At 62.0% G+C, this 56,709-nt stretch carries 54 protein-coding genes and 1 tRNA gene (1 of these 55 only partly in view); 22 read left to right on the plus strand and 33 right to left on the minus strand.

The features are described 5' to 3' along the window. Positions 1-322 precede the first annotated feature (322 nt). Both mfd and JP75_RS11800 read right to left on the minus strand, forming a co-directional pair. The gene (gene mfd / locus JP75_RS11795) at positions 323-3,808 is read right to left on the minus strand and encodes a transcription-repair coupling factor (protein WP_035083117.1); all 3,486 of its coding nucleotides are present in this window, start codon (positions 3,806-3,808) and stop codon (positions 323-325) included. Beyond that, positions 3,805-4,083: an FAD assembly factor SdhE gene (locus tag JP75_RS11800; RefSeq protein ID WP_035083410.1), complete on the minus strand. Its 279-nt coding sequence runs from the start codon at positions 4,081-4,083 to the stop codon at positions 3,805-3,807. The genes mfd and JP75_RS11800 overlap by 4 nt, the downstream gene beginning before the upstream one ends. Positions 4,084-4,245: 162 nt before the next feature. On the opposite strand from JP75_RS11800, the gene JP75_RS11805 reads away from it, so the two are divergent. Together JP75_RS11805 and recG are read left to right on the plus strand one after the other, a co-directional pair. Further along, on the plus strand, positions 4,246-4,758 hold the full coding sequence (locus tag JP75_RS11805) for a ClbS/DfsB family four-helix bundle protein (RefSeq protein ID WP_035083118.1): 513 nt from the start codon (positions 4,246-4,248) through the stop codon (positions 4,756-4,758). A gap of 61 nt (positions 4,759-4,819) precedes the next feature. Continuing rightward, positions 4,820-6,928 carry an ATP-dependent DNA helicase RecG gene (gene recG, locus JP75_RS11810; RefSeq protein WP_035083119.1) on the plus strand — a complete coding sequence of 703 codons (2,109 nt, stop codon included), beginning with the start codon at positions 4,820-4,822 and terminating at the stop codon, positions 6,926-6,928. A 135-nt stretch (positions 6,929-7,063) separates the two neighbouring features. Here recG and glmS read toward each other — a convergent pair whose 3' ends face one another. Both glmS and glmU read right to left on the minus strand, forming a co-directional pair. Further along, positions 7,064-8,890 (minus strand): glutamine--fructose-6-phosphate transaminase (isomerizing), encoded by a 1,827-nt coding sequence (gene glmS, locus JP75_RS11815; protein ID WP_035083121.1) that lies wholly within the window; start codon positions 8,888-8,890, stop codon positions 7,064-7,066. Between the two features lies 1 nt (position 8,891). Beyond that, positions 8,892-10,253, minus strand: a complete 1,362-nt coding sequence (glmU, locus tag JP75_RS11820; RefSeq protein ID WP_035083123.1) for a bifunctional UDP-N-acetylglucosamine diphosphorylase/glucosamine-1-phosphate N-acetyltransferase GlmU — start codon at positions 10,251-10,253, stop codon at positions 8,892-8,894. Positions 10,254-10,393: 140 nt separating this feature from the next. On the opposite strand from glmU, the gene JP75_RS11825 reads away from it, so the two are divergent. Then, positions 10,394-11,149 carry a coiled-coil domain-containing protein gene (locus JP75_RS11825; RefSeq protein WP_035083125.1) on the plus strand — a complete coding sequence of 252 codons (756 nt, stop codon included), beginning with the start codon at positions 10,394-10,396 and terminating at the stop codon, positions 11,147-11,149. A 130-nt stretch (positions 11,150-11,279) separates the two neighbouring features. Next, positions 11,280-11,354, plus strand: a tRNA-Lys gene (locus tag JP75_RS11830). Positions 11,355-11,367: 13 nt separating this feature from the next. Here JP75_RS11830 and JP75_RS11835 read toward each other — a convergent pair. Then, complete coding sequence (locus JP75_RS11835; protein ID WP_035083413.1) at positions 11,368-13,092, minus strand: ABC transporter ATP-binding protein; 1,725 nt, start codon at positions 13,090-13,092, stop codon at positions 11,368-11,370. A gap of 166 nt (positions 13,093-13,258) precedes the next feature. Between JP75_RS11835 and JP75_RS26560 the strand changes: the two genes are divergently transcribed. Both JP75_RS26560 and JP75_RS11840 read left to right on the plus strand, forming a co-directional pair. Next, positions 13,259-13,414, plus strand: coding sequence for a hypothetical protein (locus JP75_RS26560; protein ID WP_160194680.1), 156 nt, complete (start codon positions 13,259-13,261; stop codon positions 13,412-13,414). Positions 13,415-13,474: 60 nt separating this feature from the next. Beyond that, the gene (locus JP75_RS11840; protein ID WP_152565821.1) at positions 13,475-14,002 is read left to right on the plus strand and encodes a hypothetical protein; all 528 of its coding nucleotides are present in this window, start codon (positions 13,475-13,477) and stop codon (positions 14,000-14,002) included. Positions 14,003-14,104: 102 nt separating this feature from the next. Here JP75_RS11840 and map read toward each other — a convergent pair whose 3' ends face one another. The 4 genes from map to JP75_RS11860 all read right to left on the minus strand — a co-directional run bounded on the left by map (position 14,105) and on the right by JP75_RS11860 (position 18,658). Then, positions 14,105-14,860 (minus strand): type I methionyl aminopeptidase, encoded by a 756-nt coding sequence (gene map, locus JP75_RS11845; protein ID WP_035083129.1) that lies wholly within the window; start codon positions 14,858-14,860, stop codon positions 14,105-14,107. Between the two features lie 3 nt (positions 14,861-14,863). Continuing rightward, the gene (gene pgi, locus JP75_RS11850) at positions 14,864-16,504 is read right to left on the minus strand and encodes a glucose-6-phosphate isomerase (RefSeq protein ID WP_035083131.1); all 1,641 of its coding nucleotides are present in this window, start codon (positions 16,502-16,504) and stop codon (positions 14,864-14,866) included. Between the two features lie 168 nt (positions 16,505-16,672). Next, entirely contained in the window at positions 16,673-17,812 is a 1,140-nt protein-coding gene (tgt, locus tag JP75_RS11855; protein WP_035083132.1) for a tRNA guanosine(34) transglycosylase Tgt, read from the minus strand. A 57-nt stretch (positions 17,813-17,869) separates the two neighbouring features. Further along, the gene (locus JP75_RS11860) at positions 17,870-18,658 is read right to left on the minus strand and encodes a mechanosensitive ion channel family protein (RefSeq protein WP_051960640.1); all 789 of its coding nucleotides are present in this window, start codon (positions 18,656-18,658) and stop codon (positions 17,870-17,872) included. A gap of 129 nt (positions 18,659-18,787) precedes the next feature. Here JP75_RS11860 and JP75_RS11865 point away from each other — a divergent pair, with 129 nt between their 5' ends. After that, positions 18,788-19,225 carry a hypothetical protein gene (locus JP75_RS11865; RefSeq protein WP_051960641.1) on the plus strand — a complete coding sequence of 146 codons (438 nt, stop codon included), beginning with the start codon at positions 18,788-18,790 and terminating at the stop codon, positions 19,223-19,225. 128 nt (positions 19,226-19,353) lie between these two features. Here the strand turns inward: JP75_RS11865 and JP75_RS11870 are convergent, their stop codons facing one another. The 13 genes from JP75_RS11870 to JP75_RS11930 form a co-directional block, all read right to left on the minus strand. Next, a complete protein-coding gene (locus tag JP75_RS11870; protein WP_035083134.1) occupies positions 19,354-19,980 on the minus strand; it encodes an exopolysaccharide biosynthesis protein in 627 nt (208 codons plus the stop codon). Next, positions 19,977-21,059 carry a tRNA preQ1(34) S-adenosylmethionine ribosyltransferase-isomerase QueA gene (gene queA / locus JP75_RS11875; protein ID WP_035083135.1) on the minus strand — a complete coding sequence of 361 codons (1,083 nt, stop codon included), beginning with the start codon at positions 21,057-21,059 and terminating at the stop codon, positions 19,977-19,979. Before queA ends, JP75_RS11870 begins: the two co-directional genes overlap by 4 nt. Positions 21,060-21,118: 59 nt before the next feature. Further along, entirely contained in the window at positions 21,119-21,568 is a 450-nt protein-coding gene (locus JP75_RS11880) for a DMT family transporter (protein WP_152565822.1), read from the minus strand. A 111-nt stretch (positions 21,569-21,679) separates the two neighbouring features. Further along, complete coding sequence (locus JP75_RS11885) at positions 21,680-22,024, minus strand: hypothetical protein (protein ID WP_035083137.1); 345 nt, start codon at positions 22,022-22,024, stop codon at positions 21,680-21,682. A 31-nt stretch (positions 22,025-22,055) separates the two neighbouring features. Beyond that, positions 22,056-22,568 (minus strand): peptidylprolyl isomerase, encoded by a 513-nt coding sequence (locus tag JP75_RS11890; protein WP_035083139.1) that lies wholly within the window; start codon positions 22,566-22,568, stop codon positions 22,056-22,058. Positions 22,569-22,671: 103 nt separating this feature from the next. Beyond that, positions 22,672-23,256, minus strand: coding sequence for a peptidylprolyl isomerase (locus JP75_RS11895; protein WP_035083423.1), 585 nt, complete (start codon positions 23,254-23,256; stop codon positions 22,672-22,674). After that, the gene (gene coaD / locus JP75_RS11900) at positions 23,256-23,750 is read right to left on the minus strand and encodes a pantetheine-phosphate adenylyltransferase (protein WP_035083140.1); all 495 of its coding nucleotides are present in this window, start codon (positions 23,748-23,750) and stop codon (positions 23,256-23,258) included. Before coaD ends, JP75_RS11895 begins: the two co-directional genes overlap by 1 nt. A gap of 126 nt (positions 23,751-23,876) precedes the next feature. Then, complete coding sequence (locus tag JP75_RS11905; RefSeq protein ID WP_035083141.1) at positions 23,877-25,082, minus strand: MFS transporter; 1,206 nt, start codon at positions 25,080-25,082, stop codon at positions 23,877-23,879. Beyond that, positions 25,079-25,579: a GNAT family N-acetyltransferase gene (locus tag JP75_RS11910; protein WP_051960642.1), complete on the minus strand. Its 501-nt coding sequence runs from the start codon at positions 25,577-25,579 to the stop codon at positions 25,079-25,081. The genes JP75_RS11905 and JP75_RS11910 overlap by 4 nt, the downstream gene beginning before the upstream one ends. After that, on the minus strand, positions 25,579-26,199 hold the full coding sequence (locus JP75_RS11915; RefSeq protein WP_035083143.1) for a LysE family translocator: 621 nt from the start codon (positions 26,197-26,199) through the stop codon (positions 25,579-25,581). The genes JP75_RS11910 and JP75_RS11915 overlap by 1 nt, the downstream gene beginning before the upstream one ends. A gap of 214 nt (positions 26,200-26,413) precedes the next feature. Continuing rightward, positions 26,414-26,917, minus strand: coding sequence for an HIT family protein (locus JP75_RS11920; protein WP_035083145.1), 504 nt, complete (start codon positions 26,915-26,917; stop codon positions 26,414-26,416). Further along, on the minus strand, positions 26,914-29,640 hold the full coding sequence (gyrA, locus tag JP75_RS11925; RefSeq protein WP_152565826.1) for a DNA gyrase subunit A: 2,727 nt from the start codon (positions 29,638-29,640) through the stop codon (positions 26,914-26,916). Before gyrA ends, JP75_RS11920 begins: the two co-directional genes overlap by 4 nt. Before the next feature lie 130 nt (positions 29,641-29,770). After that, on the minus strand, positions 29,771-30,946 hold the full coding sequence (locus JP75_RS11930; RefSeq protein WP_051960643.1) for a lipase family protein: 1,176 nt from the start codon (positions 30,944-30,946) through the stop codon (positions 29,771-29,773). A gap of 103 nt (positions 30,947-31,049) precedes the next feature. Between JP75_RS11930 and JP75_RS11935 the strand changes: the two genes are divergently transcribed. Then, positions 31,050-31,397 (plus strand): ArsR/SmtB family transcription factor, encoded by a 348-nt coding sequence (locus JP75_RS11935; RefSeq protein WP_035083149.1) that lies wholly within the window; start codon positions 31,050-31,052, stop codon positions 31,395-31,397. Continuing rightward, positions 31,394-31,873, plus strand: a complete 480-nt coding sequence (locus JP75_RS11940; RefSeq protein ID WP_051960644.1) for an SRPBCC family protein — start codon at positions 31,394-31,396, stop codon at positions 31,871-31,873. The genes JP75_RS11935 and JP75_RS11940 overlap by 4 nt, the downstream gene beginning before the upstream one ends. A gap of 146 nt (positions 31,874-32,019) precedes the next feature. Here the strand turns inward: JP75_RS11940 and JP75_RS11945 are convergent, their stop codons facing one another. Further along, on the minus strand, positions 32,020-32,427 hold the full coding sequence (locus JP75_RS11945; RefSeq protein ID WP_035083151.1) for a winged helix-turn-helix transcriptional regulator: 408 nt from the start codon (positions 32,425-32,427) through the stop codon (positions 32,020-32,022). Between the two features lie 153 nt (positions 32,428-32,580). Here JP75_RS11945 and JP75_RS11950 point away from each other — a divergent pair, with 153 nt between their 5' ends. From JP75_RS11950 to JP75_RS11965, 4 genes are all read left to right on the plus strand, one after another. Next, positions 32,581-33,462, plus strand: coding sequence for an SDR family oxidoreductase (locus tag JP75_RS11950; RefSeq protein WP_035083152.1), 882 nt, complete (start codon positions 32,581-32,583; stop codon positions 33,460-33,462). 426 nt (positions 33,463-33,888) lie between these two features. After that, positions 33,889-36,288, plus strand: coding sequence for an efflux RND transporter permease subunit (locus tag JP75_RS11955; protein WP_035083154.1), 2,400 nt, complete (start codon positions 33,889-33,891; stop codon positions 36,286-36,288). 122 nt (positions 36,289-36,410) lie between these two features. Then, entirely contained in the window at positions 36,411-36,938 is a 528-nt protein-coding gene (locus JP75_RS11960) for a hypothetical protein (protein WP_035083156.1), read from the plus strand. Between the two features lie 348 nt (positions 36,939-37,286). Next, entirely contained in the window at positions 37,287-37,619 is a 333-nt protein-coding gene (locus JP75_RS11965) for a hypothetical protein (RefSeq protein WP_035083158.1), read from the plus strand. A 60-nt stretch (positions 37,620-37,679) separates the two neighbouring features. On the opposite strand, the gene JP75_RS11970 is transcribed toward JP75_RS11965, so the two are convergent. Then, entirely contained in the window at positions 37,680-38,450 is a 771-nt protein-coding gene (locus tag JP75_RS11970) for a MerR family transcriptional regulator (protein ID WP_035083160.1), read from the minus strand. A 110-nt stretch (positions 38,451-38,560) separates the two neighbouring features. Between JP75_RS11970 and dtd the strand changes: the two genes are divergently transcribed. Then, entirely contained in the window at positions 38,561-39,001 is a 441-nt protein-coding gene (gene dtd, locus JP75_RS11975) for a D-aminoacyl-tRNA deacylase (RefSeq protein ID WP_035083162.1), read from the plus strand. Continuing rightward, positions 38,998-39,417, plus strand: coding sequence for a YbaN family protein (locus JP75_RS11980; RefSeq protein WP_051960645.1), 420 nt, complete (start codon positions 38,998-39,000; stop codon positions 39,415-39,417). The genes dtd and JP75_RS11980 overlap by 4 nt, the downstream gene beginning before the upstream one ends. Before the next feature lie 42 nt (positions 39,418-39,459). On the opposite strand, the gene ssb is transcribed toward JP75_RS11980, so the two are convergent. Next, on the minus strand, positions 39,460-39,972 hold the full coding sequence (ssb, locus tag JP75_RS11985; protein ID WP_035083165.1) for a single-stranded DNA-binding protein: 513 nt from the start codon (positions 39,970-39,972) through the stop codon (positions 39,460-39,462). A 323-nt stretch (positions 39,973-40,295) separates the two neighbouring features. Here ssb and JP75_RS11990 point away from each other — a divergent pair, with 323 nt between their 5' ends. The 6 genes from JP75_RS11990 (at position 40,296) to JP75_RS12005 (ending at position 46,962) form a co-directional block, all read left to right on the plus strand. Then, positions 40,296-40,940, plus strand: a complete 645-nt coding sequence (locus JP75_RS11990; RefSeq protein ID WP_035083167.1) for a LysE family translocator — start codon at positions 40,296-40,298, stop codon at positions 40,938-40,940. A 213-nt stretch (positions 40,941-41,153) separates the two neighbouring features. Beyond that, positions 41,154-44,048 carry an excinuclease ABC subunit UvrA gene (gene uvrA / locus JP75_RS11995; protein WP_035083169.1) on the plus strand — a complete coding sequence of 965 codons (2,895 nt, stop codon included), beginning with the start codon at positions 41,154-41,156 and terminating at the stop codon, positions 44,046-44,048. 406 nt (positions 44,049-44,454) lie between these two features. Then, positions 44,455-44,607 (plus strand): hypothetical protein, encoded by a 153-nt coding sequence (locus tag JP75_RS26565; protein WP_160194681.1) that lies wholly within the window; start codon positions 44,455-44,457, stop codon positions 44,605-44,607. 198 nt (positions 44,608-44,805) lie between these two features. Then, positions 44,806-44,955 carry a DUF1127 domain-containing protein gene (locus tag JP75_RS25885; protein ID WP_082560911.1) on the plus strand — a complete coding sequence of 50 codons (150 nt, stop codon included), beginning with the start codon at positions 44,806-44,808 and terminating at the stop codon, positions 44,953-44,955. 184 nt (positions 44,956-45,139) lie between these two features. Further along, positions 45,140-46,522, plus strand: coding sequence for a methylenetetrahydrofolate--tRNA-(uracil(54)-C(5))-methyltransferase (FADH(2)-oxidizing) TrmFO (gene trmFO, locus JP75_RS12000; RefSeq protein ID WP_035083172.1), 1,383 nt, complete (start codon positions 45,140-45,142; stop codon positions 46,520-46,522). Then, positions 46,519-46,962, plus strand: a complete 444-nt coding sequence (locus JP75_RS12005) for a YiiD C-terminal domain-containing protein (protein ID WP_035083174.1) — start codon at positions 46,519-46,521, stop codon at positions 46,960-46,962. The genes trmFO and JP75_RS12005 overlap by 4 nt, the downstream gene beginning before the upstream one ends. Here the strand turns inward: JP75_RS12005 and JP75_RS12010 are convergent. From JP75_RS12010 to yajC, 4 genes are all read right to left on the minus strand, one after another. Next, positions 46,959-47,804 (minus strand): phytoene/squalene synthase family protein, encoded by an 846-nt coding sequence (locus JP75_RS12010; RefSeq protein ID WP_035083176.1) that lies wholly within the window; start codon positions 47,802-47,804, stop codon positions 46,959-46,961. The two genes, JP75_RS12005 and JP75_RS12010, sit on opposite strands and share 4 nt — an antisense overlap. Continuing rightward, positions 47,804-48,211, minus strand: coding sequence for an Mth938-like domain-containing protein (locus tag JP75_RS12015; RefSeq protein ID WP_035083178.1), 408 nt, complete (start codon positions 48,209-48,211; stop codon positions 47,804-47,806). The genes JP75_RS12010 and JP75_RS12015 overlap by 1 nt, the downstream gene beginning before the upstream one ends. Continuing rightward, positions 48,195-50,750 carry a protein translocase subunit SecD gene (secD, locus tag JP75_RS12020; protein ID WP_035083179.1) on the minus strand — a complete coding sequence of 852 codons (2,556 nt, stop codon included), beginning with the start codon at positions 50,748-50,750 and terminating at the stop codon, positions 48,195-48,197. Before secD ends, JP75_RS12015 begins: the two co-directional genes overlap by 17 nt. A 118-nt stretch (positions 50,751-50,868) precedes the next feature. After that, the gene (yajC, locus tag JP75_RS12025) at positions 50,869-51,219 is read right to left on the minus strand and encodes a preprotein translocase subunit YajC (protein ID WP_035083180.1); all 351 of its coding nucleotides are present in this window, start codon (positions 51,217-51,219) and stop codon (positions 50,869-50,871) included. A 193-nt stretch (positions 51,220-51,412) separates the two neighbouring features. On the opposite strand from yajC, the gene JP75_RS12030 reads away from it, so the two are divergent. Next, the gene (locus tag JP75_RS12030) at positions 51,413-52,279 is read left to right on the plus strand and encodes an ATP-binding protein (RefSeq protein ID WP_035083186.1); all 867 of its coding nucleotides are present in this window, start codon (positions 51,413-51,415) and stop codon (positions 52,277-52,279) included. Between the two features lie 69 nt (positions 52,280-52,348). Here the strand turns inward: JP75_RS12030 and JP75_RS12035 are convergent, their stop codons facing one another. The 4 genes from JP75_RS12035 to tatC all read right to left on the minus strand — a co-directional run. After that, positions 52,349-53,488, minus strand: a complete 1,140-nt coding sequence (locus JP75_RS12035; RefSeq protein ID WP_051960646.1) for a M23 family metallopeptidase — start codon at positions 53,486-53,488, stop codon at positions 52,349-52,351. Between the two features lie 296 nt (positions 53,489-53,784). Continuing rightward, positions 53,785-54,561 (minus strand): 5'/3'-nucleotidase SurE, encoded by a 777-nt coding sequence (gene surE, locus JP75_RS12040; RefSeq protein WP_035083188.1) that lies wholly within the window; start codon positions 54,559-54,561, stop codon positions 53,785-53,787. Between the two features lie 3 nt (positions 54,562-54,564). Beyond that, entirely contained in the window at positions 54,565-55,893 is a 1,329-nt protein-coding gene (gene serS, locus JP75_RS12045; protein ID WP_035083196.1) for a serine--tRNA ligase, read from the minus strand. 122 nt (positions 55,894-56,015) lie between these two features. Beyond that, positions 56,016-56,709, minus strand: the 3' portion of a protein-coding gene (gene tatC / locus JP75_RS12050; RefSeq protein ID WP_035083201.1) for a twin-arginine translocase subunit TatC. The gene runs 149 nt beyond the window's last position; the window shows 694 of its 843 coding nt (coding positions 150-843); its start codon lies beyond the right edge, outside the window; the stop codon is at positions 56,016-56,018.

Here is a 56,709-nt window from a genome sequence, read left to right on the forward strand (position 1 = left end):
GCCAGTTCTGCGCGGGGTTGTTCGCGGCGGCCGGGGTCGCAGCGGCGTCGGCAGCGGGCGCTTCAGCGGCGGGAGCCTCCGGGGCGGGCGCAGCGGCATCTTGAGCGAAAGCCGAGAGCGGCGACAGCAGCAGGGCAGCCGCAGTCAAACCAGCAACGAGGGGTTTCCTGAATTTCATAGAGTGTCCTTGCCTTCCTTGGCGGTCTCGGCGGCACTCCGCCACCTAGAAACTTACCTGCCCTTCAAGGGCGCAATTCGGGCAATAACATGACCGGAGCCCCTTGCCAAAATATTATGAGGCCTGAGCGCAACATGGAGTCGCCTAGGCTGCATTTTCCGCCAATTTTGCTAGTTTTGATAGGATCGCGGCCGTGCCTTTGAGCCTTGTTTCAGGGGTCGGCCAGTTGCGGGCGAACACGAGTTTCTGATCGGGCTTGATGCGAACCTGGTTGGCCGGGTCACTCACAAGCTTCACCAGACCCACCGGATTGGGGAATTCATTGTTCCGCAAGGTCAGCACTGCGCCCTTCGGGCCGGCATCGACCTTTTCGACATTGGCCTGCCGGCACAAGGACTTGACGAGGATCACCTTCAGCAGCGCCTCGACTTCCTCGGGCAAAGGTCCGAATCGATCGATCAGCTCCGCGCCCGCCGCGTCGATGTCGCGAATATCAGTCAGGTCGCCGAGCTTGCGGTAAAGCTGCATGCGCAGCGTCAGGTCGGGCACATAGTGCTCGGGGATCATCACCGGCATGCCCAGCGAAATACTCGGGCTCCACTCGTTGCGATCCTCGTATTCTTCCTCGCCGCTCTTGAGCGCGGCCACGGCTTCTTCGAGCATGGCCTGATAAAGCTCGTAGCCGACCTCGCGGATATGGCCCGATTGCTCGTCGCCAAGCAGGTTCCCTGCCCCGCGAATGTCGAGATCGTGGCTCGCGAGCTGGAAGCCGGCACCAAGACTTTCGAGCGATTGCAGCACGCCAAGGCGCCTCTCTGCCGTATCGGTCAATTTTTTGTCAGCCGGCACCGTGAACAGCGCATAGGCGCGCTGCTTGCCGCGGCCGACGCGGCCACGGATCTGATAAAGCTGCGCCAGGCCGAACTGGTCGGCCCGATGCACGATCAATGTATTGGCATTCGGGATATCAAGGCCGGATTCGACAATGGTGGTCGCCAGCAGCACGTCGAACTTGCCGTCGTAGAAGGCGTTCATGATGTCGTCGAGCTCGCCCGGCGGCATCTGGCCATTGGCCACAACGTAGGAAACCTCCGGCACCTGCTGGCGCAGGAATTCGGCGATATCCGGCTGATCCTTGATTTTCGGCACGACATAAAAGCTCTGCCCGCCGCGATACTTTTCGCGCAGCAGCGCCTCACGGATCGAGAGCGGATCGAAGGGCGAAATGAACGTACGGATCGCGAGACGATCGACCGGCGGCGTCGCCAGCAGCGAGAGGTCGCGCACCCCGGTCAGCGCCAGCTGCAGCGTGCGCGGAATCGGCGTCGCCGTCAGGGTCAGCACGTGCACATTGGCCTTGAGTTCCTTCAGGCGCTCCTTGTGGCTCACACCAAAGTGTTGCTCTTCGTCGATGATGAGCAGGCCTAAGTCCTTGAACTTGATGGTCTTCGACAACAGCGCATGCGTGCCGACCACAATATCGACCTGGCCATCGGCCAGCCCATCCTTGGTCGCCTTGAGTTCGCCAGCGCTGACCATGCGCGAGGCATGCCGCACCCGCACCGGCAGTCCCTGGAAGCGCTCGGAGAAAGTCTTGAAATGCTGCCGCGCCAAGAGCGTCGTCGGCACCACCACGGCAACCTGCTTGCCGCTCAACGCCACGCCAAAGGCCGCGCGCAGGGCGACTTCGGTCTTGCCAAAGCCCACATCGCCGCAAACCAGCCGGTCCATGACCTTGCCGGAAGTGATATCGTCAAACACCGCTTCGATGGCATTGAGCTGGTCTTCGGTTTCCTCATAGGGGAAGCGCGCCGCGAACTCGTCATAGGCCCCGGCATTGATGTCGATGACGTCGGCCTTGGTGAGCATGCGCTGCGCCGCGAGCTTGATAAGCTGCTCCGCCATTTCGCGGATGCGCTTCTTGAGTTTTCCTTTTTTGGCCTGCCAGGCGACACCGCCGAGCTTGTCGAGCGCCACCGACGAGTCATCCGACCCGTAGCGCGTAAGAAGCTCAATATTTTCGACCGGCAGATAAAGCTTGGTGTCACCGGCATATTGCAGCTCGACGCATTCATGCGGAGCGCCGCCAGCCTCGATCACTTTGAGGCCCACAAAGCGCCCGATACCGTGATCGACATGCACCACCAGATCGCCGGCCGAGAGCGAAGCCGCCTCGGTCAGCGCATCGGAAGCCTTTTTCTTGCGCTGCGGCCGCAGGATGCGCTCGCCCAGAATATCCTGCTCGGAGAGAACCAGCAGGTCTTTTGTCTCAAAGCCGGTTTCGAGCGGCAGCACGACCAGCGAGGTGGTCGCCGCACTTGTCGTTTCGGCATCCCGCCAGTTCTCGGCCATGCGCGGATTGGTCAGGCCGTGGTCCTTCAGCACCTGAGCCATTCGGTCGCGCGTGCCGGTACTCCAGCAAGCGATTATTGCCCGCCGCCCTTCCCGGCGCTCGGCCAGGAGCCGATCGACGACCGCCTGGAACAGATTGACGTCCGAAGCCAGCCGCTCGGCTGCAAAGCTTGGCGCAATATGCCCGCCCCAATCGTCGCCCTTCTTGGCCTGAGGCGAGAGGAACTGCGAAAGCTGGATCACCGAAGCGCCGGCCAGCGCCTGCGGCTGCACGTCGATATCGTAGAGCAGCTCCGGCTTGATAGGCTTGTAGGGCGCCCCTGCCCCGGCCACGGGCGGCTGCAGCCGCGCCGTTTCGCGCGCTTCGTAATAGTCGGCGATCTGCTCGGCGCGCTCGGCAAAGGCCTCCGCTGCCTGATCGTCGAACACGAACGGCGCATCGCCGACATAGTCGGCCAGCCGGTCCATATGATCGTAGAAAAAAGGCAGCCAATGTTCGGTGCCCGAATAGCGCGAACCGCCGCTCACCGAGGCATAGAGCGTGTCATCGACCGTGTTGCCGCCGAAGGCAGCCGTATAACTCTGCCGGAAGCGGCGAATGGTCTCTTCGTTGAGAATGGCCTCGCTCATCGGCGTCAGGTCCACGCGCTTCAGCGTGCCCGTCGTGCGCTGGCTATCGGGATCGAAGGTGCGGATCGATTCAAGCTGGCTGCCGAAGAAGTCGAAGCGCAGCGGCGCGTCCGCACTTGCCGGATAGAGATCGACCAAGCCGCCGCGCACAGCATATTCGCCGCTCTCGCGCACGGTCGGCACGCGCAGATAGCCATTGTTCGACGCCCAGGCGATCAGCTTCTCGCTGTCCACGACACGCCCAATCGCGGCTGAAAACGACATGGTCTCAACCACATCGCGCGGCGGCAATTTCTGGATCAGCGCATTGACCGCCGTCAGCACCACGGCGCCCTTGGCCCCGCTGGTCAGCGCCGCCAGCGTGTTCATGCGTGCCGCAATGGTTACGTTATTGGGCGAGACGCGATCATAGGGCAGACAGTCCCAGGCCGGCAGCGTCAGGATCGTGTGCCCCGGCAGCATCGCGCCCAACACCTCGGCCATGCGCTGCATGCGTCGCCCGTCGCGCGCCACGAAAACCAGGCTCGCCGCATCATCCGGCGCGGCCTTGATCCGCTCCTCGATCAGCCGAGCCAGCGCCATGGGCTGCATGCCATCGGGCACATTCGAAATCGTCCGGATAGCCGGCAGCCCAGTCATTTCATTCATTTTTCGATCCGAGCCTGATGGTCGGCCACGACCAGATCGAGAAAGGCCCGGTCGACATGCGCCGGCGGCTCCTCCTGCCGCATCACCCATTTGAGGAGTGGCGGATCTTCTTCGTTCATCAGGGCTTCCAGCCGGTCGAGTTCAGCCGTGCCATATCCCTCGATATTGGCATCGCAAAACGGCCCGAGCACGAGGTCCATTTCCTTGGTCCCCCGGTGCCAGGCGCGATAGCGCAACCGCTTGCGGCGAATAGCAATGTCCTCACCGGCCGTCATTTCGACATCCATGATTCAGAAGTTTGTTCTCGATTTGGACACTCTCTTACGCGCCTTGAAAGGGATTGTCAGCCCTTTGCAAACATTGGTGGCGCAAGTTGATTTCGATCAGTTCGAGGGTGCGGCTTCTGCACTACAACTTTGATGTTCAAGAGGTGATCCATGGCCGTTCCGCAAGACAAATCCGAGCTTCTGGCTGCAATCGACAAGACTTACACGGCTCTCGCGCGAGACCTGGCCGCGATTCCGCCCGAACGGACCGGCGAGAAGACGCTCGAAGGGCACGCCAAGGGCACCATGATGAGCGTGGAAGATCTCGTGGCCTATCTGCTCGGCTGGAATCTGCTGGTGCTGAAGTGGCTAGCCCGGGACCGGGCTCATGAGCCCATCGATTTTCCCGAGACTGGCTACAAGTGGAACGAACTCGGTCGCCTGGCACAGAAATTCTATGCCGACCATGGGGCTCTCAGCTTTCCCGACCTGCTGGCCGCCCTCGACAAGGCCAAGGGTGAGATCGTGGCTGCAATCGAAGCCGAAGACGACGCAAGCCTTTATGGCCGGGCGTGGTACGAAAAGTGGACGCTCGGGCGGATGATCCAGTTCAACACCGCCTCGCCCTACGCCAATGCGCGGGGGCGCCTGTCGAAATGGCGAAAGGCGCAGGGGATCAACTGACCGGGCGCCCTGTTCCTGTCCTGTTCTTTTGTGCCACTCTCGCGCGCAGGAGAATCAGTCAGTGTCGCGTCCCGAAACCCTCCAGCCCCTGTTCCGCTCGCTGCACGCCATCAAGGGCGTGGGCGACAAGCTTGCCGCCTTGCTCACGCGCTTTTTCGGCGCGCCGGAGGGGCAGGAAGCCATCGTCCTCGACATTCTGATGCATATGCCCTCCGGCACGGTCGACCGCCGCCGCCAGGTCGGCATTGCCGAAGCCTATCTCAACCAGATCGTCACGCTAAAACTCCACGTCGACCGCCATCAGCCGCCGCCGCGTGGTCGCGAACACATTCCCCATCGCGTTTACACACACGATGAATCTGGAGACATGCAGCTTGTCTTTTTCCGGGCGCAGGGCGGCTGGGTGGAAAGGGCATTGCCAGTAGGCGAAGAACGCTACGTCTCCGGCCAGGTCGGCTTTTTCAACGGCGAGAAGCAGATCACGCATCCGGACTACATTGTAGAACCGGAAAAATTCGCCACACTACCTCTCGTCGAGCCGGTCTATCCGCTGACCAATGGTCTCAGTTCAAAGGCGCTGGCAAAGCTCGTGCGCCAGGCCGTCGACTCCATCCCCGTTCTCCCCGAATGGATCGACCCGGCGACAATCGCCGAGCGCAAGTGGCCGACCTTTACCGAGGCCATGCACAGCGTTCATCTGCCGGAGAACCCGGGCGAAGCCGAACTCTGGGCCCCTGCCCGCCAGCGCCTCGCTTATGACGAATATCTTGCCGGCCAGATCACCCTGCAATTGCTCCGCTCGTCGATGATTTCCGAACGCGGCATTGCCCGCACCTTCAATGGTAGCGTGACCTCGAAGGTCGCGGCCGTGCTGCCGTTCAAGCTTACCGACGGACAAAACCAGGCGCTCGAAGAAATCCGCGCCGACCTCGCCGCCCCTGAGCGCATGTCTCGCCTTTTGCAGGGCGACGTCGGCTCCGGCAAAACCGTCGTCGCCCTCATGGCCATGGCCGCGATGGCCGAAAGCGGTGCTCAATCCGCGCTGATGGCGCCGACGGAACTCTTAGCCTCGCAGCACTACAAGACCATCAAGCCGATCTGCGACGCCGCCGGTCTCGGCTGCGCGCTTCTCACCGGCAAAATGCCCGCCGCCGAACGACGCGCCATCCTTTCGGGCCTCGCCGATGGCACCACCACCATCGCCGTCGGCACTCATGCGCTTTTCCAATCCGGCATCGAATTCAACAATTTGGGCCTGACCGTCGTCGACGAACAACATCGTTTCGGCGTTCACCAGCGCCTGGCCCTTTCGGAAAAAGGCCGCCACACCGACCTCTTGGTCATGACCGCCACGCCGATCCCGCGCACGCTGGTTCTCACCCACTTCGGCGACATGGCCGTCAGCGTCCTCAAGGAAAAGCCCCGAGGCCGCCAACCCATTGATACCGCCGTCCTTTCCATCAACGATTATGACCGCGTCATCGCCCGCCTACAGGCAAAGCTCCACGACGGCGCCCAGGCTTATTGGGTCTGTCCGCTGGTCGAAGAAAGCGAAACGCTGGAAGTCGTATCCGCCGAAGACCGCTTCGCCGAACTTCAAAAAATCTTCGGCCTCGAAGTCGCCCTCGTTCATGGCCGCATGTCCGCCGCCGCCAAGCAGGACGTCATGGCCCGCTTCAAGGCCAATGAAATCAAGCTGCTGGTGGCGACAACGGTCATCGAAGTCGGCGTCGACGTGCCCAACGCCACCATCATGATCATCGAGCACGCCGAACGCTTCGGCCTCGCCCAGCTCCACCAGCTCCGTGGCCGCGTTGGGCGCGGCTCCCAGCGCTCGGCCTGCCTGCTGCTTTACAAGGACCCGCTCAGCGAAACCGCGAAGGCGCGCCTCGAAACGATCAAATCCACCGAAGACGGTTTTGAAATCGCCGAACGCGACCTCGAACTCCGCGGTCAGGGCGACATTCTCGGCACAAGACAATCCGGCATGCCCGGCTACCGCCTCGCGGTTCCTGACGTGCACCGGCACCTGCTCGAATTCGCCCACGACGACGCCAAGGCCCTGATGCAGCGCAATCCCGGCCTGACAGGCGACGAAGGTGAAGCGGCGCGTACGCTATTGTATTTATTCAGGAAAGACCTGGCGATCCCGCTGATCAGGGCGGGGTAGTGCCACGCCCTCTTGGTTCGAGGCGCCAAGTGGCGCACCTCACCATGAGGACTACTGGCACATCGCACCCGAAGCTCTCATGGTGTGGCGGGAGCGCAGCGACCCTCGAACCACGAGGGCGGGTGCACCGACGCCTTACTCCACCGTCACCGACTTCGCCAAATTCCTTGGCTGGTCCACGTCCGTGCCCATGAACACGGCCGTATGATAGGCCAGCAACTGCACCGGAATCGTCGCCAGGATCGGCGCGACAAACGGATGCACATGTGGAATCTCGATAATGTCCGCCACGCCATGCCCCACGGTCTTCGCGCCCTCGGGATCGGTGATGAGAATGATCTTCCCGCCCCGCGCCGCGACTTCCTGCATATTGCTCAGTGTCTTATCAACGAGCTCGTCCGACGGCGCCACGACGATCACCGGCATGGCTTCATCGACCAGCGCAATCGGCCCATGCTTCAGCTCGCCGGCAGCATAGCCCTCGGCATGGATATAGCTGATTTCCTTGAGCTTTAGCGCGCCTTCCATGGCGATCGGGAACATCGGCCCGCGCCCGAGATAAAGCACGTCCTTGGCCTTCGACAGGCGCTTGGAAATATCGATGATCTGGCTTTCCGCCCCCAGCGCTTCGGACACGGCCGATGGCAGCGCCACCAGCGCCCGCACCAGTTCCGCTTCCTGCTCGGCGCTCACGACACCACGCGCCCGGCCCGCCGCCAGCGACAAGCTCGCCAGTGCCGTCAACTGCGCCGTCAGCGCCTTGGTCGAGGCCACGCCAATTTCCGGCCCACACAGGATCGGAAACACCACGCCCGACTCGCGCGCAATGGTCGATTCCACCGTGTTCACGAGGCTCGCGACATGCTGCCCCTGCCCGGCGCAATAGCGCAAGGCGGCCAGCGTATCGGCCGTCTCGCCCGACTGCGAAATGAACAGCGAGAGCCCGTTCTTGTCGAGCGGCGGTTCGCGATAGCGGAATTCGCTCGCCACATCGATATCGACCGGCAGCCGCGCATAGCGCTCGAACCAGTATTTTGCGACCGCACCCGCATAGTAAGCCGTGCCGCAGGCACTCATGGTCAGGCGCGAAAGGTCAGCAAAATCAAAGGGCAGGTTTTCGCGGATCGCCACCTTCTCTGCGCCCATATCCACATAGTGGCTGAGCGTGTGCGAAATGGTTTCCGGCTGCTCGTAGATTTCCTTGGCCATGAAATGGCGATGGTTGCCCTTGTCGACCAGCAGCGCCGAAGCCTGCGACAGCATCTGCTCGCGCTGCACAATGGCATCCTTGCCATCGCGAATGGTCACGCCAGCGGGCGTGATGACCGCCCAGTCTCCATCCTCGAGATAGGTCAGCCGCGAGGTGAACGGCGCCAGCGCCATCGCGTCGGAGCCGAGATACATTTCCGTCGCGCCATAGCCCACGGCCAGCGGCGCCCCGTGGCGTGCGGCGATCAGCAGATTGCCCTGCCCCTTGAACAAAAAGGCCAGCGCAAACGCGCCCTTGAGCTTCTTCAGCGTCCGCGCCACAGCCAGTTCGGGATCGGCGCCATTGGCCAGTTCCCGGCTCACCCACAGCGCCACGGATTCGGTATCCGTCTGCGTCTGCGGCAAATACCCGTCCTGCGCCAGGTCGGTAAGCAGCTCGCGAAAATTCTCGATGATGCCGTTATGGACCACGGCAACGCGTTCAGTCGCATGCGGATGCGCATTCTGCTCGGTCGGCGCGCCATGCGTCGCCCAGCGCGTGTGCCCGATGCCGATATGCCCGTCGAGCGGCTCCATGCCGAGTTTGGTCGCCAGATTGCCCAGCTTGCCCTCAGCCCGCCGCCGCGCAATGGCGCCGCTTTCCAGCGTTGCCACGCCGGCGCTGTCATAGCCGCGATATTCCAGGCGCTTCAGCGCATCCACGAGGCGACCCGCAACCGGTTCGTTACCGACAATGCCAACAATGCCGCACATCTTATTTCCCCTTGGCCGCCAGCTTGGCGGCCTTTTTCGCGAGCGCCAGTTCGCGCAGTTTGGGCGCATAGCCCGGCTTGGTTTCCTGCCGCGCCCGGCCAAAGGCCAGAGCGTCATCGGGCACGTCCTGCGTAATGACACTGCCCGAAGCGGTATAGGCACCATTGCCGATCGTCACCGGCGCCACCAGCGAGGCATTGGACCCGATAAAGGCATTGTCGCCGATAATGGTCTTGTCCTTGTTAACGCCATCATAGTTACAGGTGATGGTGCCCGCGCCGATATTGGTCTTTGAGCCAATCTCCGCATCGCCCAGATAGCTCAGGTGCCCCGCCTTGGTCCCGGCCCCGATCTTGGACTTCTTCACTTCGACGAAATTGCCCAGATGCACATCCGGCCCCAGCTCCGCGCCGCCCCGAATGCGTGCGAATGGCCCGATGGTAGCCCCCTCGCCGATCACCGCGTCCTCGATGTCGCAAAACGCCCGGATCTCGACATTGTCAGCGATTTTCACGCCCGGCCCAAAGACGACATTGGGAAAAATCGTCACATCGCGACCGATCTCCGTGTCCCACGAAAACCAGGTGGTCTTGGGATCGCGCAAGGTGACGCCATTTTCCATGGCCTCAATCCGCTTGAATTCCTGGAACGTCGCCTCGGCCTCGGCCAGTTTTACGCGGTTGTCGACGCCAACCAGCTCATCCGCATCCGCCTCGATGAAATCGACGCGTTTCTTGTCCCCGGCCGCCAGTTCGATGGCGTCGGTCAGATAATATTCACCCTTGGCATTCTTGTTGTCGATCCGGTCGATCACCGAACGCAGCGTGTCCCCTCGGAACCCGAGGATGCCGGAATTGCAGAGGCCAATCCTGCGCTCTTCCTCGGTCGCATCCTTGTGCTCGCGAATGGCCAGCACCCGGTTCCCCTCCGTCAACAGCCGGCCATAGCCGGTCGGATTGTCCGGCCGAAAACCGACCACCACGATATCGGCACCGCCATCGAGCCGCTCGGTGATCTCGGCAATCGTCTCGCGCGTCACCAGCGGCGTATCTGCATAGAGCACCAGAATATGCCCCGCCGCCGCCTCAAAAGCCGCCCGCGCCTGCTGCACGGCATGCGCCGTGCCCTTGCGCTCCATCTGCTTGGAAATATGTGCATTCGCTTCGAACCGCGTCACCGCCTGTTCCACGGCCTCGTGGTTCGGCCCCACGACGACGGCAATGGTCGATCCTGCCGCCTTGGCCGTCCGCAACACATGGCTGACGACCGGCAGGCCGCCGACAGAGTGCAAAACCTTGGGCACAGATGACTTCATGCGCGTGCCCTCGCCGGCCGCAAGAATGATGGAAAGCAGTTCTGTCATCGCGGCCACTCCAGCTTGCCAGCTTCTTCTTCGCCCAATGCCACAATTTTATGGCTGATGTCATTGGTGAATAGATAACCAATGCCACATTCTAATAGGGCGAAGTGCCCTTGATTCGTTGGGCAATCGAGGATGGACAATTGGTGCAGAATTCAGAACAGTTTCGGCAGTCGGACGTCACCGTCTGGGGAATAGCCGCGCTTGTCTGTACAGGGCTGGCCATTCTGGGCGCCAATATCGGCGGTCTCATCCCCTCTTCGGCCCTCAATGCTCTGCATTCGCCGCGAAACGACGCCGCCTCGCTCTCGCAATTGCGCCAGCAGGTTGCCGAGTTGCGAACAGAAACCGCACAATTGCGCCGCCAGAACGAGGTACTGACCACCCGCTTCTCGCTGCAAGAACAGTCCGGCAATGAAGTGGTCCGCCGCGTCGGCGCGCTGGAAGTCTCCATCCCCGCGCTCGCAGAAATGCGTCCTGCAACGGCCCCGATCGATCGTTCCGTTACCACGGCCTCGATCACCAATAATGCCGGGCAGCAGGTAGCAGCCGAAGGCGGCACCGTCGTCGTGCACCAGTCGCCGCTGCAACAGCCCCTGCCCGCGCCCATCGCCGTGCCGAGCGCGTCTTCGGGCGCCCAGGTCGGCTATGCCGTCGCCGTCGGCGCAAGCTTCGCCAGTGGTCAGGCCGCCACGCAGTGGCACGATCTAGAAGTTCGCCTGGGCTCGCTGGTCATCGACATGTCGCCGCTGGTGACCGACGGCACCGGCGCCAATCAGCAGCGCCTGATCCTCGGCCCCATCGCTCAAATGTCTGAGGCGCGCGACCTCTGCCAGCGCCTGGAACAGATGGAAATCGCCTGCTCGCCCACGAGCTTTGCCGGCGCGCCGATCAACTAGAGAGCAGCGCCTTCCCCAGCCTTGGACGGCCCCGGTGCAATATTGGTTGACTCCGGGACCATCCTGACTATTTTCCGCGCCAACGCCGCAGGGCGTTTGCACCGCATGTCTCCTAAGGCATGCGGGAGATGCGCCGGTAGCTCAGTGGTAGAGCATTCGACTTTTAATCGAATGGTCGAGGGTTCGAACCCCTCCCGGCGTACCACTCTTTCCCCAGATCACCCGACAAGACCGAGTTGCTGCGCCGAGTGCAGCTTCGCATAGACGCCATTGCTGTTGAGCAGCGCATCATGCGCCCCCTGCTCGGCAATGCCGTTCTCCGTGAGAACGATGATGCGATGCGCATGGCGAACCGTTGCCAGGCGATGCGCGATGATCAGCGTGGTGCGGCCCGACGACAGGTCATTGAGCGCCTGCTGGATCGCCGCCTCCGTCGCCGTATCCAGCGCCGAGGTCGCCTCATCGAGGATCAGGATCGGCGGGTTCTTCAGGAAAATACGCGCAATGGCCACGCGCTGCTTCTGCCCACCCGACAGTTTTACGCCGCGCTCGCCGACAACGGTGTCGAGTCCGGCCGGCAAGCCTGCGATCATCTCCTCAAGCCGCGCCCGGCGCGCCGCTTCCATAATCGCCTCATCGCTCGCGTCGAGATCGCCATAGGCAATGTTCGAGCGCAGCGTGCCGCCAAACAGGAACACGTCCTGCTGCACCACGCCGATCTGCTTGCGCAGCGAGGCCTGGGTCATGTCGGCAATACCGATGCCGTCAATGCTGATCCGGCCCTCGGTGGTCTCATAGAATCGCGGCAGCAGCGAACAGAGCGTCGTCTTGCCCGCCCCTGAAGGGCCGACGATGGCGACGGTTTCCCCCGCGGCGATATCGAGATTGACGTTGCGCAGCACCGTGCGCCCTTCGTCATAGGAGAAGGAAACGTCCTCGAAGCGGATATGCCCGTTTAGGCGCTCCACTTCGACCGCATTGGGGCTGTCGGCGATATCAGGCTCGGTGTCGATCAGATTGGCAAACCGGCGGAAGCCGGCAATGCCCTTGGGATAGCTTTCGAGCACCCCCGTGATCTTGTCGATCGGCCGCAGGAACACATCCACCAACAGCAGGAAGCTGACGAAACCGCCATAGGTCAGCTCGCCGATCACCACCAGCCAGGCGCCGGCCATCATGATGACCAGTTGCACGATGCGGGTGGAAAGGAAGGTGATGAGCAGGCTCGCGGTCATGATCGCATAGGCCTGCAACTTGGTCTTGCGATAGGCGAGGTTATTGTCCTGAAACAGCCCGGATTCGTGCCCCTCATTGGCAAAGGCCTTCACCACGCGAATGCCGCCGATAGCGTCTTCGACGCGCACGTTGAAATCGCCGACCCGGCTGAACAGCTCCTGCCAGTTCCGCGTCATGCGCGAGCCATACCGCGTCACCAGCCAACTCATCACCGGCACCAACGCGATGGCGATTAACGCCAGCTTCCAATTGGTGAAGAACATCAACAGAAACGCGCCGATAAAGGTCATGACCGCGATGAACAGGTCTTCCGGACCATGGTGCGCGATTTCGCCCACGTCCTCGAGATCTTTGGTCACATGGGTGATCAGGTGCCCGGTCTTGTGATTGTCGAAAAAGCGGAAGCTGAGCTTCTGCATATGGTCAAAGGCCTGCCGGCGCATGTCGGTTTCCATCGACACGCCGAGCACATGGCCGAAATAGTTGACGATCGCCTTGAGGCCGGCGCTGACCACATAAATGGCGAGCAGACCCGCACAGGCCGCCAGAATGAGCGAATAATTCGACTCCGGCAGCAGCGTGTCGATCACATAGGCGACCGCCAGCGGGAAGGCCAGTTCGAGCAGCCCGGCCAGAACGGCGCACCCGAAATCGAGAATGAACAGCCCCGTATAGGGGCGGTAGTAGGCGTAAAAGCGCTTAAGCATGGTTTGGCCCATCAAGAAGGATACTGGCCGCGATGGTCGGCCGGTAGAGATAACTAGACTAATTTAGTCATATTTTTCGTCTGTGGCAACGTGCCCAAGGCCGCCGTCTTGACGTTGCCATACGACTTAGGCATGACCCCGGCAACGCTGTTTCCGACATGACCTCATGCCAAGCTCTTCCACCGACATCGACCCCTATGCCGAGCTCGACAATCGAGCCGATGCTGCAGAGCTGTCGGAAGAATTTCGCATGCCCGTGGCGGTCCGCCGGCGCCGTCCACCCAGCAGAATTCTGACCCAGCCCGGTCGTCGCCGCCTGTGACGGCTGTCAGAATCGGGCCGGCGAACTCATACTAAAACCCCAGCATCGTGAGGAGGCGACGTGTCTCAGGATACCATGGACCTGCTGAAAGTCCTCGCAGCGGTCTTGCTCGTCTTCGCGGCCTCAACCCTTGCCATGCTCTACGTCATCTTACTAATGGCGCAATATGGGGCAAACCTGCCCATGGTCGGCGCCGTGCCGCTCTTCGCGCCGCCGGAGCTGATCCCGCTGCTCGCCCAGAATCAGGTCTTTGCGACCCTCGCCGCCGTGCATGTCACCGCCACGGGCATCGCGCTCGCCCTCACCAGCAATACCATCGACATGGCGCTGCTGATCACCGCCAAGGCCGTCACGGTCGTCATCACCTCGCTCATCGGCTTTGCCGGCGGGCACATGATCTATCTGCAGCTCAATGAAAACACACCGCTGACGGCATCAGGCATCGCCCCGGCGCTGATCGCGCTGGTCGGGTATTTCCTGCTCTCGACGGCGCTGAGCGTCCCCGCCTTGCGCCAGCTCGGCAACCTGCGCTTCGTCATTGCGGTCGGCGCTGTGTTGATCGGCCCGATGCTGCTGGTGTGGCTTTAGAGAAACCCGCTCCCGTCGTCATTGCCGGGCTTGTCCCGGCAATCCATCTCGCCTCCGCATGGACCACCGGGACAAGCCCGGTGGTGACGACGAACGGGAAAATTAAGCCGCCAACGTCACCACGATCGCGCCCTTGGGCGTCGCAACCACCGTGTGCTCATACTGCACGCAAGGTGCCATCGGGTCGGCAACCAGCGTCCATTCGTCGTCTTCGCTCTTCTGCGCCGCAAACTGGCCACCCATCGACAGGAACGGCTCGATGGTGAACACCAGCCCATTGCCGATCTTGCGACGCTCCGACCGATCCGGCCAGGTCGGGATTTCGCCCGGCTCGTCATGCAGGCTATCGCCCACGCCATGGCTGGCGAGATTCCGGATCAGCGTATAGCCGCCCTTCTTGGCCACCTTGCCGATGGCCGTGCCGATATCGGCCAGCGGCGCCCCAGCCTTCACCGCATTGATCCCGGCCCACATCGCCTTCTTGCCATCGCGGCACAAGGCATCGAGCCGCTTGTCGCCCTTGCCGAGGATGTAGCTGGCGCCACAATCGGCAAAGACCCCGTTCAGCTCCGCCGACACGTCGATATTGACGAGATCGCCCTCATGCAGCACCCGGTCGCCCGGAATGCCATGCGCGATCTCCTCGTTCACCGAAATGCAGGTCGTCCCCGGAAAATCATAGGTCACGATAGGCGCCGACAACGCCCCGTGCTCGGCCAGGATTTTGGCGCCGATCTCGTCGAGTTCCAGCGTCGTCATGCCCGGTCGCATGGCCGCGGCCATGGCGTCACGCGCCACGGCGCAGATTCGGCCGATTGCCTTGAGTTTTTCCAGCTGCTCGTCGGTGGTGATGGTCAATGATCAGGCCTTGTTGGCGAGGTAGAACTTCAGCAGACCCTGAGTGGAGCTATCATGCCCCTCCCCGCTCTGCTCTCCCTGAACCTTTGGCAGCAGCGCCTTGGCGAGCTGCTTGCCCAGTTCAACGCCCCACTGGTCGTAGGAATTGACGTTCCAGATGACACCCTGCACGAACACCTTGTGCTCATAGAGCGCAACGAGCGAGCCCAGCAATTCCGGCGTCAACTGCTTGTAGAACAGCGTGTTGCTGGGACGATTGCCCGGGAACACCTTGTGCGGCGTCAACGCCTTGATCTGATCCTTGTCGAGGCCCTGCGCCTTGAGCTCAGCCACAACCTCTTCCTCGGTCTTCCCAAGCATCAGCGCTTCGGACTGCGCCAAGACGTTAGCAACCAGCTTGTCGTGATGCGGCGGCAGCTTTTCATGCGGCTGCGCGGCAATCAGGAAGTCCGCCGGGATCACGTCCGTGCCCTGATGGATGAGCTGGTAGAACGCATGCTGCCCATTGGTGCCCGGCTCGCCCCAGACGATCGGCCCCGTCGACCAGCCCACCGGCTTGCCGTTGAGGGTAACGGATTTGCCGTTCGATTCCATATCCTGCTGCTGCAGATAGGCCGGGAAGCGGCTCAGCCGCTGGTCATAAGGCAGCACGGCATGGGTCGAAAAACCCCAGGCATTGCGATACCAGACCCCGAGCAAGCCCATGATCACCGGCAGATTGCTTTCCAGCGGCGTTTCGAGGAAATGCCGATCCATCGCATCGGCGCCGGCGAGAAACTTCGCAAAGTTGTCGTAGCCGACAGCCAGCGCCACCGGCAGGCCGATAGCCGACCACACCGAATAGCGGCCGCCAACCCAGTCCCAGAAGCCGAAAATCCGGTCTTCGCGAATACCAAACTTGGCACAGGCCTCGATATTGGTCGAAACGGCCGCAAAGTGGTTCGGCACCGCCTCTTCGCCCAGCGCGCCAGCCAGCCACTTCCGGGCCGAATGGGCATTGGTCATCGTCTCGTCGGTCGTAAACGTCTTCGAGGCAATGATGAATAGCGTTTTGGCCGGATCGAGCCACTTCAAGATGTCATGGATATGCGCACCATCGACATTAGAGACGTAGTGCGCGCGAAGGTCCGGCCGCGTGTAGGGCGCCAGCGCCAGCGTCACCATCACCGGGCCGAGATCCGACCCGCCAATGCCGATATTGACCACATCGGTGATCTGCTCGCCGCCATGGCCGCGGATTTCGCCTGACCGCACCGCATTGGTGTAATGCTCGATAGCCTTCAGCACCGCCCGCACGTCGGGCATCACGTCCTTGCCATCCACCTCGACCGGCTTGTCGCCCTGGTAGCGCAGCGCCATGTGCATCACGGCGCGGTCTTCGGTGATGTTGATATGCTCGCCTTCGCACATCTGCGCGCGGCGCTCCTCGACGCCGGCAGCGCGCGCCAGGTCGAACAGCGCGGTCATCACCTCTTCGTCGATCCGGTTCTTCGAATAATCAAGAAGGATATCGGCGCCGCTGGCCGAAAAGCGCTGGAAGCGGTTCGGGTCTTCCGCGAACAGCAGCCGCATCGGCTGGCCCTCGATTGCCTTCTTGAGCTTGCCCAGCGTTTCGAACCCGGCCTTACGCCCAGACTTAGCCATCAGCTTATTCTCCCGAGGAAATTTTTAGGTGTGTGAGGGATCAGGTCAGGTCTGAGCGAAAACGGTAGTTTTCGAGAACCGGACCGGAACGTACACTATGGTACGTGAGGACCGGAAGCGCAGAAAACTGCGGTTTGCAGCCAGACATCACCTGATCCCTCACATACCTTAGAGGACCGGCAGATCGCCGGCAGCCCATGCGGCGCGCGTTTCGGCCGCAAAGTCGGCCATGCGGCCGGCTTCGATAGCCGCCCGCGTGCCCGCGGTCAGCTCTTGATAATAGGCAAGGTTGATCTGCGAAAGGACCATGGCACCCAAAATCTCTTCCGTCCTTACCAGATGGTGGAGATAGGCCCGGCTCCAGCGCCGGCAATTGGGATTGGGCGACGCTTCGTCGAGCGGACGATGGTCATCCTTGTGCCGCGCATTCTTCAGATTGATGACACCGAAGCGCGTATAGGCATGGCCATGGCGACCCGCACGGGTCGGATGCACGCAGTCGAACATATCGACCCCGCGCTCAATGCCGCCCAGAATATCGTCCGGCTTGCCCACGCCCATCAGATAGCGCGGCCGATCCGTCGGCAGTTCCGGCGTGATCTCCGAAAGTACGCGGAACATGACGTCCTGCGGCTCACCCACGGCCAAGCCACCGATGGAATAACCGTCAAACCCGATCGACTTCAGCCCCGCCGCCGACTTGGCCCGCAATTCGGCATCATCGCCACCCTGCACGATCCCGAACAGAGCCCGGTTCTGCTGGTTGTTGAACGCGGTTTTGGAGCGATCCGCCCAGCGCAGCGACAATTCCATCGCCCGCTCGATTTCCTTGCGCTCGGCCGGCAGTGCAATGCACTCGTCGAGCTGCATGATGATGTCGCTATCGAGCAGCGTCTGGATTTCGATCGACCGCTCGGGCGTCAGTTCATAGGCCGAGCCATCGATATGCGATTTGAAGGTCACGCCCTTTTCGGTGAGCTTCCGCAGCTTTGCGAGGGACATGACCTGAAACCCGCCGCTATCGGTCAGGATCGGCCGCTGCCAGTCCATGAAATCATGGAGCCCGCCAAGCGAAGCCACGCGCTCCGCACCCGGCCGCAGCATCAGGTGATAGGTGTTCCCAAGCAGAATATCGGCGCCGGTCTCGCGCACCTGCTCGGGATACATGGCTTTCACGGTGCCAGCCGTGCCCACCGGCATGAAGGCCGGTGTATTGATCTCGCCCCGCGGCGTGTCGATGCGGCCGCGCCGCGCCGCGCCATCGGTTGCGAGAAGGGAAAAGGTGACCTGTTTCGTCGTCGTGCTCATGGGCCGGGTTTCTAGCGGGTTGCCCCGCCAGAATAAAGGGCCCCGGCCACGAAAGCTTCAGGTCGCCACCTCAGCGAAATTGCTGTTCCGCTCCAGCACCGTCTTGAGCCGTTCCTGCACCACCGAGCGGGCCGGATACCAGTCCCGGCTGCGCACCGGCACGCGGACGACCATCGTCATGGTGCTGTCCCCCAGCGTATCGAGCCAGATATCGGGCTTGGCCGCGCCATCCGAATATTCCGTCGCCGCGGCTTGAGCCACTTCCGCCCGCACCCGATCAAGATCGGCCGAACGCGGCACGTTGAATTTCACCTCGACGATGCGCGAGGTCTCCCGGCTGTAATTGATGATCTTGGCATTGGAGAGTTTTGAGTTCGGCGCGAAGAGATAAAGCCCGTCAATGGTCCGCAATTGCGTAGCAAAAAGCCCAACCTCGACCACAGTCCCGACAATCCCATCCGCATCGATATAGTCACCGGAATTGAACGGCCGCAGGAAGACCAGCATGATCCCCGCCGCGATATTGGCCAGTGTCCCCTGCAAGGCCAGTGCGATAGCCAGACCCGCGGCGCCGAGCACGGCAAGGATGGACGCGGTCTGCACGCCGAACTGCCCCAAGACAACGATCACGGTGACGAACAGGATGGCATAGCGCACTACCTGCCCCGCCAGCGGCGCGATGGTAGCATTGTGCTTCATTCGCGCGGCCAGAAAGCCGGTGACGTATCGCGACACGATCTTGGAAATCACCCAGCCCGCCGCCAATACCAGCAGGGCGATCACCAAAGACCAGGCATTGGCGATGACCCAGGCAGCCGAGATTCCGAAAATTTCCGCTTCTTGCATTCCACATTCCCCGTATTAGGCGAAAACGAAAATCCTGAGCGTTGAGATGGTTGCAGCGCCACGCCGTCCGATTTTCGCCACGCTCGCCTGTCCCTATTCCCCGATCACGTTCCGTTGTTGAGGCCAATCATGTTCCGAACTGCTTTTCTTGTCGCTGCCATTTCTCTCGCCGCCCTGCCCACCTTTGCCCAGGATGTGAACGAGATCGAAGGTATCTACACCGGCAGCGGCGAAGGCGATTTGACACTCGACCTCACCCATATCGAGGACGATCGCTATGCCATCTCCATCAATACCGTGGTTCCGATCCAGGAAGAATTCATGGGCTGCGCCGGCGGCATCGATGGCGAAGTGCTGCTTTCAAAGAAGGGCGGCAATTTCTTCGTCGAGAACGAGATGTACGAGCCCGGAGACGAGTCACCGCTCAACCAGCGCTATTGCGAAATCGGCATTGTCTTTGACGGCGCCGGCAGCGTGACCCTGGAAGAGCGCAACGGCTGCCTCGAATACCACGGCGCCTCCTGCGGCTTCTCCGGCACGCTCGTCCACGACGCTGCCGGGATCTGAAGTCCGCCCCGAACCTCAGCATTCTCAATTCCATCGTCATTGCCGGGCTTGTCCCGGCAATCCATCTCGCCTCCGCTTGGGAGCACTCGGTCAAGCTAGGTGGTGAAGGCACTCGACAGATTGAGACCCTAAAACACCGTATTGACGGCATGCATGCCAAGGTTGATCGCGCCGAATACCAGGGCAATCTCCACCCCTAGTCCCAGCACGCAGATCGCTGCCCCAATGACGGCCCCAATGCCATCCCGGTTCAGCATCGAAAAGGCCAGCACGCAGAGCCCGACATTCGGCACAGCGTTGGAAAAGGGAATCGGCACGGTCATCGCCACGCTGATCACCATGGCGAAAATCCCATAGGGAATGGTCGCAGCCGCCCCGGTCAGCCAGAGCATCCTCGGCCGCGAGAACCGCGCGATGATCCCCGTGACCTTCACCACCTGTTCGCTCGCCTTGAGCAGCGGCGCCACCGGCAGCTTGCGCTCGCCGATAATCCTGGGCAACCGCACTGGCCGCCCCAGCACCATGGCCAGCGCCACGGCAAAGGTCGTCCAGGCAATGACCCCGCCAAAGCCCGGCGGCCCCGGGATCATGTTGAGCAAGGTCAGCATGAGGATCAGCAGTCGATGCGACCCCTGACCCATCGCCTCGATCAGCCGCTGAAATGTAAGCTTTTCATCGCCCGATGCCGCGACCGTCCGCAGGCCAATCACGATGCGATTGGTGTAGCGAACGATTGGCGGCGTGCCGCGCTTCACGCCTCATCGTCCTCGTCTCCGCTAGCGCGGAACAACAGCGAGGAGTCGCCATAGGAATAGAACCGGTAACCGTTCGATATCGCGTGATGATACGCCGCCTTCATCTGGTCGAGCCCAGAAAAGGCGCTAACCAGCATGAACAGCGTCGATTTCGGCAGGTGGAAATTGGTCATCAGGATATCGACCGTCCGAAACTTGAAGCCCGGCGTGATGAAGATGTCCGTGTCGCCAATGAACGGCTGCAACCGTCCGGTCGCCCGCGACGCCGTCTCCAGCAGCCGCAAACTGGTAGTTCCAACCGCGATCACGCGCCCGCCCAGCGCCCGCTTGGCGTTGATGCGCTCCACGGTCGCTTGGTCGATATCGCCCCATTCCGAATGCATGACATGGTCTTCCGTGTCATCCACCTTCATCGGCAAGAAGGTCCCGGCGCCCACATGCAGCGTCACCCGCTCCATGGTCACGCCACGATCGCTCAATTGCTGCAGCAGTTTTTCAGTGAAATGCAACCCGGCCGTCGGCGCAGCGACCGCGCCATCCTCTGCCGCATAGACCGTCTGATAGTCGACCTTGTCGCGCTCTTCGACCGCCCGCTTGGCCCCGATATAGGGCGGCAGCGGCATGGCGCCATGCGACTTGATCGCCTCGTCGAGCTGCGCCCCGCCGAGTTCGAATTCGAGCGTCACTTCGCCCGTATCGCCCTTGCCCGCGACCCGCGCCTTCAGCGCATCCGCCTGCCCATTGCCCAATTCCAGCGCATCGAGCAGCGCCAGCTTCTTGGCCGGCCGCGCGAAAGCGCGCCAGGTATGCGCATCCACCCGCTTGTGGAGGTTGAACGACACATTGGCCCGCGTCTCCCCGCGCACACGAGTGCCCCGCAATTCCGCCGGCAAAACGCGCGTATCGTTGACGACAAGCACATCGCCCGGCTGAAAAAGCTCCAGCAGGTCCGGAATGTGCCGGTCCTGCAATGCCTCGCCCGGCCGCACCACTAGCAATCGCGCAGAGTCGCGCGGCTCGGCCGGATGCAGGGCGATCAGGTTTTCGGGAAGCTCAAAGTCGAATTCGGAAACACGCATGTTCGCTCGTTAGCATGCAAGACGCGTTGCGAAAACGGGGCAAAGTCAGCAAGGTTGCCCTAAAGCACCCGGATCATCACCGCGCCGACGATCAGCAGCGCCGCGCCGGCCACGCGACCCATGGTGATCTCGCGCACCGCCATGCCCATGAAGCCGACCTTGTCGAGTACCAGGCCCGCCATCAACTGCCCCGTCACCGAAAGCGCCATCACCGCCGCGGCACCAATCATCGGCGTCAGCGTAATATTGGAAAACACGTAGAACGCGCCAAGCAACCCGCCGGCCACCAGCGTCCATTGCGCGGGCGCGGCAAAATTGATCGGCGTTGCAGTGAGATGGCTGAAGAGAAAAGCGAGCGCCCAAAGCACCACGCCGCCGGCCAGAAACGACACGGCCGCTGCCGCGATCGGCACTTCCAGCGCCCGTCCGAGCCCGGCATTGATCGGCGCCTGCACGGCAATGCAAGCGCCCGCGAAGACGCCCATCAGCGCCCAGAGCAGAGTATCCATTTTCAAAGTCTTGGTCCTGAAAGGTCGGCCGGAATCAGCCGGAAGCATTCAGGAATAGTGGTAGCCAGTTTTCCCGCGCGGGAAAGCCACACGTTTCGGCGGCTCCAAAACTCAGCCGGAGGTGCAGCTAACGTCGACCGATTTCTCGCCCGCCTTGAGCGTGCCCGTCCAAATCTCTTCGTCACCCTTCCAGGCGAGCCTGAGACCAACAAGGATGTCTTCGAAATTGGGGTCGACAAAATCGATCATCATTGCGTCGCCCTCGCCAAAAGCCTGGCCAACGACAATTGGTGTCCCCTCGCCGCGCTCGGGCCCGGTCGAAAAGGCAGTGCCGTCCACTTCGGCATAGGCGCCGATCACCTGTACGACGGAGAGAGTGGAGAGATTGACGATGGCCTCGCCGCCCTCGCCCTCGCACATGATGGCGCTGCTCGCCACGGCGGGCGCGGCGAGCATGAAGCTGGCGGCCGCAGCCGCCAGGATAGTTTTAGGCGATATCGGCCGCGACTTTGACGGAAACCATCTTGTCGGGATTGATGACGGGTTCGCCGCGCTTGATCTGGTCGACATTTTCCATGCCCTCGATGACCTGTCCCCAGACAGTGTACTGGCGGTCGAGGAAACGCGCATCACCAAAGCAGATGAAGAACTGCGAGTTCGCGCTGTTCGGGTCCTGCGAGCGAGCCATCGAGGCCGTGCCGCGAACGTGGGGCTCGGCGTTGAATTCCTGCTTCAGGTTCGGATAGGACGAACCGCCGGTGCCGGTGCGCGCCGGGTTGAAGTCGGTGGTGTTGGAATTGCCGAACTTCACGTCGCCGGTCTGGGCCATGAAGCCGTCGATTACGCGGTGAAACACCACGCCGTCATAAGCGCCTTCGCGGGCGAGCTTCTTGATGTGATCGACATGGCCCGGGGCCAGGTCCGGACGCATCGCGATAACCACATTGCCCTTGGTCGTTTCGATGACGAGGGTGTTTTCGGGATCGGCGTAATCGGCCATGATTTTCGCTTTCTGGAAAAATGAAGTGGCCCGGATTTAGGGCCTATGCCGCGCAAGTGCAAGGCGGCCCGGCATGTTCCGAGCCGCCAAAACGACGGTGCGCTTACTTGTATTCGATCGTGGCTTTCTCGATCTTGTCGGGATTGGCCACGGCGCCATTGGCGCTCTGCGGGCCCTTTTCCAGCGCATCGACGGCTTCCATGCCCGACACGACCTTGCCGAACACGGTGTACTGGCCATCAAGGAAGCTGGCATCGGCCGTGGTGATGAAGAACTGCGAATTGAACGAATTCGGGTCCTGCGCACGCGCCGCGCCGACAACACCGCGCTGGAAGCTTTCCGAATTGAATTCGGCTTCCACGTCCGGCTGATCCGAACCACCCATGCCCGCCTGCGCCAGGTTGAAGCTGGGCGAATCCGACTTACCGAACTGCACGTCGCCGGTTTGGGCCATGAAGCCATCGATCACGCGGTGAAACACCACGCCATCATAGGAGCCGGCTTCCGTCAGCGCGATCACGCGCTCGACGTGCTTGGGCGCGAGTTCGGGCAAGAGCTCGATATCGACCGTACCGTCTTCGAGCGTCAGGATCAGATGCGGCTTGCCGGTCTGCGCCATCGCCGGCACGGCGGAAAGGGCGAGAGCGGAAATGGCGAGGCCGGCGAAGAGGCGGCGGGAAAAGGTCATCATGATGCTTTCAAGGCCTTGAGGACGATTGGCGGAACGAAGGCGGAAATATCACCACCCATCTCGGCGATCTGACGCACCAATGTGGCCGAGATATGCCGCACGGGCGGGCTCGATGGCAGGAAAACCGTCTGCAGGTCCGGCGCCATCTGCGCGTTCATCCCCACCATCTGCATTTCATAATTGTAGTCGGTGGTGTCGCGCAGCCCGCGAATGATCAGCTTCGCGCCATGCTCGCGCGCCGCATTGACCATCAGGCCGGAGAAATCGACGATCTTGAATTCGGTATTGGTCCGAATGCCGACAGGCCCCAGCACCTGCTGCAGGATGGCGTGCCGGTCAGCGTGGGAGAACATCGGATTCTTCTTGGTCGCGCTGACGCCGACCCCAACCACCAGCGTATCCACCAGCTTGCAGGCGCGCTCGATCACATCGAGATGCCCATTGGTCAGTGGATCGAACGAACCGGGATAAAACCCAACCAGACCGTTCATCGGCCTCTCCCTCTTGTATTCACATAAGCGTTTTCAAGAAAAGTGGCTGCCACTTTTCTGGTTCGAAAACGCGCCCCCAAGGGCCTGAGATCATTGGGCGTTTGCCCAATGATCTCAGCGTTTTTGTCACGGGCCGCGATGCGAGGCAAGCGTAACGGCGCCAAGCAGTACCAGCACGGCTCCGCCGGCGAGGAAAGCCACCGGCGTCCCCCATTGGCTGGCAATGAAGCTGCCGATCAGCGGAGCCGAAAGCATCGTCAGCGTGATGACCGCCTCACCCGCCGCAAACACCCGCGCAATCCGGTCCGGAGGCGCTTCTGCTTGCACGATGGTGCGATAGGGCACGAGCATGAACGCCGTCGCGCCACCCATGAAGCACAGCACCAAGAGGAAAGCCGGCAACTGGATCGACCACCCCATCTGGGCCGAAAGGGCGATCGCGCAGGTCGTGACACCCGAAATCACGGCCGCCAGCGACATGGCCAGCATCGGCCGCTTGCCCGCCATGCTCCCCGCCCCCAGCGCTCCGACCAATCCGCCAAAGCCCGACGCCGAAATGGAGAGGCCAAACGCCGTCGCGCCAAAGCCAAACCCTTCAGCCAGCAGCGCAATTAGCGCGTCATAAAGGAAAAAGGCAAAATAGGCGCAGGCCGAAAAGATCAGCGCGATCATCAACCGATGGCTGCGCCTGAATTCACTGATCCCCTTCAGCGACTCGGTGAAAAACTTGCCCTTTTCCTCGTCCGAAACCGGTCGCGGCGGCAGCGTCACGCCGAGCGCAATCAACGCTGCCAGCAGCGACAGCGCGGCATTGAGCATAAAAATGTTCTGCGCCGACCAGACGGCCAGCAACACGCCGCCCAAAGCCGGTCCGGCAATCTTGGACGTCTGGTTGATCGCCTGGTGCAGCCCGTTGGCGACTCCACGCAGCTCCTCCGGCGTACTCGCCTGGATCGCCGCTTGCCGCGCCGGCGTAAAGGCGGAGTCGATGCAGCCGCGCAGAAAAACCAGCGCCAGCAACACTGCCGTGTCACCGGCAAAAGCAAAGCCCAGCGTCGCGAGCCCACGCCCCAGATTGCTGACCACCAGCACAGTCCGGATCGGCACCCGATCCACCACCACGGCCACGAACGGCCCAACCAGCACATAGGGCAGGCTCAGCGCCAGCGCGAACATGGCCAGCGCAAACGGCCCCTCACCCCAGGCAAAAACCACCAGTGCGACCACAGCCGCATAGTCCAGCCAATCAGCAAAATCCGCGGGAATACTGGCGAGCGCCAGTCGCTGCGGTATCGGCAGGCGCAGCAAGCTGCCGTAGCTCGCGCTGCTCATGCCGAGGTCCGTTTCAGGGCGCGTGTGAAGACATCCTGATGATCTCGATCAATATCGGACTCGATCAGTGTCCAGCCATTCTTTTCATAAAATCCTCGCATATGTGGCTTGGCCGACAGATAGGCCACGGCGAACCCGTGGGATGACAGGCGCTCCAAAACCGCCGAGATCAGCGTCCCGGCCACGCCGCGGCCACGCGCCTCAGGCTCGACCCACAAAGCAGCAAGGCAAGGGCCAAGATCGGGGCGGGCGTCAATATCGGTCTGAACGCTTGTCGCCGTGCCGACAAATCTGCCGTTGGAGACAGCAACAAGTGTGAACGAAAAATCCGCCTCGGACAGCACGATGTCTAGTGCTGCATCGACGTCAGACAGAGACTGGCCGTCGGGCTCCCACCATGCTCGCCAGATGCGCTCCGCCACGACAGATCTGTGGCTAATCACATCACGAAGATCGTGAATCTTCAGGTTGAATGTGTCGGGGCTGGCCTCTTCCATCAAGCCCGCTTCTGCAGCGCCAGCCAGACCCCGCCCGCCATCAGGATCACCCCCGAAAGCCGCGACACCATCCGCACGCGCGCCGCGCTCAGCAGCCCACGCGCCCTGCCCGCCACAACGGCGTAGATCGCATCGGTCGACCCAGCCACCAGCATGAAGAACAGGCCAAGCACCATCACCTGCGGAAAGGTCGGCTGCGACACATCGACAAACTGCGGCAGGAAGGCGCCGAGGAAGATAAGAGCCTTGGGATTGGAGAGGATTACGACAAATCCCTCAAGTGCCGTACGAAGATTGGATTTTCCCCGTTCCGCCTCGACAGTGCCGAGATCGCCATCGCTGCGCAGCATCTTGAAGCCAAGCCAGATGAGATAGGCCGCGCCGATCAGTTTGATCCAGTCGAATGCCGCGCCCATGAAGGCAACCAGCGCCTGCATGCCCAGCGCCACCACCAGCGTCATCACCAGAAACCCCGCCTGCGTACCCGCCACGATGGCGAGCCCCGCCCCCGTGCCGCGCGCCAGCGAATTGGCGACGATGACGGTCACCGTCGGCCCCGGCACGATGGCCAGCAGAAAACAGGCCCCTAGATAGGGAATGAGCGTCGAAAGATCGAACACGGTGAGTCTCCTTCACGAGCGAGCAAGCCACCGGGCGCCAGAAAAGACAAGAGTCATCGGCAGATGTCGTCGGCCGAACACCCGATCCCCGGTGCCCGGCTGGTCCGGGCAATCCATCTTGGCTCCGCATGGATCGCCGGGACGAGCCCGGCGATGACGATGGATTGGGAGCTAGAGAGCCCAAAAGACAAGGGGCGCCCAAGCGCCCCGAAATTCACTGCTCTTCGGTATAGGCACGGCCAAGCCGTTCAGCGAGTTCGGCCATCTCTTCCGCCGAAATGTCGAGCACCCCATGCTCAGCCATCAGCGCATGATATTGCTGCTTTTCATAGGGCACGCCGGGCGGCAGCGGCACCACATGGAAATGCAGATGCCTATTGCCCTGCTGGCTCCCCAGCGAGAGCACATAGACCCGTTCCACGGGCAAGACCCGTTTCATCGCCCGGCTGAGGCGATGCACCCGGGCTTGCAGCGCAAGATAGGCCTCGCCCGACAATTCCAGCGCCAGGTCCTCGACATGCCGCTTGGGACAGACCAGCGCATAGCCGCGCTGCGTGGGGTATTTGCTGAGGAAAAGGATATGCTCCTCATCCTCGGCAATGATGTGATGGACGTAGTCCGGATTGCCCTTCAGCAATTCGCAGATGAAGCACGGCCCATGACGGGAGCGAGCCACCAGCCCTTCGAGATCGAACGGCTGGCGGCCCTCATGCGTCATGCTTCGCCGTCACCACCTTCGGCAGCCGGCGGAGCGGCGTCATCGCCCTCTTCGCCTTCCGGTTCGCTGATGCGTTCCACCGAAACCACCTTCTCGCCCTCAGCCGTGTCGAACACGATCACACCCTGCGAGCCACGGCTGACGATGCGGATCGGCTTGTCGCCGCCAACCGGCAGGCGGATGGTCTGGCCGCCGTCGCTGATGAGCATGATCTGGTCTTCGTCTTCCACCGGAAAACTCGCCACCAGATTGCCATTACGCTTGTTGACCGCCATGGCGACGATGCCCTTACCGCCGCGACCGGTGATCCGGTATTCGTGGCTGGAGGTCCGCTTGCCATAGCCGTTCTCGGAAATGGCGAGGATGAACTGCTCGCTCGCGCTCATCGAAGCATAAAGCTCCGGCTCCAGCGCACCAGCCACCACATCGGCCTCGTCCGAACTGGTCTCTTCACTCTCCGCTTCGCCACGCACCGCACGGCTCATCTTCAGGTAAGCAGCACGCTGCTCGGCATCGGCGTCCGAGTGATTGATGACGGCCATCGAAATGACCTTGTCGCCATCGGCAAGCTGAATGCCCCTCACGCCCATGGAGTCACGGCCCTTGAACAGGCGCACATCGTCCACGCGGAAGCGGATCGCCTGCCCCAGAGCCGTGGTAAGAAGCAGGTCATTGTTGATCGTGCAGGTATCGACGCCGACGATCTCGTCGCCTTCGTCGAGCTTCATGGCGATCTTGCCGTTCTGGCGCACTTCGACAAAGTCGGCCAGCGAGTTGCGGCGAACAGTGCCGCGCGTCGTCGCGAACATGATGTCGAGATTGCCCCACGAGGTTTCGTCCTCCGGCAGCGGCATGATTGAGGTGATGCGCTCGCCCTGCTCCAGCGGCAGGATATTGATCAGCGCCTTGCCCTTGGCATTGGCAGCCGACAGCGGCAGGCGCCAGACCTTCAGCTTGTAGGCAATGCCGCGGCTGGTGAAGAACAGCACCGGCGTATGCGTATTGGCCACGAACAGCCGCGCCACAAAGTCCTCTTCGCGCGTCGACATGCCCGAACGGCCCTTGCCGCCGCGGTTCTGCGCCCGATAGGTCGAGAGCGGCACGCGCTTGATGTAGCCGGCATGGCTAACCGTGACGACCATGTCTTCGCGAGCGATCAGGTCTTCGTCGTCGAAATCAGCCGCGTGATCGGAAATCTCGGTGCGACGCGCCGAGCCGAATTCCTCGCGGATAGCTTCGAGCTCTTCGCGGATGATGGCGCGTACCCGAACGATCGAGCGCAGGATATCGAGATAGTCCTCGATTTCCGTGCCAAGCCCGTTCAGCTCTTCGCCGATTTCATCGCGGCCAAGCGCGGTCAGTCGCGCCAGACGCAGTTCGAGAATGGCGCGGGCCTGTTCTTCCGAAAGGTTGAACGTGCCGTCGTCATTGATGCGGTGACGCGGATCGTCGATCAGCCGGATCAGCGGTTCCACATCGGCGGCCGGCCAGCGGCGCGTCATCAACTGCTCGCGGGCTGTCGCCGGATCGGGCGCCGTACGGATCAGCGCAATGACTTCGTCGATATTGGCCACGGCCACGGCGAGACCGACCAGGATATGGGCACGGTCACGAGCCTTGTTCAGCAGGAAGCGGGCGCGACGTGTAACCACTTCCTTACGGAAAGCGATGAAGCAGTCGAGTATCTGCTTGAGATTCATCAGCTCCGGCTTACCGCCATTGAGCGCCACGAAGTTGCAGCCAAAGGACGATTGCAGCGCCGTGAAGCGATAGAGCTGGTTGAGCACGACGTCGGGCAGCGCATCGCGCTTCACCTCAACGACGACGCGCATGCCTTCGCGGCTGGATTCGTCGCGGAGGTCCGCCACGCCTTCGATGCGCTTTTCGCGCACCAGTTCGGCAATGCGTTCCACCATCGCCGCCTTGTTCACCTGATAGGGAATCTCGGTGATGACGATGGCTTCGCGTTCCTTGCGCACTTCCTCGATGGTCGAGCGCCCGCGCACGATGATCGAGCCGCGGCCGGTCTCATAAGCCTGGCGGATGCCGGCGCGGCCGAGAATGATGCCACCGGTCGGGAAATCCGGACCCGGCAGGTGCTCAAGCAGCTCTTCCGTCGTCACGCTCGGATTATCGAGCACAGCCAGCGCCGCATTGATCGTCTCGGCAAGGTTATGCGTCGGAATATTGGTCGCCATGCCCACGGCGATACCGCCGCCGCCATTGACCAGCATGTTGGGGAAACGCGCCGGCAACACGGTCGGCTCGCGTTCGGAGCCGTCATAGTTGTCGCGGAAGTCGACCGTGTCCTTGTCGAGATCGTCGAGCATGAAGCCCGTGATCTTCTGCATGCGGACTTCGGTGTAACGCATGGCAGCCGGCATATCGCCGTCGACCGAACCGAAATTGCCCTGGCCCTCGGCCAGCATCTCGCCCATGGCGAAATCCTGCGCCATGCGCACCAAGGCCATGTAGACCGATTGGTCGCCATGCGGGTGATACTTACCGATCACGTCGCCGACGACACGCGCCGACTTGCGGAAAGGCTTGTTATATTCGTAGCCGTTCTCACTCATGGAGAACAGGATACGGCGGTGCACAGGCTTCAGGCCGTCGCGAACATCGGGGAGCGCGCGACTCACGATCACGCTCATGGCGTAATCGAGATAGCTCTTGCGCATTTCGTCGGTGATATAGATCGGAGCGATGTCGCCGCCTGGCATGGAGCCGGCTGCACCTTCTGGCGTATCTGTCACGTTGTGATTCTACGTTGGTTTTTCTTACCAACATGTAGTCTATTTCGGCTCGAAAAGCGAATTTCCACCCCAATAGGCTGTGGAGAGCGCTACCTTGTCACCTCGCACAATCCGCTTCGCTCGCCTCCCCGGCAAACCGCGCCCGCGTCCAGGCGATGAGATCATCGGTCAGCGGCGAATCCGGCGCTACCAGCGAGACGTGACTGCGCCCCTCATAGGGCCGATAGACCAGGTTCGCACCCGCCGCGCAGAGGCCGGCCACAAACCCCGCCTGCACCGGCTCCAGCACGATTTCGTCGTCAATCCCCTGGCTGATGAACAGCGGCATGGGGAAAGGCCCCACCGGCACGTTCTGCTCAAGCCGGGCGCCCAATGGTGTACCCGTCGGATCCATCGCGAACAGCTCGCCCGGCAAGAGCGACAGTTGCGCGATGGAATAAAGGGCCTTCGCATCGACCGCGCAGCGGCCGGCAATGTCGTGCAATATCGCCGCGCGATACCCATCCACATAGTCTTCAACGCGCACGTCATCATAGGCCGCGGCATAGGCATGGAGCAGATAGCTCGAAACGATCTTGCCGAACATGCCGCGCTGCGCCCCTTCGACCAGTTTCGGCAGATCACTCGCCGGTGCCTGCGCCGCCACACCCAGCACAGCAACATCAGGCGCATAGGTCTCGGCCAGCATGCCCGCCCATAGCGCCGAATTGCCGCCCTGCGAATGGCCCCACACCAACGTCCGCGGCAAGATATCCACCTCGGCCATCTGCGCCGCCGCCCGTATGGAATCCAGCACTGCCCGTGCCGCATCCTCGCCCACGAGATAGGCGTGCCCGCCTTCCGTGCCGAGCCCGACATAGTCGGTCCCCACATAAGCCCAGCCTTCCGCGAGGAGTTCGGCAACCGCCGGCACATTCTTGAGCGGCCCCACGACCGACGGCGCGCAGCCCGGCGCCGTGCCATTGGTCCCATGCGCCCAGGCAACCGGCAACAGCGGCCCACTCGCGGCCTCCGGCGCCATCACGACAGCGCTGGCGAGAGCCGGCGTGTCATCGATCCGCGTCGTCACATAAAGAATGCGCCACCCGCGCGCGCCCTCCGGCACGTCGAACGTATAGGGCTCGACCGCCAGCAGCGTCCCTGGCGCCCCTTCGGCCACACCCGAGCGATAAAATGCCGCCGGCTCATCCGGCCGCGCCCAAAGCCAGCCCCCGCCGACAAGCACGGCAACCACGACCAGCAGCGCAACAAGCACAATCAGAAATCGACGCATGTTCTGTCCCCCGCCCAAAACCTAGCAGCCGGCCCAACCGCGCGCCACTTGACTCGTGCCCGCAATCGGCGCACCATATTTGCATGGTTAGCTAAATACGCAAATGCAAGATCACCTGACCCAGACATTCGCCGCTCTCGCCGACCCGACCCGCCGGGCCATGCTGGCGCGCCTCGCCACCGGCCCCGCCACGGTTACCGAGCTGGCCGAGCCCTTTGCGCTCGCTTTGCCCACCGTCTCGCGACATTTGAAGGTGCTTGAGACCGCCGGCCTCATCACCCGCGAAAAATCCGCCCAGTTCCGCCCCTGCCGGCTGAACGCAACACCGCTCGAAGAAGCCGACACCTGGCTCGCCACCTATCGCGAGTTCTTCTCCCAGCGCTTTGACGCACTCGATGCCCAGTTGAAAACCATGATGGCCGCCAAGGCCCAAGAGGAGGACAAGTCATGACCGCCCCCAGCTTTTCCCTCGGCCGAGGTTTCACCCTCACCCGCACCTTCGAAGCCCCGCCCGACATGGTCTTTGCCGCCTGGACCGAGCCCCAAAACCTCGGCTGGTTCATGAATCCCGGCTTTACCAGCGACCTGCCCATCACCGTAGATTTTCGGGTCGGCGGCGCCTGGCGGCTGGAAATGATCGTCAACACCGAAACCCGCTACATGACCGGCGGCATTTTTCGCGAGATCGACCCGGGCAAGAAACTCGTCTTCACTTGGGGCGCCGTCGATGGCTGGCCAAAAATCGACCCCGACAATCTCGCCCTCGGCCCCCAGGTCACCATCCTCTTCCGCGAAGTCGCCGACGGCACGCAGATGATTTTCCGCGTCGAACTCCCCGACCAACTCACCGAACCAGAAACCGCCGAATGGATGTCCACCGGCATGCTCGCCGGCTGGACCATGACCATCGACCGCCTGAAATTCTGAGCGACCTTCGCCTTGTCCGAGGCTTCCCTAGCCACCGAATGTCACCCCGGCGAAAGCCGGGGCCCATCCTCAGATCTCAAGCTGGATCCCGGCCTTCGCCGGGAAGACAGTCCGCGGCTGTCTGACCAGCAACGAGTACGGGAAAATCAATCCCGCGTGTCATAAGCAATCCGCGCAGCATCGATCCGCGAAAAATGCTCGTCTGCCCAATTAATAAGAAACCCCAGCGGCACGATCAGCGATTGTCCGAGCCCTGTCAGCCGATATTCCACGGCCGGCGGCTGCGTATCGAAAACCTGCCGCGCCACGAGCCCGTCCCGCTGCAAATCCCGCAGCGTCTGCGTCAGCATTTTCTGCGAAATATCCGGCACCTGCCGATGCAATTCGTTGAACCTTTTGGCGCCCGTCGCCAGCGTCATCACCAGCAGCATGCTCCACTTGTCGCCGATCTTGTCGAGAATGTTGCGCACCGTGCAGCGGGCCGTATTGCCGCCCGCCGCCGCCTCGCTCCAGCGCTGCACAAATGTGGCCGCCGTTTCCAGATCGTTCTGCATGCACTTACCTTGAGGTAATCTTCACCCGAAAAAGTGCCTCCTTTTCAGCCGCTTTCGCAGCCCCTAGATAGCACTCTCCTTTCGATACTTACTCTCTGCCGAACAGGCGGACAAGTTGGTTCGAACTGTGTCGTCATGCAATGGAGAGTACAAATGAGCAAATTCACCAATTCGACCCTGCTGGTCACAGGCGCTTCGGGCAAGCTGGGCCGCCTCGCCGTCGAAGAGCTGCTGGCCCGTGGCGCGACCCGCGTCATCGCCGGCACGCGTGATCCCTCCAAGCTTCAGGACCTCGCCGCCAAGGGCGCCGAAATCCGCAAGCTCGACTTCGACGACGCGTCCACCCTGTCGGTGGCCCTTGCTGGCGTCGAACGCCTCCTCATCGTCAGCACCGACGCTGTCGGCCGTCGCGCCGCCCAGCAGCAGGCCATCATCGAAGCCGCCAAGGCCGCCGGTGTAAAGCACATCGTCTATACATCGGCCCCCGCAGCCCGTCCCGACGCCGATGCCGGCCTCAATCCCGAACACTTCTGGACCGAAGTCGCCATTGCCGCCAGCGGGCTCGATTTCACCATCCTGCGCAATCACATGTATGCCGAAAACGTCCTGATGGACGCCGGCCACGTCCTCTCCTCGGGCCAGCTCTTCGGCCTCATCGGCGATCGCGGCACTTCCTACGTTACCCGCGCCGACACGGCCCGCACCGCCGCTGGCGCCCTGCTCTCGGCGGAAGGCAAGACCATTGAAGACGTCACCGGCCCCGCTCCCGTAACCAATGTCGAACGCGCCAGGCTCTTTGGCGAACTCACCGGCAAGTCGATCGCCGTCATCGCCATCACCCCGGCCGAACTGACCGCTGGCCTCGTCGCCGCGGGCCTGCCGGAAGGCTTTGCAGGGGCCCTCGTTGCCTTCCAGCGTGACGCCGTCACCGGCTTCCATGGCGTCGTGACCGATGTCGTCGAACGCTATTCCGGCCGCAAGCCGACCAAGTTCGCCGATTTCCTCAGCGCCAACAAAGCCGCCCTGGGCGCGTAACCCGCGCTTCACCGCGCTTTGGTCAGGGCAAGATTTCGCCCTAACCACCAGCCCCCCACCGAATTCGCCGTAGCGAATTCGGTGACACCTCCCCCTTGACGGGGGAGGATGGGAGAGGATGCCGGGCGCCACGTTTTCCGGGCATCTGCCCCCACCCTTGATCCCTCCCCACAGGGGGAGGGAGACGAAGGACCCGGGAAGACTGAGGCTTGCGCCTCCCTCCCCCTTGTGGGGAGGGAATGAGGGTGGGGGTATTCGGTAGCCCCCCGACAGTGTTCCTCCCGCAACACTCCCCGCCGAACCGCACCACAGCATAACCTGCCGGCGCTCCACACAGTTCAAGCCCCTGCGACCGCTGGACGCACCCGAGCGAAACACTTAGAGATTCCACCTGATTGTCGCCTCATTTGCGGAGTCGGGGTTCTCGTGTCTTCTCCTTCCTGGTTCAAGCGTGTCCTGGCCCGCCTCACCTATGACCGTTCCATCGGTTTCGGCCTCGAGCATCTCGGCCTGACCACGGTCCGCTATCCCCGCCTCATGGCGCTCGGCGTGCTGCTGTTCTCGGTCCTCTGCTTCACCCAGATCCCCAAGGCCAATGTCGACGGCGACCTGCTGCGCGTCTACGCCCATTCCGGCCACTATTACGACGCCTATGAGCACCTCTCGGAAACTTTTGGTACCTTCGAAAACGACCTCTACGTCCTCGTCAATTCCGAGCGCCTTGCCGAACCCGAAATCATCGAACAGGTCCGCAGTCTCGCCTTCGAGCTTGAGCTCAACGAGTTCGCCGTCGGCACCATGTCGCCCTTTACGCTCAGAAAACCCTCGCCCTATGGCGGCTCCGAGCCGGCAGTGCCCGAAGGGCTGCAAACGGCCGACGAAGTCGCCTTCGCCCTCATGGATCTGCAGCAGAACGATCCCATGATGCGCAATCTCATCACGCCCGATCTCAATGGCGTGGTGCTCATCATGTTCCCCAATCAGGACGTGGTGAAGGAACGCGGCGCCAAGGCCATGATCGCCAACCTGCGCGAGACCATCGCCCCCTTCCAGACCGATGACATTTCCATCGAGATCACCGGCCCCCCGGTCTGGACCACCGAAATGCTCAATGCTGCCGTCGATGATCAGGTGAAGTTCACCGTCTATGGCTTCGCCCTCGGCTCCCTCATTGCTCTTCTCGCCCTGCGCTCCATCGCCGGCGCGCTCATCGTCGCGGCCACACCGTTCCTCGCGGTCATGTGGTCCATGGGCATCATCCTCCTCTTTTTCGGCTCCTTCTCCTTCCTCACCATCATCGTCACGACCCTGGTGCTGGTGATCTCCTTTGCCGAGTCGATGTTCTTCACCTTCAATTGGCTGGCCTATTGGCGCGACGGCATGGAGCCCAACAAGGCAGTCGATGCGACCATAAAACTCGTCGGTCCCGCCACGGCGCTGACCATGCTCATCTCCATGGTCAGCTTCGCCTCCCTCTCGCTCACTCCGGGCCAGGGCGTGCGCGAATTCTCCATGGCCGGCGCCATGGGTTCGTTCCTGCTCTTTGCCTGCACCATGACCTTCCAGCCGCTGCTGCTGAAACTCGCAGTGCGCCTCGGCTTCAAAGCCCCGCCCAAGTCGAGCGTGGTGCTCACCGCCCCCCTGCCTCTGAGCTGGTTCCTCGCCAGCCGCTTCGGCCGTCCCATCGCCATCCTCGGCATCGTCATCACCGGCCTGCTGCTCGTCCCCTATTTCCTCATCCAGCCGCGCTTCTCCTTCGAGGATTTCGTCGCGACGGAATCGACCGCCCTCACCGCCGCCGAAAACATCGACGAAGGCGTCGGTGGCGTCGCCCCGCTCTACATCCGCGTGCCGCTCATCGAGAACAATCCCGATGTCGGCGAGGTCGATTTCCAGCGCATCAAGCTGGTGCACGAGCTGCTCGAAAAAGAGCTGGGCGAGAACAAGGTCATCTCCGCCGCCAGCATGACCAATTATACGGATTCCGGCTTCACCCGCGGCGAAGTGCTCGACGCCGTCGGCCCCTTCATGCGCCGCCGCTTCGTCACCGATGATGGCTCACAAGCCCTCGTTACCGGCTTCATGCCCACCATCATCGATAGCGATGTCCTCAAGGATCTCGTTCACCGCGTCGAAAGCGAGCTGGCCGCAGCCGGCATCCCCGATGCCGAAGTGGGCGGCTTCCGCGTCCTCACCACCTTCGCCACCGACGACATCGTGCGCGGCCTGCAGCTCGACCTGACCGTCAGCGTCCTCGTCAATCTCGGCCTGATCGGCTTCGCCTTCCAGTCCTTCCGCGTCGCCCTCGCCTCCGCCATCCCCAACCTCTTCCCGATCCTCGGCACCGAAGCCTGGCTCTGGTATTCCGGCGCCGGCCTGCAATTGACCACGGTCATTGCCCTCACCATCGCCTTCGGCATCGCGGTCGACGACACCGTGCATTTCCTCTCGCACTATCTCCACGGCAGGCGCGAAGAGCGGCGCAGCCATGAAGATGCGGTAAAACACACGCTCCTGCGCATTGGCGGGGCCATCGTCGCCACCACCATCATCCTCTGCGCCGGCACGGCCATCATCATGTTCTCGGAACTGCCCCAGGTGGCCCTCTTCGGCTCGCTCTTCGTCATCACCCTGGCGCTGGCCATCCTCGGCGATCTCTTCATCCTGCCCGCGCTGCTGATGGCCGGGGGAAAATTCTTCCACAAGCTGGGCAATATCCGTGTCCGCACCGCTGACCACGACGCTACACCCGACGACCCCATGGGCGACACGGTCACCCGCGAGGGCGGCACCGAAGGCGAAGATCCCGAGCCCAAAACTGCGTGATCCGGTTTTCCCGGCAGCATGGATGGCATAACGAAAACTCAACGCCGAATCTGCCCAGATTTGCTATTGAACCAACGGTAACCAGCCGGGGGGCTTGGTGTGACACTCGGAGGCTTTGCACTATGACCTTTCTCGGACCCCTGTCCCGTGCCGCTGCGCTGGCAGGTATCCTTCTTTCGGCCGGCTTCGCCACGGCGCCCGCTTTCGCCGGGCCCAACGAAGTTGCTCTCCTGAAATCTTATATCGGTGAATGGCGCGGCCGCGGCACGCTGGTGGGCGCCTCGACCGAATCCGTCGTCTGCCGCCTCTCCCTGTCCCAGGGCAATTCGGACAAGGTCAACTATTCCGGCCGCTGCACCCTTGCTGGCACCAACCTCTCCGTCGCCGGCACCATGGCCTATGTCGACGCCTCCCGGCGCTACGAAGCCGCCATGACCTCCAACGCAACCTTCAGCGGCATCGCCGTCGGCCAGAAGCGCGGCAGCGGCCTGATCTTCAACCTCAAGGAACGCACACCCGACGAGGAAGGCAAGGACATGAACATCTCCGCCCAGATCGCCCTCAACGGCGACGCGATCAGCGTAGCCTTCGAAGTCGTCTACGTAGAATCCGGCGACAGCCTCCGCGCCGACGTCCCATTTGCGCGCTGAACGGCGGCGCATAATGTCGATCCAAGGGCGGCCTAAGGCCGCCCTTTTTCGTTTTCAGCACTGACAAAACGACGCTGCCCTCACCCCCCTTTGTTACCGCCCTCCATCGTCATTGCCGGGCTCGTCCCGGCAATCCATCTCACCTCCGCATGGACCCGCCGGGACAAGCTCGGTGGCGACGATGAACGGGCTAATCGCTAACGCCACCTCTCCACCAATGTCATCCCCGCGAAAGCGGGGGACTTCTGTTCAGTCGGCGACCAGCTCCTACAAAAATATCGCATCCGGAACCCATTGCTCCCAAACAAAATTGAAATAATCTCAGCGCAGTGGATTGGAGAACTGACGATGAAGATACTCGCATACCTCTCTGTTATTATTTCAATCGCAACGTCGAGCATTTCCGCAGCCCACGCCGGCAACTATCCAACCGGCGAGTGCTCCCTGAATGGTGACAGCTCAATCCTCTCCCTGGTGGTCTCCAACGGCGACGGCAACAGCTACGCCTGCACCGCCAGTTGCCAGTACAAGATCACCGGTCAACGCCCGCTCCAGACATTCGCCTGCAACTATGCCCTTGGCGCCGGAGCCCCGGAGAAAACCGCCTGCGACCTCAAAGGCGGCAGCCCCAACTACTTCTCCGAAATACGCCCAACCAAATTCGTCTGCCAGCCGCACTAAGTTCTGGCGCTACGATCGTCAGCCCTCGGCCAGACCCGCGGGCAACTCACTTTGCGAAGATCACAATTGCCGCCGCGCCCAAGCCCGCATTGCCGTCACCAGAAACTCCGCAAACCCCGGTTCAATCGTCTCATACCGCTTCCGAAAATCCGGATGCTCATAGACGTCGGCCAATCCTACATAAGCCTCCGGCGTACACTCCCGCCCCCATGCGCTCGCTACCCATTCCCGATGCGCCTCGATGGCCGGATCGAGCGCCGTCGCCTGCGGCGGCAGTCCGCGCCGAAATCCCTCGGCCAGCGCCTCCTCCACGCGCTGCAACTCCGCCATCATTTCCGCACGCTCCGCCTCGCTCATATCGCCCATTGCCTTTCGGCCCCGGACAATCCGCGCCTCCATATCGCCGCCAAAGCGCTCCACCAGCCAGGTCTCGTATTCCGCCTGCCTTTCCGGCGCGATCAGCCCGAAATAAAGTTCATTGTCCTGCATTGCAGTCTCTCCTTCGAGACGGACGATCGTGCGGTCGATCGTCCTCACCATGCCGGCGAACCGCTGCGCCTCGCTCTCAAGCCGGTCGCGCTGCTCGCGCAGCACAGCCAGCCGATCGAAGCCGGGCGCGTCGAGAATGGCTGCGATCTCAGCCAACGGAATATCGAGCGCCCGATGGATGAGGATCTGCTGCAACCGCAGCAATTCCTCTTCCCCATAGTAGCGATAGCGGTTTTCGCCGGTGAACGCGGGCTTCAGAAGACCGATCTCGTCATAGTGGTGCAGCGTGCGCACCGAGACGCCGGCGAGCGCCGCCAATCGCTGAACGGTATAGGTCTTCATCGGTCCCACATTCTCCGCGAGCCAAGCTTCTGCACCCTGACGCCGCGTGAGGGTCAACCGCCGTCATTTTATGACTGTAAAGCTCAGTCATTGAACGCTAAAGGAGAGCCATGCGAGCCCTCGTCCAACGCGTCCAGTCCGCTTCCGTCACTGTCGATAGCGAGATATCAGGCCAGATCGGCCCCGGTCTTCTCGTGCTCGTCTGTGCCATGCAGGACGACACGGACGATCTCGCCAATTGGCTGGCCCAGAAAATCGCAAAACTGCGCATTTTTGAGGACGACGCCGGCAAGATGAACCGCTCCGTCCTCGATATCGGCGGCTCCGCCCTCGTCGTCAGCCAGTTCACCCTTGCCGCCGATACCAAGGGCAACCGTCCCGGCTTTTCCCGTGCCGCGCCGCCCGAGCGCGGCCGCGATCTCTACGAAAAATTCTCCGCCGCGCTCAATGCATCAGGCGTCCCCGTTGCAAACGGCGTCTTCGGTGCCGACATGAAGGTCGCGCTCGTCAATGACGGGCCGGTCACCATCTGGCTGGACACCGACCAATGAACGAGCCGCAATCGCCCCTCGCCCGCAACCGGTTGATGCGCGCCCTCTATCTCGCCCTCGGCATTATCCTGCTCATTACCGGCATTATCGGCATGTTCGTGCCCCTCATGCCGACGACGATCTTCCTCATCCTCGCCGCCTGGTGCTTTTCAAAATCCTCGCAGCGCCTCGAAAATTGGCTGCTCGGCCACGCCACGCTCGGCCCTACCATCGTCAATTGGCGCAACCATGGCGTCATCCCCCCGCGCGCCAAACTCATGGCCTGCACCGGCATGGCCGTTGGTTTTCTGATCTTCCTCTTTGCCGCCCACCCCGCCTGGTGGCTGTTCCTCCTCGTCGCCGGCATCATTGGCGGGTGCGCCTGGTATGTCCTCTCCCGCCCCTCGGCACCCCGCCAAGCCGAAGACGCCGCCTGAAAAGAAAAGGGCCGCCGAAGCGACCCTTGGTACCAAAAAATCTCAGAACGGAATGTCGTCGTCGAGACCGCCGGATTCGAACGCCGGCGCATTGGACGAGGGACGACGCCCGCCGCCGCCACCTGCATTATTGCTGACGCCGCGGAACCCGCCATCGTCATTGCCACGGAAACCGCCGCCGCCACTTTCGCCGGCGCCTTCGCCGCGACCATCGAGCAGCACCATCGAGGCATTAAACCCCTGGAGCACGATTTCGGTCGAATACTTGTCCTGGCCGGACTGGTCCTGCCACTTGCGGGTCTGCAACTGGCCTTCGAGATAGACCTTGCTGCCCTTGCGCAGATATTGCTCGGCGACCTTGGCCAGACCTTCCGAGAAGATCACCACGCGGTGCCATTCGGTCTTTTCGCGCTGCTCGCCCGTATTGCGGTCGCGCCAACGTTCCGACGTCGCCACCGACAGGTTCACCACCTTGCCGCCGCTGGGCAGGTTGCGCACTTCGGGCTCGTTGCCCAGATTGCCAACCAGAATGACCTTGTTCACGCTGCCTGCCATGGCGCTTGTCCTTTTAAAATTCAGTCCCGGTCTGAACCGGTCGCGGGACGCTTTCTCACAATAGGCCCAGAGTACGCCGCCCGGTACGCGGCCTCCTGCCCGGTCGGCGCACCATAAACCCTTCCACCGGCAGGCAGCGGTAAATTTACCGAATGCCCACACTTTTCGGCGGCACACCAGTACCTTTATGTTCTCTTTATGTTCTATTCGATTTGATGTCAACAAGCCCATCGCCTGGGACGAACTGTGGAAAGCCCGCCACGCTCCTGACTCTCCCTGTCAGCAGCCCTGCTCCATTGCCATTCTCACACTCGGGAACCACCATGGATTACGCACAGGCGCTCTGGATCTACACCATCCTTGTCTTCGGCATCATCGTCGTGCCGGGCATGGACATGTTTTATATCCTCGCCAATGCCCTGACAGGCGGTCGGCGCCTCGGCTTTGCCGCGCTGGGCGGCGTCATGCTCGGCGGCGCCGTCCACGCTCTCTTCGGCACCATCGCTGTCGGCGTGCTCACCCAACTTCCCACCATTCTCTTCCGGGCCATGATCCTCGCCGGCGCCACCTATATGGCTTGGATCGGCTACACGCTCCTCCGCAGCACCATCACCGTGGACGGCATCGGCCGCGCCACCACCCGCACCGAATGGGCCGCGTTCCGCCAGGGCACCATTACCTGCCTTCTCAATCCAAAGGCCTATCTTTTCGTGCTGGCCGTCTTCCCCCAGTTCGTCCGCACCGATTTCGGCCCCGTCTGGTCCCAGGCCCTCGCCCTCGGCATCATCACCGTGCTCATGCAGGGCGTCGTCTATGGCGGCCTCGCCGTCGCTGCCGGCCGCGGTCGCGATGCCCTGGTGGAAAATCCCGCCGCCACCACCTGGATCAGCCGCGGCGCTGGCGCGTTGTTCCTCGCCGCCGCCATTTTCACCGCCTGGCATGGCCTGACCATGTCATCACCCACTTGACTGATTTTGAAATGTTCTGCAAATGTTCATGAGAGCTAAAGGTGTTTTTGCAAGCCACCTCGGACACAGTAAGGTTACAGTTGCGCTGGCTAGCCATGCGTGGCTGGCGCTTGCGGTTGGCCTGAGCAGCGCTTATCTCATGGGCTCTCCGGCCCCTTTTGACCCCATTGCTGCTGTGCCTTTCATCGGCGCGACAAGCCACGGACGTGAACTATGAAGCCTACGCCCAGCCAGAACCGCGAAATCATTGTCCGCGGTGCCCGCGAGCACAATTTGAAGGGCATCGACGTAAAACTGCCCCGCGACAGCCTCATCGTCATGACCGGTCTGTCCGGCTCCGGCAAATCGTCTTTGGCGTTCGACACCATCTATGCCGAAGGCCAGCGCCGCTATGTGGAATCGCTGTCGGCCTATGCGCGCCAGTTCCTCGAAATGATGCAGAAGCCCGATGTGGAGCACATCGAAGGCCTCTCGCCCGCCATTTCCATCGAGCAGAAGACGACCTCGCGTAACCCGCGCTCTACCGTTGGCACGGTCACCGAGATCTACGACTATCTCCGTCTTCTATTCGCCCGCGTCGGCATTCCCTATTCGCCCGCCACGGGCCTCCCCATCGAAAGCCAGACCGTCAGCCAGATGGTCGACCGCACCCTTGAGCTGCCCGAAGGCACCCGCCTCTATCTACTGGCCCCCATCGCGCGCGGACGCAAGGGCGAGTTCAAGAAGGAACTGGCCGATCTCATGCGCAAAGGCTTCCAGCGCGTGAAGATCGACGGCACCTATCACGAAATCGAAGACGCCCCCGCGCTGGACAAAAAATTCAAGCACGATATCGAAGTCGTGGTCGACCGCGTCGTGGTTTCGCCGGATATCTCCGGCCGCCTCGCCGAAAGCTTTGAGACGGCGCTGAAGCTCGCCGAAGGCATTGCCCTCGTCGAATATGCCGATGAGAAGAACGAAGACGGCTCTGCCCGCCAGATCACCTTCTCCGAAAAATTCGCCTGCCCGGTTTCCGGCTTCACCATTGCCGAAATCGAGCCGCGCCTGTTCTCGTTCAACAATCCCTTCGGCGCCTGCCCGGTCTGCGATGGCCTGGGCACCGAGCAGAAGATCGACTCCGACCAGATCGTCCCCGATGCGACCCTGTCGCTGCGCGATGGTGCCATCCTGCCTTGGTCGAAGACCTCCGCGCCCTATTACCAGCAGACCCTGCAGGCCGTCGTAAAGCACTACGGCGCCTCGACCGGCACCGCCTGGAACGAGCTGCCCTTCGACGTCCAGCACGCCGTCCTCTATGGCACCGACAAGACGGCGATCAACTTCGTCTATGACGATGGCCTGCGCCAGTACAAGACCAGCAAGCCCTTCGAAGGCGTTATCGGCAACCTTGAGCGTCGCTATAAGGAAACCGAAAGCGCCGGCATGCGCGAAGAGATCGAAAAGTACATGTCGGCCAAGCCTTGCGTCGCCTGCGGCGGTTATCGCCTCAAGCCCGAAACGCTGGCGGTGAAGATCGATGGCCTCCATATCGGCCAGGTCAGCGACATGTCGATCAAGGTGGCTTCAAAGTGGTTTGTCGACCTCTCCGACAAGCTCAACGCCACCCAGAGCCAGATCGGCGAGCGCATCCTCAAGGAAATCCGCGAGCGCCTGAACTTCCTCAACGATGTCGGCCTCGAATATCTCTCCATGTCGCGCAATTCCGGCACCCTGTCGGGCGGCGAAAGCCAACGCATTCGTTTGGCCAGCCAGATTGGCTCGGGCCTGACGGGCGTGCTCTACGTGCTCGACGAGCCCTCCATCGGTCTCCACCAGCGCGACAATGCCCGCCTCTTGGAAACGCTGCAGCGCCTGCGCGACCTCGGCAATACGGTCATCGTCGTCGAACACGACGAAGACGCGATCCTCACCGCCGACTATGTCCTCGATATCGGCCCCGGCGCCGGCGTCAATGGCGGCCACATCGTCGCCGAAGGCACGCCGCAGGACATTCTCAACCACCCCGATTCCCTCACCGGCAAATATCTCTCCGGCCGCATGGGCATCCAGATTCCGGCCGAACGCCGCGAAGGCAAGAAGGGCAAGGCCCTCTCCATCAAGGGCGCGACCGGCAACAATCTCAAGAACGTCTCTGTCGACGTGCCCCTCGGTCTCTTCGTCGCCATCACCGGTGTGTCCGGCGGCGGCAAGTCGACCCTGATGATCGACACCATGTACCAGGCCATCGCTCGCCGCCTCAACGGCGCCCGCGTCGTCCCTGCCCCGCATGAATCGCTCACCGGCCTCGAATTCCTCGACAAGGTCATCGACATCGACCAGTCGCCGATCGGCCGCACCCCGCGTTCCAATCCGGCCACCTATACCGGCGCCTTCACGCCCCTGCGCGAATGGTTCGCTGGCCTCCCGGAAGCGAAAGCGCGCGGTTACGGACCTGGCCGCTTCTCCTTCAACGTTAAGGGTGGCCGCTGCGAGAAGTGCGAGGGCGATGGCGTCCTGAAAATCGAAATGCACTTCCTGCCCGACGTATACGTCACCTGCGACGTCTGCAAGGGTAAGCGCTACAATCGCGAAACCCTGGAAGTCCAGTTCAAGGGCAAGTCGATCTCCGACGTCCTCGACATGACTATCGACGAAGGCGTCGAGTTCTTCTCGGCCGTCCCGGTCATCCGTGACAAGTTCGCTACGCTTCAGCGCGTCGGCCTCGGCTACGTCAAGGTCGGCCAGCCGGCCACGACCCTCTCCGGCGGCGAAGCTCAGCGCGTGAAGCTTTCCAAGGAGCTGAGCAAGCGCGCCACCGGCCGCACGCTCTACATGCTCGACGAGCCGACCACCGGTCTTCACTTCCACGACGTGGCCAAACTTCTCGAAGTGCTCCACGAGCTCGTCGACGGTGGCAACTCGGTGGTTGTCATCGAGCACAATCTGGAAGTCATCAAGACGGCCGACTGGATCATCGACATGGGTCCCGAAGGCGGCGACGGCGGCGGCGAAGTGGTCGCTATCGGCACGCCCGAGGATGTCGCGTCCAACAAGCGCTCCCACACCGGCCACTTCCTCAAGGAAGTCATGGACCGCCGCCCCCAATTCGCGACCAGGGCGGCGGAGTAATCAAACCAACGGCGGGACCAGTTCCCGCCCTTTTTTCACCGCGTCATTCCCGCGAAAGCGGGAACCTCGATTTCGTGACCGCAGATTCACCTATTCGCGCCGGTGCGATGCTCAACGCCAACAGTCTGCTAACGCGCCCATAGCGTGATCTTCCCGCCACAAACACCCCGAATTGATCACATCGAGTCACCAATTCGCGCCAATGCGCCTCTCGATGCTACCTGTGTTCTAACCCGAAAACGCCGGTTTACCGCAGGCCGTTAGCCCGTCACGCCACTGTCTTGCGTCAGATCGATGAAACTACCATGCGCGCCACGCATGCCGCGCCTGCTATTTGCCCCATGGCGCACCCCCGCAAATCAGCCGATCTTCAAGCTGCAGCCACCAGCCATACTGGAATAGACCCATGTTTGTACGTGCCGTATGGCGCATCAAGCGCCTGGTCGACATCAAGCAGACGTTGCGGGAGATGGAAGTTCCCTCGACGCGAGATGCCGACTTACTGGGCATTTCCGGCCCAGATTTCTCCAAGATGACGCGATCGCTGTTCGATCGCTGATCTCTTTCCGACCGCAATAGTAGTAGTGGCCGCTGGATTGCCGTCCGGCGGCCATAGTTTTGGCCTGCACATTAACCGAGCATTAACAGGCACTGCCGACGGGTTGCGCATTTTGCATAGCTTCTTTGACTAAACTCTATCTGCTCGCTGGGGTTGGTCTCGACTATATCTCTCCTTGCAAACGACAGGAGAACTCAAATGGACATCCGCAAAACCTTCAAGAAGTGGGCCGCTTACCAGCAGACGGTTCGTGAACTTGCTGCTCTCGACAATCGCCAGCTGAACGATCTCGGCATCAACCGTACCGAAATCAATCGCATTGCTCGCGATCATGCCAATTCGCTCTAATAATTTCAGCGCGAATACTTCTGAACTAAACGACCGAACATCCGCTTCTCTCTGAGATGCGGATGTTTTCGTTTCTGCTGCCTGTCGCTGTGAAACTTATCCCCGCCCCCTAACCCTCTGCTATTCTCTCGCCCGTGATTGGCTTCCAGTTGCGTGGCGGCATGGCGCTTGGTATCTGCCTGCCATGTCAAACGAACCCATTCACATCATCGGCGGGGGCCTCGCTGGTTCCGAAGCCGCATGGCAGGCCGCCGAAGCCGGCGCCACCGTCATCGTGCACGAAATGCGCGGCGTCAAAGCCACCGACGCGCACAGCACCACCGACTTCGCAGAGCTCGTCTGCTCCAACAGTTTCCGATCCGACGACCACGAGCAGAACGCCGTCGGCCTCCTCCACGAAGAGATGCGCCGCTGCGGCTCGCTGATCATGCGCGCGGCCGACGAACACAAGCTGCCTGCTGGTGGTGCGCTCGCCGTCGACCGCCACGGATTTTCCGCAGCCGTCACGCAAGCCATTGAAAATCATCCAAGAATCACGGTCGTCCGCGAAGAGTTGGACGGTTGGCCGCCGGAAGACTGGCGTCACGTCATCATCGCCACGGGTCCCCTCACCTCGCCCGCCCTGGCCGATGCGATCCTCGCCAAAACCGGCGAAGACTCCCTCGCCTTCTTCGACGCCATCGCGCCGATCATCCACTATGACAGCATCGACCACGACATCGCCTGGAAACAGTCGCGCTACGACAAGGCCGGCCCCGGCGGCACGGGCGCGGACTATCTCAACCTGCCGATGGACCGCGACCAGTACTATGCCTTTGTAGAGGCTCTGAAAACGGCGCCGCTGCACGAGTTCAAGGACTGGGAAAAAGTTCCCTATTTCGACGGTTGTCTGCCCATCGAAGTCATGGCCGAGCGCGGCGATGAGACCCTGCGTCACGGCCCGATGAAGCCCGTCGGCCTCACCAATCCGCGCAACCCGACTGTAAAGCCCTATGCCATCGTCCAGCTCCGCCAGGACAATGCCTTGGGCTCGCTCTGGAACATGGTCGGCTTCCAGACCAAGATGCGCTACGGCATCCAGGCCGAGATTTTCCGCATGATCCCGGGCCTTGCCAACGCCCAGTTCGCGCGTCTCGGCGGGTTGCACCGCAACACTTTCATCAATTCCCCCAAGGTCTTGGATAGAGATATGCGTCTCAAGGCCGATCCGCGTATCCGCTTTGCCGGCCAGGTCACGGGCGTTGAAGGCTATGTCGAAAGCGCCGCCGTCGGTCTCATCACCGGCCGCCTCACCGCGGCTGAAGCCCGCAGTGAGACCATGCTGCTACCCCCGATCACGACCGCGCTCGGCGCCTTGATCGGTCACGTTACCGGCGGTCACATCGAAGCCGAAAGCTACAGTGGCGCCCGCAGCTTCCAGCCGATGAACGTCAATTTCGGCCTGTTCCCGGAAGTATCAGTTGAGAAGCCCGAGGGCGTAAAGCGCTGGCGCGGTCCGGAAAAGACCATGGCCAAGCGCCGCGCCATCACCAGCCGCGCGCTGGAAGACCTGAAAGCCTGGCAGTGACCCCCGAGGCGCTACGCTTCTATCTCCACGACCATATCCCGCTTTCCCGGGCCATGGCCGTGGAGGTCTTGGAAGCCAGCGCCGCCCACGTCCTGCTCGAAGCCCCGCTCGAGCCCAATATCAATATGCACAGCACCATGTTCGGCGGCAGCGCAGCCACGCTCGCTCTGCTCGCCGCCTGGTCAGTCATGCACCTAAAACTCGAGGCTGCAGGCATCGCCAGCCAATTGGTGATCCACCGGACCGCCATGGAATACCTGCTGCCGATCGCCGGTGTCGCCCAGGCTTCTGCGCACCTCGACGATGCCCATTGGCCGAGCTTCCTGCAAACCTTCCAGCGGCGCGGTCGCGCGCGTCTGACAGTCGTCGCCGAGTTGCTGTTCGAAGGTAAGATCGCCGGTCGCCTGACCGGCGAATTCGTCGCGATTTCCGAAACTTAGCGGTTCCGCAGCGTCCACCAGCCGATCCGGCCGATTTTCCGCCAGTCGGCCTCATCAGCCGGCGCCGCAAAGGGCGAACCGCCGCGACGCTTCCAAAGACGTAACTGCGCTTCGATCACCGGCAGAATCGCAAAGGCCGGCCGCAGGTTGCCCGGCAGCGCCGCAATCGCCTGCTTCGCTTTGCCAAAATGCTCCTCAGCCAACTCGGCAATTTGCCCGAGGGCCTCGTGCAATCCTTCGCTATCGGTGCCGGCGAAGATTTCCGCCTCACGCACCCCGTTTGCCTCAAAGATAGACCAGGGCAGCATGATCCGACCCTGCGAGGCCACATAGCCAAATGCCCGCAGATGCCCGACCATGGCCTGCGCCACGCCCAGGTGCCCCGCTGCATCGCCCGGCTCCACCGGCAAGCCTTCGTTGAGGATCATGGCCGAAAGCTGCAGCAGTGTAGACGCCGTCTCGCCGGCATAGCCTTCAAATGTCTCGAGATCGGGCATCGGATCATCATAGAGATCGAAGCGCCGCGCGCCGATCAGGCGTTGCAACGTACCGGGCGGCAAGGCGTAGCGATCAAGCGTCGTCAGCAGCGCATCCGCCAACGGATTCTGCCGAACCGCGCCGTGGCCATCGCCCTTAAGCGCATCATTCCACCACTGGAGGCGGATTTCACCCGGCGCCGGGCTGGAAACCCGCTCGCGAATGCCGGCAATGTCGGCATTGAACGCGAGGATTGCCGTCACGCCATCGCGCGCGGCTGCCGGCAAGGCCAGCGTAGAGAGATAGCGATCTCGATCGCTTTCCCGCAGGATCTGGGCTGCGTGAGCAAAACTCTCGGCCGGCATCAGCGCGCGTTCTCGACGGCGATGAAGGCTCCGGCAACGGCCCGTTCTTCGGCCAGCAGCACATTATAGGTGCGCACCGCGCCGCCCGTGCCGACGGCCTCGATGATCACTTTGCGCTCGCGAAACGCATCGCGAATGGAAGGATCGATGCGGGCAATATCCATGCCGAGGCCGATCAGCAGCACATCCAACTGATCCGCAAGCTCCAGCACAGGCTGCAAGCTGTCCAGCGTCAGCTCGGCCGGGGAAACGATATCCCAACCCTGCATGCCGGTCGGCAGGCAGAGCAAGGAGCCACGATGGGACAGTTCGGCGAAGCGGAAGCCGCCATTGCCATAGGCGTCGATGCCGACCTGGCGCGGGAAACGGCCCGCGCCAGTCGAAAGAGGGTCAGACGGAAGCGCCATCCGACGTCTTTTCCTTCTTGGCCTCGAGCTCTTCGTCGGTCTTCTGCTTGAGACCAAAATTGATGAGGATCGGGCCGTTGACGATCACCGACGAATACATGCCGACGAGAGAGCCGAAGGTCATGGCGATGGTGAAGCTGCGGAGGGCCTCGCCGCCGAACAGCACCAGCGGCACGAGCGCGAGAAGCACGGTGAACTGGGTGAGCGACGTACGGACGATGGTCTGGTTGATCGAGAGATCGATCAATTCAGGCAGCGGCATCTTCCTGTATTTCAACAGGTTTTCGCGGATACGGTCAGAGACCACGACGGTTTCGTTCAGCGATAGACCGACGAGCGTCAGCACCGCCGCGATGGAACTGAGGTTGAATTCCAGTCCCGTTATCGAGAACAGACCTATGGTCATGATGATGTCGTGCGACGTCGTCGTGACGGCCGCGAGGGCGAATTGCCACTCGAAGCGGAACCAGATGTAGATCAGGATACAGGCCAGCGCGATGATGACGGCGATGGTGCCGGTCCATGCCAATTCGCCCGAAACCGTGCCGCTCACCGCTTCAGTGCGTCGGACTTCGTAGTTGTCGCCTGCGAGCGCTTCCTGAACCTTCTGCACAGCGATCTGGTCGGCCGACTGGCCACCTTCCTGCGCTTGCACGCGGACGAGGACGTCTTGCGGCGTACCAAAGCCCTGGATTTGGATTTCGCCGACATCAAGCCCATCGAGCAGTTCGCGGACACGCGCCACATCGGCCGGGCCGCCCACATGCTGAACTTCGATGGCGGTGCCGCCGACGAAGTCGATGCCGAGGTTAAAGCCCTTGAAGTAGGCCGCGCCGATGGAGACCACCGACATGATGATCGAGAGCGCGATAACGTAGCGCGAGATCTTCATGAACGGAATCTTGGTGCCGTCCGGAATGAAGCGGAAATGCTGGATCTTCAGCTCTTTCGGACGCACGCGCTTGTACCACAGATTCACCTGGTAGGAGGTGACCGTGTAGGACGTGAAGAGCGAGGTCAGGATGCCGAGGCCGAGAGTGACGGCAAAGCCCTGCACCGGACCGGAGCCCATGAAATAGAGCACGACGGCCGCCACGAGCTGGGTCAAGTGCGAGTCGACGATGGTGCCCCAGGCGCGCTCGAAACCGGCATTGATGGCCTGCAATGGCGAGCGCCCTGCCCGCTGCTCCTCGCGCATGCGTTCGTAGATCAGCACGTTGGCGTCGACGGCCATACCGATGGTCAGCACGATACCGGCGATGCCGGGCAGCGTCAGCGTCGAGCCCAGCGTCGAAAGCGCCGCGAAGATCAGGATAACGTTGAGGACGAGAGAGACGTTGGCGAAGAGGCCCCAGACGCCATAGGCGATGATCATGAAGCTCACGACCAGGACCGAAGCGACGATACCTGCCGTCAGGCCGGCCTGGATGGAGTCGGCGCCAAGGCTCGCGTCGACGGTACGTTCTTCGATGACGTTGAGGCTGGCCGGCAGTGCACCGGCGCGCAGCAGCACGGCGAGGTCATTGGCCGAAGCGGTCGTAAAGTTGCCGCTGATCTGGCCAGAACCGCCAGTGATCGGCTGCTGGATGACCGGAGCGGTGATGACGGTGTTGTCGAGGACGATCGCGAAGCGCTGGCCGACATTGGCCGAGGTGATTTCGCTGAAAGTGACGGCGCCGCGCGTGTCGAACTTGAAGCTGACAACAGGAATGCCGCGCTGCGAGTCATAGGACGGCTGCGCATCGACGAGAGACTCGCCGCCGAGAGCGACGTCTTCATAAAGCAGTTCGCTGCCGCCATCCTCGCTGGGCACCACCATCGTGCCGGCTGGCAGGCCTTGGGCTTCGGCCTGCGCGGCCGTGAGGCCCGGATAGACCATGTGGAAGGTCAGGCGAGCGGTCTGCGAGATGATGTTCTTGAGGCGGGTTGAGTCGCCAAAGCCCGGCACCTGCACCATGACGCGGGTATCACCCTGGCGCTGGATGGTCGGTTCGGTCGTGCCCAGTTCGTCGATACGGCTGCGAATGACTTCGATGGACTGCGCCACGAGCGAACTCATGCGCTGGGTAATGCCCTCGGGGGTCAGGGTAACGGAAATTCGGCCGTCCGGACGCTCGGCGAATGCCAATTCTTGGACGCCGACGCCGCCGGAGAATAGCGAATTGTTGACGGTGTTCTGGATCCCCTGAAGGGCAGTCAGCGCCTGCTCTTTCTGGGTCGGATCGGTCAGCTCGATATAGATGGCGTTGTTGGCTTCATCGGTTGTGATGATGTTGCCAATGCCGTTCTGATTGGCCAGCACGTTGCGGGCGTCGCGGCGCACGTCGCTCAAGCGCTGGGTAACGATACCTGCGCGATCGACTTCGAGCAGCAGGTGCGAACCGCCCTGGAGATCGAGACCAAGCACCAGGCCAGGCTGAGGCAGCCATCCAGGGAGCGCATCCCGAACTTGCTGGGGCAAGAAATTGGGGGCGGCAAACAGAATACCCGCGATCGCGACAAACAGGATGATTGCTACGCGGAACGGCGACTGGTGCATGAAACGGCGTCCTAGAGCATGTCGCCCCGAAAGCGGGTACCGGTTTCGGGGGGAAGACATGCGGCTTCAAAGAGTCAGAAAGCCGGAGCCTTGCGGGCTCCGGCTAGATTGATCCGGCTTAGGCCGGCTTGTTGTCGTTGACCGGCTCGGCCTTGGAACGCACATCGGCAACCATGCCGCGCACGAGCTTGACCTTAACGCCCTGGGAGATTTCGACTTCCAGGTCTTCGCCATCAACGGCCTTGGTAACCTTGCCGACGATGCCGCCGGTGGTCACCACGGTGTCGCCGCGGCGGATAGCCGAGAGCATAGCCTGCTGTGCCTTGAGGCGCTTCTGCTGCGGACGGAAGATCAAAAGCCAGAAAATGATCACCAGCAGCACGATCGGCATGAGCTGGATCAGAATATCGGCGAAACCTCCCGTGGCGGGTGCGGCTGCATCCTGCGCAAAAGCGGGCGTTACAAACATCAGGCGAACTCCTATGATTCTTCTTGTGTTGGGGAGAAGAGCGCCACGCAGCTCACGGCTGCCGACTGGACGCGAATGGGGTCCCGTGCACTTGCACCCCGGCCAAAATCGCGCGGACTATACATTTGGCCCCCTGTGATTGCAAAGCCATTCAGGGAACACAATGCCGCGCTCGAATTGAAGGACTGAACCGGTGAAAACCAAAGACTATCTGGGCCGTATTGCTACGGCTCTCGAGGCTATTGCCGAAGCGCTGGAAACAACATCAGACGAAACCGCAGCTTTCGTGCTGGGCGAAGCCGACGCATATCATTGGCAAGGCGAAGCCGGGACGCTCCTGCCGGTTCCCAAGGTCAGTCGCGTGCCGCTCGAAATGTTGCGTGGCATCGAACATGTCCGCGACGTTCTTTTGAAGAATACCGAGCAGTTTGCGCGCGGACATGGCGCCAACAATGCCCTTCTTTGGGGCGCGCGGGGCATGGGCAAGAGCTCGCTCGTGAAAGCCATTCATGCCGATATCGGCGCGCGCGAAGGTTTTCAGCGGCTGGTGCTGATCGAAATCGCCCGCGAAGACCTCGACACCCTGCCCCAACTCATGCGCGCCATTTCGGGCAATTCGGCCCGCTTCATCGTCTTCTGCGACGATCTCAGCTTCGATAGCGGCGAAACGAGCTACAAGTCACTCAAGACCATTTTGGATGGCGGCCTAGAAGGCCGGCCGGACAATGTGCTCTTCTACGCTACGTCCAACCGCCGCCACCTGATGCCGCGTGACATGATCGAGAATGAGCGCTCGACGGCGATCAATCCGAGCGAGGCCGTGGAAGAAAAGGTGTCGCTGTCTGATCGCTTCGGCCTTTGGCTCGGCTTCCACAATTCCGACCAGGACACCTACCTCGCCATGGTGCGCGGCTATGCCGACTATTATGGCCTTGCACTCGACGACGAAACGCTGCGGGCTCGCGCTATCGAATGGGCCGCAACTCGTGGCTCCCGGTCCGGCCGCGTGGCTATCCAGCTCATCCGGAGTCTGGCGGGCGAACAGGGCAAGGTCGTTTAGCTACGCCAAGGCGCAGAAAGGAAGAGGGCCGGTGCGATTGCACCGGCCCTTCTTATTATGTCGTTGATCTCAGCTTGCCAGCAGCGGCACCGGATCGACCGGGGTTGCGCCCTTGCGCAGTTCGAAGTGGAGCTGCGGCTTCGAGACCGAACCACTCATGCCGACCGTGCCGATGGAGTCACCGCGGCTCACCGTGGCGCCCTTGGCAACGCTCATGCCGTTTAGGTGGGCATAGGCGGACACGTAACCGTTGGGGTGGCGGATGAGGATGAGGTTGCCATAACCCTCGACGCCCGAACCCACATAGATGACGGTGCCGTTCTCGGCAGCCTTGACCGTCGAACCCTCGGGAACATCGATATTGATGCCCGTGCCACGCGAGGCCGCGAAGTCGGTGATCACGCGGCCGCTGACCGGCCAGCGGAACTTGTCGTTGCCGGAAGCAACAGGCTCGGCGGCGGGTGCACTGGCCACCTGGGTCGGGGCTGGCGCCGCGACAGGAGCAGCGACCGATGCCGGAGTGGCGGCGACCTGCTGAGGAGCAGCCTGCGGGCGGCCCAGAGGAGCAGGAGCAGCTCCGAGCGTCTGGGTCGGCGTCGCGCTTGCCACCTGAACGGTCGGCTGTGCTGCAGTCTGCGGTGTGCGCACCAGGTCCGGACGGCCGGGAATGATCAGCGACTGGCCGACGACGATCTTGTCCGGCGAGGAGAGGCCATTGGCTTGCACAAGCGCCTGGGTGGTGACCTCATAGCGACGGGCGATCGTATAGAGCGACTCGCCGCCTGCAATGGTGTGGGTATAGGCGCCGGCAGTGTTCGCGGCCGCGGCCACAACCGGTGCGGCGGCGGGAGCGGCGCTCGGCACGCTGCTGTTGACGGGCAGAGCGGCGTTGGAGCTCGGGAGCGAGCCGAGTGCAACGGCGGGCGGCATGGACGGCATCGAGGCCGGGGTTTGCATGGCGGGCATGGCTTGCGGGGTTCCCATGGAAGCGGAAGAACTCAGTACAGGAAGATCCTGGGATCGAACCGAGGGCGCACTTGCCCCCATGCCAATCGGCGAAACCGAGCCGACCGGCTGCGTAAAGCCCGACTGCACGGGCGAAGCAGATTGAACAGGTGGAACGCCCCAAGCGGAACCGATCGGCGCGGGCGGCAGGAACCGCTGCTCGGCAACCTGCACCGCGGCAGGCGCACCAAGCGATGCCGGCATGGGCTGGTTCAGCGTGGCAGGAGCGGAGGATTGGGTAACGGAGCCGGTCGTGGTGGAATCGCCAAAGGTTCGCGAACCAAGACTTGAACAACCGGACAAGCCGACGGCTGCTACTAACAGACCAGCCACGGCGACTGTACTTTTAGGCACCCTGACAGACAGGTTTTTACGCATCGGCTAACTCGTACGCAGGTACTTAACACTGGAAACGAGAGTAGGCCGGTAAGGTAAAAGGGGCCTTAAAGCCGATGCGATTTGAGTGAAATCGGATTGGGCTTGTTGTCGATTGGGTAAGGTTAAGATTGCCCGGCTGGGGACAAGCTGAGCCCGGCAAGCCTTTGCAGAGCAGTTTTTTCCGTCTGCTGCAGCGCGAAAGGCGTCACCGTTATGGTGTTGCGACGGCGCAAAACTTCGAAATCTGCGTTCGAGTCCAAGGGCATAGGCGTTTCGGGAATAGCGACGAAGAATTCGCCATCCTTGTCGCTCGGATAATAGCGGAAGGCCGAACGCGAGAAGCGCTGATGCGGCACGGCGGCTATGCCGGCGACGTCGTTGGGCGAACAGACCGGGAAGTTGACGTTGTAAAAAACATCGTCCTGGCCGCGAGCCGCTAGAATCGCCCGGACAACATCTGTCCCGAAACGAATCGAATTCGACCAATCGACTGCATGACTTCTTTCGTAGTCGATGGCCTGACTCATCGCGATTCCGATCGCGCCCTGGAGCGCACCTTCCCGCGCGCCGGCCGCGGTGCCGGAACAATGCACGATGTCGCCGAGATTCTGCCCGGCATTGACGCCGGACAGAACGAGGTCGGCCGGACGGTCGGCCAGCACATGAGTCATGCCGGCCACGACGCAATCGGCGGGAGAGCCGCCGATCACTGTGAAGCGCCGCGGGCCGCGCTCTTCGATGGATAGTTCACGGCCAAGCGTGAAGCGGTGCCCTGCCCCGGACTGGTTGCCATCCGGGGCCACGATCCAGACATCGTCCGACAGCGCGGCGGCGATATCGACCATGATGGCGATCCCTGGCGCATCCACACCATCGTCATTGGTGATGAGGATGCGCATGGATCACTTGCCTCCGATGGAGGTGAGGCCGCCCATATAGGGCTGCAGCGCCTCGGGGATCAGGACGGAGCCATCTTCCTGCTGGTAGTTTTCCAAGACAGCGATGAGGCAACGACCCACGGCGGTGCCGGAACCATTGAGCGTATGCACATAGCGCGGCGCCTGCTTTTCACCAGATGGGCGATAGCGGGCCTCCATGCGGCGGGCCTGGAAATCGCCGCAGACGGAGACGGACGAAATCTCGCGATAGGTGTCCTGCCCCGGCAGCCAGACTTCGAGATCATAGGTCTTGCGCGCGCCGAAACCCATATCGCCGGTGCAGAGCATCATGACACGGTAGTGGAGGCCAAGGCGCTGAAGCACCGTCTCGGCACAGGCCAGCATGCGCTCGTGCTCGTCGATGGAGGTTTCGGCCGTCGTGATCGACACCATCTCGACTTTGTCGAACTGGTGCTGGCGCAGCATGCCGCGCGTGTCACGACCGGCTGAGCCGGCTTCGGAACGGAAGCAAGGCGTCAGTGCCGCAAAGCGCAGCGGTAGTTCCTCTTCGGCGAGGATGGATTCGCGCACCATATTAGTGAGCGGCACTTCCGCGGTCGGGATGAGGGCCAGGCGCGAGTCGCCGTGCGGGGTGAAGAACAGGTCTTCCTCGAACTTCGGCAACTGATTGGTGCCGAAGAGCGCATCGTCCCGCACGAGCAGCGGCGGTTGCACTTCCAGGTAGCCGTGCTCGGTCGTGTGCAGGTCGAGCATGAACTGGCCGATGGCGCGTTCGAGGCGGGCGATCTGGCCCTTCAGCACCACGAAGCGGCTGCCGGAAAGCTTGGCGGCTACTTCAAAATCCATGTCCTTTTCGGCAACGCCGATTTCGTAGTGCTCTTTAGGAGCAAACGCGAAGGACGGCTTGGCCGGACGCTGCCTTGCGGCAGTTTCGGCCGTGCCGTTGGCACCGAAATATTCGACATTGTCGTTTTCGTCGTCGCCCTGCGGCACATCCTCGAGCGCAAGGTTCGGAATAACCGACAGTGCAGCACGAAGCTCGGCCTCAACGGCGCGTTCTTCGGCTTCGCCCGTCGGGATAAAGTCCTTGAGGCGCGCGACTTCCGCCATCAGCTCCTGGGCCTTGGCTTCATCCTTCTGAGCCTTGGCCTGGCCGATCTGCTTGGAGAGCGCGTTGCGCTTTTCCTGCGCTTCGTTGAGGCGGACGATGATTTCCCGGCGCCGATCGTCGATCGCCAGGAGATCGGAGGACCGCACGGAGACATTCTTGCGCCGGGAAACGGCAGCGTCGAAAGCTTCGGCGTTGGCTCTGATCCACTTGATATCGAACATCGGTTCTTACGGGCCCTTGCCCGCCTCTGGTTTGACGCAGGCCCTGGGGATTATACCCCGGAGCGCGCCTGCCAGCGCCGCGGGGCAGAACTGAGCTGCACCCGCGAGAGAACGCGGAGCAGCTATTCGCTAGATGAGCCGGAAAGCTCGGCTTCCTGTGCCGCCAGCTTCGCCTCGCGACGCTTCTGCACAATCCGAACCGACAGGATCGCCAGTTCGTAAAGCGCGTACATCGGCAGGGCAAGCCCGATCTGGGAGATCGGATCGGGCGGTGTGATCAAGGCGGCCACGATCAGGATGCCGACGATGGCAAAGCGGCGGCCCTTCTTGAGCATCTCGACATTGACGAGATCGATCTGCGCCAGAAGCGTCAGCACGACGGGCAACTGGAAGCAGATGCCGAAAGCCAGAATCAGCGTCATGGCGAAGCCGAGATATTCAGACACGCGCGGCATGAGCTTGATTTCTTCCGTCTCCATGCCGGCGAAGAAATGCAGCGCCATGGGCAGGACGGTGAAATAGACCATCAGCGCACCCATGATGAAGAAGATCGGGGTGGCAATGAGATAGGGCACCAGCGCCTTGCGCTCGTGCTTGTAGAGCCCCGGCGCAACGAAGAGATAGATCTGCGTGGCGATGAAGGGGAAGCCGAGGAAGATCGCGCCGAAGAAGGCCAGGTTCAGTTCGGTGAAGAACAGTTCCTGCGGGGCGGTATAGATCAGCTCGATCGTATGGGTCGGATCATTGGCATAGACGCCGCGATAGGGCCCGAGAAGAATATCGAAAATATTCTTCGAGATCAGGAAGCAGCCGATC

Origin of the sequence: Devosia riboflavina (assembly GCF_000743575.1) — a bacterium.
GTDB lineage: Bacteria > Pseudomonadota > Alphaproteobacteria > Rhizobiales > Devosiaceae > Devosia > Devosia riboflavina.

What these genes read in the sequence shown, in the direction of transcription:
- secD (WP_035083179.1), bottom strand. Translation starts at nt 50,750, where the DNA reads ATGCACCAGTCGCCGTTCCGCGTAGCAATCATCCTGTTTGTCGCGATC.
- pgi (WP_035083131.1), bottom strand. Translation starts at nt 16,504, where the DNA reads ATGGCTAAGTCTGGGCGTAAGGCCGGGTTCGAAACGCTGGGCAAGCTC.
- queA (WP_035083135.1), bottom strand. Translation starts at nt 21,059, where the DNA reads ATGCGTGTTTCCGAATTCGACTTTGAGCTTCCCGAAAACCTGATCGCC.
- JP75_RS11800 (WP_035083410.1), bottom strand. Translation starts at nt 4,083, where the DNA reads ATGACGGCCGGTGAGGACATTGCTATTCGCCGCAAGCGGTTGCGCTAT.
- JP75_RS12035 (WP_051960646.1), bottom strand. Translation starts at nt 53,488, where the DNA reads ATGCCGGCATCGCTTGGTGCGCCTGCCGCGGTGCAGGTTGCCGAGCAG.
- JP75_RS11805 (WP_035083118.1), top strand. Translation starts at nt 4,246, where the DNA reads ATGGCCGTTCCGCAAGACAAATCCGAGCTTCTGGCTGCAATCGACAAG.
- JP75_RS11910 (WP_051960642.1), bottom strand. Translation starts at nt 25,579, where the DNA reads ATGGAAGAGGCCAGCCCCGACACATTCAACCTGAAGATTCACGATCTT.
- JP75_RS11860 (WP_051960640.1), bottom strand. Translation starts at nt 18,658, where the DNA reads ATGCAAGAAGCGGAAATTTTCGGAATCTCGGCTGCCTGGGTCATCGCC.
- uvrA (WP_035083169.1), top strand. Translation starts at nt 41,154, where the DNA reads ATGAAGCCTACGCCCAGCCAGAACCGCGAAATCATTGTCCGCGGTGCC.
- gyrA (WP_152565826.1), bottom strand. Translation starts at nt 29,640, where the DNA reads ATGCCAGGCGGCGACATCGCTCCGATCTATATCACCGACGAAATGCGC.
- JP75_RS11920 (WP_035083145.1), bottom strand. Translation starts at nt 26,917, where the DNA reads ATGACGCATGAGGGCCGCCAGCCGTTCGATCTCGAAGGGCTGGTGGCT.
- serS (WP_035083196.1), bottom strand. Translation starts at nt 55,893, where the DNA reads ATGTTCGATATCAAGTGGATCAGAGCCAACGCCGAAGCTTTCGACGCT.
- JP75_RS11835 (WP_035083413.1), bottom strand. Translation starts at nt 13,092, where the DNA reads ATGCTTAAGCGCTTTTACGCCTACTACCGCCCCTATACGGGGCTGTTC.
- JP75_RS11895 (WP_035083423.1), bottom strand. Translation starts at nt 23,256, where the DNA reads ATGACCTTTTCCCGCCGCCTCTTCGCCGGCCTCGCCATTTCCGCTCTC.
- JP75_RS12010 (WP_035083176.1), bottom strand. Translation starts at nt 47,804, where the DNA reads ATGCCGGCCGAGAGTTTTGCTCACGCAGCCCAGATCCTGCGGGAAAGC.
- JP75_RS11945 (WP_035083151.1), bottom strand. Translation starts at nt 32,427, where the DNA reads ATGCAGAACGATCTGGAAACGGCGGCCACATTTGTGCAGCGCTGGAGC.
- JP75_RS11940 (WP_051960644.1), top strand. Translation starts at nt 31,394, where the DNA reads ATGACCGCCCCCAGCTTTTCCCTCGGCCGAGGTTTCACCCTCACCCGC.
- tgt (WP_035083132.1), bottom strand. Translation starts at nt 17,812, where the DNA reads ATGAGCACGACGACGAAACAGGTCACCTTTTCCCTTCTCGCAACCGAT.
- JP75_RS11965 (WP_035083158.1), top strand. Translation starts at nt 37,287, where the DNA reads ATGAAGATACTCGCATACCTCTCTGTTATTATTTCAATCGCAACGTCG.
- JP75_RS11930 (WP_051960643.1), bottom strand. Translation starts at nt 30,946, where the DNA reads ATGCGTCGATTTCTGATTGTGCTTGTTGCGCTGCTGGTCGTGGTTGCC.
- JP75_RS11980 (WP_051960645.1), top strand. Translation starts at nt 38,998, where the DNA reads ATGAACGAGCCGCAATCGCCCCTCGCCCGCAACCGGTTGATGCGCGCC.
- glmS (WP_035083121.1), bottom strand. Translation starts at nt 8,890, where the DNA reads ATGTGCGGCATTGTTGGCATTGTCGGTAACGAACCGGTTGCGGGTCGC.
- mfd (WP_035083117.1), bottom strand. Translation starts at nt 3,808, where the DNA reads ATGAATGAAATGACTGGGCTGCCGGCTATCCGGACGATTTCGAATGTG.
- JP75_RS26560 (WP_160194680.1), top strand. Translation starts at nt 13,259, where the DNA reads ATGCCAAGCTCTTCCACCGACATCGACCCCTATGCCGAGCTCGACAAT.
- JP75_RS11970 (WP_035083160.1), bottom strand. Translation starts at nt 38,450, where the DNA reads ATGAAGACCTATACCGTTCAGCGATTGGCGGCGCTCGCCGGCGTCTCG.
- JP75_RS12015 (WP_035083178.1), bottom strand. Translation starts at nt 48,211, where the DNA reads ATGGCGCTTCCGTCTGACCCTCTTTCGACTGGCGCGGGCCGTTTCCCG.
- trmFO (WP_035083172.1), top strand. Translation starts at nt 45,140, where the DNA reads ATGTCAAACGAACCCATTCACATCATCGGCGGGGGCCTCGCTGGTTCC.
- JP75_RS11880 (WP_152565822.1), bottom strand. Translation starts at nt 21,568, where the DNA reads ATGGATACTCTGCTCTGGGCGCTGATGGGCGTCTTCGCGGGCGCTTGC.
- glmU (WP_035083123.1), bottom strand. Translation starts at nt 10,253, where the DNA reads ATGACAGAACTGCTTTCCATCATTCTTGCGGCCGGCGAGGGCACGCGC.
- JP75_RS11960 (WP_035083156.1), top strand. Translation starts at nt 36,411, where the DNA reads ATGACCTTTCTCGGACCCCTGTCCCGTGCCGCTGCGCTGGCAGGTATC.
- coaD (WP_035083140.1), bottom strand. Translation starts at nt 23,750, where the DNA reads ATGAACGGTCTGGTTGGGTTTTATCCCGGTTCGTTCGATCCACTGACC.
- dtd (WP_035083162.1), top strand. Translation starts at nt 38,561, where the DNA reads ATGCGAGCCCTCGTCCAACGCGTCCAGTCCGCTTCCGTCACTGTCGAT.
- JP75_RS11990 (WP_035083167.1), top strand. Translation starts at nt 40,296, where the DNA reads ATGGATTACGCACAGGCGCTCTGGATCTACACCATCCTTGTCTTCGGC.
- JP75_RS11865 (WP_051960641.1), top strand. Translation starts at nt 18,788, where the DNA reads ATGTTCCGAACTGCTTTTCTTGTCGCTGCCATTTCTCTCGCCGCCCTG.
- JP75_RS11885 (WP_035083137.1), bottom strand. Translation starts at nt 22,024, where the DNA reads ATGCTCGCCGCGCCCGCCGTGGCGAGCAGCGCCATCATGTGCGAGGGC.
- JP75_RS25885 (WP_082560911.1), top strand. Translation starts at nt 44,806, where the DNA reads ATGGACATCCGCAAAACCTTCAAGAAGTGGGCCGCTTACCAGCAGACG.
- JP75_RS11890 (WP_035083139.1), bottom strand. Translation starts at nt 22,568, where the DNA reads ATGGCCGATTACGCCGATCCCGAAAACACCCTCGTCATCGAAACGACC.
- JP75_RS26565 (WP_160194681.1), top strand. Translation starts at nt 44,455, where the DNA reads ATGTTTGTACGTGCCGTATGGCGCATCAAGCGCCTGGTCGACATCAAG.
- JP75_RS11935 (WP_035083149.1), top strand. Translation starts at nt 31,050, where the DNA reads ATGCAAGATCACCTGACCCAGACATTCGCCGCTCTCGCCGACCCGACC.
- JP75_RS11950 (WP_035083152.1), top strand. Translation starts at nt 32,581, where the DNA reads ATGAGCAAATTCACCAATTCGACCCTGCTGGTCACAGGCGCTTCGGGC.
- yajC (WP_035083180.1), bottom strand. Translation starts at nt 51,219, where the DNA reads ATGTTTGTAACGCCCGCTTTTGCGCAGGATGCAGCCGCACCCGCCACG.
- JP75_RS11905 (WP_035083141.1), bottom strand. Translation starts at nt 25,082, where the DNA reads ATGAGCAGCGCGAGCTACGGCAGCTTGCTGCGCCTGCCGATACCGCAG.
- ssb (WP_035083165.1), bottom strand. Translation starts at nt 39,972, where the DNA reads ATGGCAGGCAGCGTGAACAAGGTCATTCTGGTTGGCAATCTGGGCAAC.
- surE (WP_035083188.1), bottom strand. Translation starts at nt 54,561, where the DNA reads ATGCGCATCCTCATCACCAATGACGATGGTGTGGATGCGCCAGGGATC.